This window comes from Acinetobacter vivianii, from assembly GCF_014635885.1.
Lineage (GTDB): Bacteria > Pseudomonadota > Gammaproteobacteria > Pseudomonadales > Moraxellaceae > Acinetobacter > Acinetobacter vivianii.
Map to the genome: position 1 here is coordinate 1 of NZ_BMDR01000007.1, position 57671 is coordinate 57671.

The 57671-nt window shown below is 41.9% G+C and carries 52 protein-coding genes and 4 tRNA genes (1 of these 56 running past the window's edge); 42 read left to right on the plus strand and 14 right to left on the minus strand.

The features are described from left to right. Positions 1–236 precede the first annotated feature (236 nt). The 9 genes from IEV36_RS13995 to hisC all read left to right on the plus strand — a co-directional run bounded on the left by IEV36_RS13995 (position 237) and on the right by hisC (position 8706). Positions 237–830, plus strand: coding sequence for a type II secretion system protein GspG (locus tag IEV36_RS13995; RefSeq protein ID WP_005256083.1), 594 nt, complete (start codon positions 237–239; stop codon positions 828–830). 201 nt (positions 831–1031) lie between these two features. After that, positions 1032–2480 carry an RNA polymerase factor sigma-54 gene (locus tag IEV36_RS14000; protein ID WP_005256085.1) on the plus strand — a complete coding sequence of 483 codons (1449 nt, stop codon included), beginning with the start codon at positions 1032–1034 and terminating at the stop codon, positions 2478–2480. A 169-nt stretch (positions 2481–2649) separates the two neighbouring features. Beyond that, on the plus strand, positions 2650–2991 hold the full coding sequence (gene hpf / locus IEV36_RS14005) for a ribosome hibernation-promoting factor, HPF/YfiA family (RefSeq protein WP_004655596.1): 342 nt from the start codon (positions 2650–2652) through the stop codon (positions 2989–2991). Positions 2992–3129: 138 nt separating this feature from the next. Beyond that, complete coding sequence (gene ibaG, locus IEV36_RS14010; RefSeq protein ID WP_004655594.1) at positions 3130–3381, plus strand: BolA family iron metabolism protein IbaG; 252 nt, start codon at positions 3130–3132, stop codon at positions 3379–3381. Between the two features lie 6 nt (positions 3382–3387). Then, positions 3388–4647 carry a UDP-N-acetylglucosamine 1-carboxyvinyltransferase gene (murA, locus tag IEV36_RS14015; RefSeq protein ID WP_005256093.1) on the plus strand — a complete coding sequence of 420 codons (1260 nt, stop codon included), beginning with the start codon at positions 3388–3390 and terminating at the stop codon, positions 4645–4647. Continuing rightward, positions 4644–5333 carry an ATP phosphoribosyltransferase gene (gene hisG, locus IEV36_RS14020; RefSeq protein WP_004774987.1) on the plus strand — a complete coding sequence of 230 codons (690 nt, stop codon included), beginning with the start codon at positions 4644–4646 and terminating at the stop codon, positions 5331–5333. The genes murA and hisG overlap by 4 nt, the downstream gene beginning before the upstream one ends. A gap of 143 nt (positions 5334–5476) precedes the next feature. After that, positions 5477–6139: a DUF4272 domain-containing protein gene (locus tag IEV36_RS14025; protein WP_005256095.1), complete on the plus strand. Its 663-nt coding sequence runs from the start codon at positions 5477–5479 to the stop codon at positions 6137–6139. Between the two features lie 130 nt (positions 6140–6269). Beyond that, positions 6270–7559 carry a histidinol dehydrogenase gene (hisD, locus tag IEV36_RS14030; protein WP_005256098.1) on the plus strand — a complete coding sequence of 430 codons (1290 nt, stop codon included), beginning with the start codon at positions 6270–6272 and terminating at the stop codon, positions 7557–7559. Positions 7560–7620: 61 nt separating this feature from the next. Then, positions 7621–8706, plus strand: coding sequence for a histidinol-phosphate transaminase (gene hisC / locus IEV36_RS14035; protein ID WP_005256101.1), 1086 nt, complete (start codon positions 7621–7623; stop codon positions 8704–8706). Positions 8707–8723: 17 nt separating this feature from the next. Here the strand turns inward: hisC and IEV36_RS14040 are convergent, their stop codons facing one another. Continuing rightward, the gene (locus IEV36_RS14040; RefSeq protein WP_005256103.1) at positions 8724–10067 is read right to left on the minus strand and encodes an anthranilate synthase component I family protein; all 1344 of its coding nucleotides are present in this window, start codon (positions 10065–10067) and stop codon (positions 8724–8726) included. A 525-nt stretch (positions 10068–10592) separates the two neighbouring features. Here IEV36_RS14040 and filA point away from each other — a divergent pair. From filA to filF, 6 genes are all read left to right on the plus strand, one after another. Continuing rightward, complete coding sequence (gene filA, locus IEV36_RS14045; protein ID WP_005256105.1) at positions 10593–11585, plus strand: putative pilus system protein FilA; 993 nt, start codon at positions 10593–10595, stop codon at positions 11583–11585. A 270-nt stretch (positions 11586–11855) separates the two neighbouring features. Then, positions 11856–12689, plus strand: a complete 834-nt coding sequence (gene filB, locus IEV36_RS14050) for a putative pilus system C39 family peptidase FilB (RefSeq protein WP_005256106.1) — start codon at positions 11856–11858, stop codon at positions 12687–12689. Between the two features lie 44 nt (positions 12690–12733). After that, entirely contained in the window at positions 12734–13876 is a 1143-nt protein-coding gene (filC, locus tag IEV36_RS14055; RefSeq protein WP_005256108.1) for a putative pilus system protein FilC, read from the plus strand. A gap of 12 nt (positions 13877–13888) precedes the next feature. Continuing rightward, entirely contained in the window at positions 13889–15553 is a 1665-nt protein-coding gene (gene filD / locus IEV36_RS14060; RefSeq protein WP_171068001.1) for a putative pilus system OmpP1/FadL family transporter FilD, read from the plus strand. Then, the gene (filE, locus tag IEV36_RS14065; protein ID WP_005256112.1) at positions 15553–16818 is read left to right on the plus strand and encodes a putative pilus assembly protein FilE; all 1266 of its coding nucleotides are present in this window, start codon (positions 15553–15555) and stop codon (positions 16816–16818) included. Before filD ends, filE begins: the two co-directional genes overlap by 1 nt. 21 nt (positions 16819–16839) lie before the next feature. Beyond that, positions 16840–18852 carry a putative pilus system protein FilF gene (gene filF, locus IEV36_RS14070; protein ID WP_005256113.1) on the plus strand — a complete coding sequence of 671 codons (2013 nt, stop codon included), beginning with the start codon at positions 16840–16842 and terminating at the stop codon, positions 18850–18852. A gap of 45 nt (positions 18853–18897) precedes the next feature. Here filF and IEV36_RS14075 read toward each other — a convergent pair whose 3' ends face one another. Continuing rightward, the gene (locus IEV36_RS14075; RefSeq protein WP_005256115.1) at positions 18898–19446 is read right to left on the minus strand and encodes an NUDIX hydrolase; all 549 of its coding nucleotides are present in this window, start codon (positions 19444–19446) and stop codon (positions 18898–18900) included. Between the two features lie 129 nt (positions 19447–19575). On the opposite strand from IEV36_RS14075, the gene IEV36_RS14080 reads away from it, so the two are divergent. From IEV36_RS14080 to fghA, 7 genes are all read left to right on the plus strand, one after another. Further along, the gene (locus IEV36_RS14080) at positions 19576–20181 is read left to right on the plus strand and encodes a CoA pyrophosphatase (RefSeq protein ID WP_005256117.1); all 606 of its coding nucleotides are present in this window, start codon (positions 19576–19578) and stop codon (positions 20179–20181) included. 24 nt (positions 20182–20205) lie between these two features. After that, positions 20206–20733 (plus strand): gamma carbonic anhydrase family protein, encoded by a 528-nt coding sequence (locus tag IEV36_RS14085; RefSeq protein ID WP_171068002.1) that lies wholly within the window; start codon positions 20206–20208, stop codon positions 20731–20733. A gap of 143 nt (positions 20734–20876) precedes the next feature. Then, on the plus strand, positions 20877–21575 hold the full coding sequence (gene tsaB, locus IEV36_RS14090; protein ID WP_005256120.1) for a tRNA (adenosine(37)-N6)-threonylcarbamoyltransferase complex dimerization subunit type 1 TsaB: 699 nt from the start codon (positions 20877–20879) through the stop codon (positions 21573–21575). Between the two features lie 8 nt (positions 21576–21583). Further along, complete coding sequence (locus tag IEV36_RS14095; RefSeq protein WP_005256121.1) at positions 21584–22405, plus strand: undecaprenyl-diphosphate phosphatase; 822 nt, start codon at positions 21584–21586, stop codon at positions 22403–22405. Next, positions 22405–23208: a class I SAM-dependent methyltransferase gene (locus IEV36_RS14100; protein WP_005256123.1), complete on the plus strand. Its 804-nt coding sequence runs from the start codon at positions 22405–22407 to the stop codon at positions 23206–23208. Before IEV36_RS14095 ends, IEV36_RS14100 begins: the two co-directional genes overlap by 1 nt. 209 nt (positions 23209–23417) lie before the next feature. Further along, a complete protein-coding gene (locus tag IEV36_RS14105; protein WP_004774961.1) occupies positions 23418–24863 on the plus strand; it encodes a C13 family peptidase in 1446 nt (481 codons plus the stop codon). Continuing rightward, positions 24832–25677 carry an S-formylglutathione hydrolase gene (gene fghA, locus IEV36_RS14110; protein ID WP_005256125.1) on the plus strand — a complete coding sequence of 282 codons (846 nt, stop codon included), beginning with the start codon at positions 24832–24834 and terminating at the stop codon, positions 25675–25677. The genes IEV36_RS14105 and fghA overlap by 32 nt, the downstream gene beginning before the upstream one ends. Positions 25678–25702: 25 nt before the next feature. Here fghA and IEV36_RS14115 read toward each other — a convergent pair whose 3' ends face one another. After that, positions 25703–25978, minus strand: a complete 276-nt coding sequence (locus IEV36_RS14115; RefSeq protein ID WP_004774958.1) for a DUF2218 domain-containing protein — start codon at positions 25976–25978, stop codon at positions 25703–25705. Continuing rightward, the gene (locus IEV36_RS14120; protein WP_032863842.1) at positions 25975–26163 is read right to left on the minus strand and encodes a hypothetical protein; all 189 of its coding nucleotides are present in this window, start codon (positions 26161–26163) and stop codon (positions 25975–25977) included. Before IEV36_RS14120 ends, IEV36_RS14115 begins: the two co-directional genes overlap by 4 nt. Here IEV36_RS14120 and rpe point away from each other — a divergent pair. From rpe to IEV36_RS14200, 16 genes are all read left to right on the plus strand, one after another. Then, on the plus strand, positions 26162–26848 hold the full coding sequence (gene rpe / locus IEV36_RS14125; protein ID WP_004774957.1) for a ribulose-phosphate 3-epimerase: 687 nt from the start codon (positions 26162–26164) through the stop codon (positions 26846–26848). The genes IEV36_RS14120 and rpe overlap by 2 nt on opposite strands. Before the next feature lie 368 nt (positions 26849–27216). Continuing rightward, complete coding sequence (locus IEV36_RS14130) at positions 27217–27633, plus strand: hypothetical protein (RefSeq protein ID WP_005256128.1); 417 nt, start codon at positions 27217–27219, stop codon at positions 27631–27633. A gap of 75 nt (positions 27634–27708) precedes the next feature. Beyond that, positions 27709–29664 (plus strand): multicopper oxidase domain-containing protein, encoded by a 1956-nt coding sequence (locus IEV36_RS18980; protein WP_005256129.1) that lies wholly within the window; start codon positions 27709–27711, stop codon positions 29662–29664. Continuing rightward, complete coding sequence (locus IEV36_RS14140) at positions 29651–30556, plus strand: copper resistance protein B (RefSeq protein WP_005256131.1); 906 nt, start codon at positions 29651–29653, stop codon at positions 30554–30556. Before IEV36_RS18980 ends, IEV36_RS14140 begins: the two co-directional genes overlap by 14 nt. A gap of 82 nt (positions 30557–30638) precedes the next feature. After that, a complete protein-coding gene (locus IEV36_RS14145; protein ID WP_005256134.1) occupies positions 30639–31130 on the plus strand; it encodes a hypothetical protein in 492 nt (163 codons plus the stop codon). Positions 31131–31290: 160 nt separating this feature from the next. Further along, on the plus strand, positions 31291–31608 hold the full coding sequence (locus tag IEV36_RS14150) for a DMT family transporter (protein WP_004774947.1): 318 nt from the start codon (positions 31291–31293) through the stop codon (positions 31606–31608). Between the two features lie 18 nt (positions 31609–31626). After that, positions 31627–32115: a methylated-DNA--[protein]-cysteine S-methyltransferase gene (locus IEV36_RS14155; RefSeq protein WP_005256136.1), complete on the plus strand. Its 489-nt coding sequence runs from the start codon at positions 31627–31629 to the stop codon at positions 32113–32115. Between the two features lie 352 nt (positions 32116–32467). Next, positions 32468–33688, plus strand: a complete 1221-nt coding sequence (gene argJ, locus IEV36_RS14160) for a bifunctional glutamate N-acetyltransferase/amino-acid acetyltransferase ArgJ (RefSeq protein ID WP_005256137.1) — start codon at positions 32468–32470, stop codon at positions 33686–33688. Positions 33689–33831: 143 nt separating this feature from the next. After that, positions 33832–34896, plus strand: a complete 1065-nt coding sequence (gene nadA, locus IEV36_RS14165) for a quinolinate synthase NadA (protein WP_004774940.1) — start codon at positions 33832–33834, stop codon at positions 34894–34896. Positions 34897–35036: 140 nt separating this feature from the next. Further along, positions 35037–35113: transfer RNA gene (locus tag IEV36_RS14170), tRNA-Pro, on the plus strand. Between the two features lie 70 nt (positions 35114–35183). Further along, positions 35184–35260: transfer RNA gene (locus tag IEV36_RS14175), tRNA-Arg, on the plus strand. A gap of 35 nt (positions 35261–35295) precedes the next feature. Then, positions 35296–35371 (plus strand) — tRNA-His (locus IEV36_RS14180). Positions 35372–35375: 4 nt separating this feature from the next. Next, positions 35376–35452 (plus strand) — tRNA-Pro (locus IEV36_RS14185). A 142-nt stretch (positions 35453–35594) separates the two neighbouring features. Beyond that, positions 35595–36230 (plus strand): nuclease-related domain-containing protein, encoded by a 636-nt coding sequence (locus IEV36_RS14190; RefSeq protein ID WP_005256140.1) that lies wholly within the window; start codon positions 35595–35597, stop codon positions 36228–36230. Positions 36231–36407: 177 nt separating this feature from the next. Next, entirely contained in the window at positions 36408–38012 is a 1605-nt protein-coding gene (locus IEV36_RS14195) for a GMC family oxidoreductase (protein WP_005256142.1), read from the plus strand. Between the two features lie 330 nt (positions 38013–38342). Continuing rightward, complete coding sequence (locus IEV36_RS14200; protein ID WP_005256144.1) at positions 38343–39518, plus strand: zinc-binding dehydrogenase; 1176 nt, start codon at positions 38343–38345, stop codon at positions 39516–39518. Between the two features lie 71 nt (positions 39519–39589). Here the strand turns inward: IEV36_RS14200 and IEV36_RS14205 are convergent, their stop codons facing one another. From IEV36_RS14205 to betI, 4 genes are all read right to left on the minus strand, one after another. After that, positions 39590–40372 (minus strand): TorF family putative porin, encoded by a 783-nt coding sequence (locus tag IEV36_RS14205; protein ID WP_005256145.1) that lies wholly within the window; start codon positions 40370–40372, stop codon positions 39590–39592. Positions 40373–40439: 67 nt separating this feature from the next. Further along, complete coding sequence (gene betA, locus IEV36_RS14210; RefSeq protein WP_005256146.1) at positions 40440–42134, minus strand: choline dehydrogenase; 1695 nt, start codon at positions 42132–42134, stop codon at positions 40440–40442. A 90-nt stretch (positions 42135–42224) separates the two neighbouring features. Then, positions 42225–43697 (minus strand): betaine-aldehyde dehydrogenase, encoded by a 1473-nt coding sequence (gene betB, locus IEV36_RS14215; protein WP_005256147.1) that lies wholly within the window; start codon positions 43695–43697, stop codon positions 42225–42227. After that, positions 43690–44316 (minus strand): transcriptional regulator BetI, encoded by a 627-nt coding sequence (gene betI, locus IEV36_RS14220; RefSeq protein WP_005228886.1) that lies wholly within the window; start codon positions 44314–44316, stop codon positions 43690–43692. Before betI ends, betB begins: the two co-directional genes overlap by 8 nt. A 265-nt stretch (positions 44317–44581) precedes the next feature. On the opposite strand from betI, the gene IEV36_RS14225 reads away from it, so the two are divergent. Both IEV36_RS14225 and IEV36_RS14230 read left to right on the plus strand, forming a co-directional pair. Then, positions 44582–46192, plus strand: coding sequence for a BCCT family transporter (locus tag IEV36_RS14225; protein ID WP_005256149.1), 1611 nt, complete (start codon positions 44582–44584; stop codon positions 46190–46192). A gap of 116 nt (positions 46193–46308) precedes the next feature. Next, on the plus strand, positions 46309–48369 hold the full coding sequence (locus IEV36_RS14230) for a choline transporter (protein WP_005256151.1): 2061 nt from the start codon (positions 46309–46311) through the stop codon (positions 48367–48369). A 52-nt stretch (positions 48370–48421) separates the two neighbouring features. On the opposite strand, the gene IEV36_RS14235 is transcribed toward IEV36_RS14230, so the two are convergent. The 3 genes from IEV36_RS14235 to mqo form a co-directional block, all read right to left on the minus strand. Further along, positions 48422–48877 (minus strand): hypothetical protein, encoded by a 456-nt coding sequence (locus tag IEV36_RS14235; protein WP_005256153.1) that lies wholly within the window; start codon positions 48875–48877, stop codon positions 48422–48424. Between the two features lie 41 nt (positions 48878–48918). Continuing rightward, on the minus strand, positions 48919–50160 hold the full coding sequence (locus IEV36_RS14240) for an MFS transporter (protein WP_005256155.1): 1242 nt from the start codon (positions 50158–50160) through the stop codon (positions 48919–48921). A gap of 82 nt (positions 50161–50242) precedes the next feature. Then, positions 50243–51883, minus strand: coding sequence for a malate dehydrogenase (quinone) (gene mqo / locus IEV36_RS14245; RefSeq protein WP_005256156.1), 1641 nt, complete (start codon positions 51881–51883; stop codon positions 50243–50245). 400 nt (positions 51884–52283) lie between these two features. Between mqo and IEV36_RS14250 the strand changes: the two genes are divergently transcribed. After that, on the plus strand, positions 52284–52724 hold the full coding sequence (locus tag IEV36_RS14250; RefSeq protein WP_032864004.1) for a GNAT family N-acetyltransferase: 441 nt from the start codon (positions 52284–52286) through the stop codon (positions 52722–52724). Between the two features lie 135 nt (positions 52725–52859). On the opposite strand, the gene IEV36_RS18845 is transcribed toward IEV36_RS14250, so the two are convergent. From IEV36_RS18845 to IEV36_RS14265, 3 genes are all read right to left on the minus strand, one after another. Next, complete coding sequence (locus tag IEV36_RS18845; RefSeq protein WP_227591694.1) at positions 52860–53774, minus strand: hypothetical protein; 915 nt, start codon at positions 53772–53774, stop codon at positions 52860–52862. Positions 53775–54775: 1001 nt separating this feature from the next. Further along, complete coding sequence (locus IEV36_RS14260) at positions 54776–55672, minus strand: alpha/beta hydrolase (protein ID WP_005256162.1); 897 nt, start codon at positions 55670–55672, stop codon at positions 54776–54778. 17 nt (positions 55673–55689) lie between these two features. Next, a complete protein-coding gene (locus IEV36_RS14265; RefSeq protein ID WP_005256163.1) occupies positions 55690–56577 on the minus strand; it encodes a hypothetical protein in 888 nt (295 codons plus the stop codon). A 182-nt stretch (positions 56578–56759) separates the two neighbouring features. Between IEV36_RS14265 and IEV36_RS14270 the strand changes: the two genes are divergently transcribed. Further along, positions 56760–57671: the 5' portion of an AraC family transcriptional regulator gene (locus IEV36_RS14270; protein WP_005256165.1), read on the plus strand. It continues 129 nt past the right edge of the window; 912 of the gene's 1041 nt are visible here — the first part of the coding sequence; it begins with the start codon at positions 56760–56762; its stop codon lies beyond the right edge, outside the window.

Sequence of the window (57671 nt, forward strand, 5' to 3'; positions counted from 1 at the left end):
AAACCTCTTAGCGCTGATGGTAGTGTGGCACTTGCCATGTGAGAGTAAGTCATCGCCAGCTTTTAAATCTAAACACCCCTAACCTTACGGTTAGGGGTGTTTTTTTGTGCGCGTTAAAAATAAGAACAAAAAACATAATGTGTTAGAAGTATTGACCTAATTGGTTAACTTTTATGAGGGGGAGGAGATTATTCTATTTATAACTAAAACATAAAGATAACTATGAGATAAATCTAATGGTTGATATTAATGTAAATGAAAAGCCAAATAAATTGGGTGTTTTCCCTTATGTAATTGCAGCAATATCATTTATACCTGGTATTGGTGTTATCTTTGGAATTATTGCTGTTATTTGGGGAGTACTAACTAAAAAAAGTGGTGGCAAAGTACTCGCGATTATTGGTGCTTGTGGTATTGGTCTTAGTATAGTTCTTTATGGTTCGCTCTTTTACTTTGGTTTTGTTCAGCGCGGAGGTTTATATGATGAATTGCGCGCTCAATCAAGTCAAATAGCTATGACATCATTAGTTCAAGCAATTGAATTTTATAAAGTAGAGAATGGTCATTATCCAGATTCGCTGGAAACATTAAGTCAGTCCTTGCCAGAAAATAGTCCAGTTTTTGTGTTTGACGCTACTGATGTTTCATGGAGTAGTTCACCACGCTATTACCATTATGAGTTAAAAGATTCCTCTCATTATTATTTGCTCAGTGTGGGGCAGGATGGAGAACCTTATACAAGTGATGATATTTTACCGAACATCGAGCTAAAGCCAGATAGTAAAATTGGATTGATTTTTCATGAAAGTAGTACAGGCGCTACTTTATAGCTCTTAAATATATTATTGTTTAAAAAGCGAGTGTTTTAAATATTCTGTACGAGGAAGCAGAAAGGTCATTTTCCTCGTGATCTATATATTGACTCACTCAGTCAAAAAGAATGTAATTTTCCTTGTATGCGTAAACATTACTTTATGTTATAAATATTTTTATAGGCATGTTTTTTGCTTATCTTAATAAAAGGAAAGACTATGAAATTATCTGTTGGATTGAAAGTTGCGAACAGTTTATCGTTGACTCCTCAATTACAACAGGCCATACGTCTTTTACAACTCTCAAGTCTAGAACTCGAACAAGAAATTCAAATCCAGTTAGACAGCAATCCCTTACTTGAAAAAATTGAAGATATTAGCTCAACTGAAAGTCTTTCGAGCTTAGAAGCAAAAGAGACTGGGGACTTAACGACTGAGCTGAATGCTGATCATCTTCCCAATGATTTACCTGTAGATACTGAATGGGATGATATTTATACGCATCAATCAACTGCTTTGGCTTCACCAGAATACGAAGAAAGAGAAGACAATCGTCAAGCACAGATGAGTTTGAAAGAGCATATTTTAGATCAGGTCAATCTTTTGCATTTTTCGACTGTAGATAAGCTCATTGCTTATTGCATTGTTGATTCTCTGGATGATAAGGGATTCTTGGATGCTGAGCTGGGTGATATTGTGCTCGCAGTTACTCGATTATTAGAAGAAATGGAGAGTGTGGAAGAAGTTGAAGAAGATGAAATCATTGTTGTTTTAAAACACATTCAACGTTTAGATCCGATAGGTGTTGGCTCAAGAAACTTAGCTGAATGTTTGAAAATTCAGCTTGAAACAGTGCATGAGAAAGTTCCTTATTTGGCAGAAGCTAAGAATTTATTGAAATATTATGAGCTGCTTATTTCCAATGATTTGAACAAATTATTAAAGCAAACAGGTTTATCTAAAGAGCAATTAAAAAGTGCTGTTGATTTACTCAAGACTCTAAAACCATATCCTGGCTTAGAGTTTAACCAACAGGAATCTGAATACCAAGTCCCTGATGTAGTGGTGTCGAAGAGAGATCAACATTGGCAAGTGCAGTTGAATCCAGACATTCTTCCTAAATTACGGATCAATTCATTTTACTCAGGCATGATTCGTCGTGCAGATCAAAGTGATGATAATGTTTATTTACGCAATCAAATGCTGGAAGCCAAAAACTTTATCAAGAGTATTGATGAGCGCCATAAGACTCTATTAAAAGTTGCAACCTGTATTGTTGAGCATCAACGCGCCTTTTTGGAGCAAGGTCCAGAGGCAATGAAGCCTTTAGTGCTCCGCGATGTAGCAGAAGAAGTTGAGTTGCACGAATCGACTGTCTCACGAGTAACGACCAATAAATATATGCTGACGCCACGTGGTTTATTCGAATTGAAATATTTCTTTTCAAGTCATGTGGGAACGACGACGGGTGGTGAAGCATCATCGACTGCGATCCGCGCCATGATCAAAAAACTGGTTTCAAATGAAAATCCACGTAAGCCTTTGTCGGATAATGTAATTGCTGAGATGCTGAAAAATGAAGGGATTGAAGTGGCTCGGCGGACGGTTGCGAAATATCGTGAATCGTTACATATTCCTTCATCTTCTGAAAGAAAAGTCTTGATCTAAATTTTAAGGTGTGACTATTCTATTGGTTCATTATTACGGAATAATGAATTTTTTTAATGATCACTAGAGGAATCGCTGAAATGATTTAATGGATATTGAACCACTGATGTGCATTAAATTTGCTTAAGCGATTTTCTTGTATCCTGAGAAAAAGGTGAGGGATAGAATTATGCAAATAACAATTCGTGGACACCATTTAACCATTACACCAGCAATTGAAGAAAATATAAAAGAAAAGTTTAGTCAAATGACCAAGCATCTAGATCAAGTGAATAGTATGCAAATCAAACTGGCTAAAGATCATCAGATTGACAAGCGTTCACACAAGGGAAGTGCAAACCATATTGCTGAAGCAATTATACGTTTGCCGGGGGTGGAACTGTTTGCGCAGGCGACAGCCGATGATATGTATACTTCGATTAGAAAATTGACCGATAAATTAAAACGTCAGCTTGCTAAACATAGAAAAATCCAGTGTTCTTATCAGCATGAACTGGCACTTTTGAGTTAATTTTTATTTTTATAAAAGAGGCTTTTTGTGGAGCCTCTTTTTTTTATTGATAAAAAAAGAAACTGCTTACTGAATTATGTGAAAAAGTTATAGTAAAATAGCTCGTTTTACACCAATGGTTGTATAAGAGGTCTTGGAATGAATAGTGAGCAGCTCACGCAAATTTTAAAAGAAGCTTTCCCTGAAGCAGAAGTAGCGGTGAGCGGACAAGCTGGCAAATTTGACCTGCGTATTGTTGATGATCAGTTTGAAGGTAAACGTACCGTTGCTCGTCAACAATCGGTTTATGCACCTCTAAATTCTTATATCGCGAGTGGTGAAGTTCACGCAGTAACAATTCGCGCAATGACAAAAGACGAATGGCGCAAAGCAAGCCTTTTCGGAGCTTAAATATTAATGGATAAGTTTTTAATTACGGGCGGTGTTAAGCTCGAGGGTGAAGTGCGCATTTCTGGTGCTAAAAATGCAGCATTGCCTTTACTTGCAGCAATGATTCTTGCTGATTCTCCGATTACATTGACCAATGTACCAAACTTAAAAGATGTAAATACATTGGTTAAGTTGATTGCTGGTCTTGGTGTGACCATGAGCTACGAAGGTGAAACCGTTTGTGCTGATGCTTCGACATTAGACAACCAGTTCGCGCCTTATGAGCTTGTACGAACGATGCGTGCATCTATTCTGGTGCTTGGCCCTTTATTGGCGCGTTATGGTAATGCAAAAGTATCATTACCTGGTGGTTGTGCGATTGGTTCACGTCCCGTTGATCAACACTTAAAAGCTTTAGAAGCTTTAGGTGCGCATATTGAAGTAGAAAATGGTTATGTACATGCTTCGGTTGATGGTCGTTTAAAAGGTGGTGAAGTTGTTTTTGATATGGTCACCGTTGGCGGTACTGAAAACATCTTGATGGCTGCGGCTTTGGCTGATGGTGTGACCACAATTCGTAATGCAGCGCGTGAACCAGAAATTACCGATCTTGCGCAAATGCTGATTAAGATGGGTGCCAAGATTGAAGGTTTGGATACAGATACGCTAGTGGTAACGGGTGTAGAAAGTCTGCATGGCTGTGAATACGCTGTGGTTGCTGACCGTATTGAAACGGGTTCATATTTAGCTGCTGCTGCCATTACGGGTGGCCGGGTGAAAACCACCCATACCGATCCTACATTGTTAGAAGCGGTGTTGGATAAGTTTGAAGAAATGGGTGCGGAAGTTACGCGTGGTGATGACTGGATCGAACTGGATATGCAGGGCAAACGTCCAAAAGCCGTGAGTTTCAGAACGTTGCCTCATCCTGAATTTCCAACAGACATGCAGGCTCAATTGATGGCGGTAAATGCCATTGGTCGTGGTTTTGCAACGATTTCTGAAACGATTTTCGAAAACCGTTTTATGCATGTTCCAGAACTTTCACGTATGGGTGCTAATATTCAGGTTGAAGGACATGATGCGGTCGTTACAGGTGTGGAAACACTTCAAGCTGCACCTGTCATGGCGACAGATTTACGTGCTTCATTTTCACTTGTTTTAGCTGCTTTGGTTGCTGAAGGTGAAACACTGGTTGACCGTATCTATCACATTGATCGTGGCTACGAACATGTGGAAGAAAAATTGCAAAGTTTAGGCGCTCAGATTAAGCGAGTAAAAGGATGAATGACTTAAGAAACGATGATCCAAATTTTGACGTAATGGGCAATTTTGATCATGGTTTAACTTTAGCACTCAGTAAAGGTCGTATCTTAAAGGAAACTTTACCTTTGCTTGAAAAAGCGGGGATTAATCTACTTGAAGATCCAGATAAATCACGTAAATTGATTTTCCCTACGACACACAAAAAAGTCCGTATTTTGATTTTACGTGCTTCTGATGTTCCGACCTATGTTGAGAATGGGGCGGCAGACTTTGGTGTAGCGGGTAAAGACGTATTGATGGAACATGGCGCACAACATGTTTATGAGTTGCTTGACCTGAAAATTGCCAATTGTAAGTTGATGACGGCGGGTAAAGTCGGTATGGAACGTCCAAAAGGCCGTTTAAAGATCGCGACTAAATACGTCAATTTAACCCGTCAATATTATGCAAGCCTCGGTGAGCAGGTAGATGTAATTAAACTATACGGATCAATGGAGCTTGCTCCTTTGGTTGGTTTGGGTGATTACATTGTCGATGTGGTTGATACAGGAAATACTTTACGTGCCAATGGCTTAGAGCCGTTAGAAGAAATCTGCAAAGTTTCTTCACGTTTAATTGTCAATAAGGCAAGTTTTAAACGTAAACAAGCGGTTTTAAATCCGATTTTGACACAACTTGAAGAAGCGGTTAAAGCACGTCAAAACTGATCTTTGTACATTAAATTAAGAAACCGTTCTCATGAGCGGTTTTTTTTTACATTCTAATATTTGTGTGGAAGACATAACACCTTTGTTTCTGACCTGAGGCTATGTTAAAAAAGCTTATGGTTTGTTGAAAATGTACAGGAACAATGAAAAATCCAGAGCAGCGTAAACAAGAATCTATTCTAAAATTAAAAACCAAAGCCATACCTTATATCGACTGGTTGCCACATATTGAGTCAAGTGATGACGTGATCCAGCGCTCCGCTGAACACATTGCCAAACGTGCTATTGCATGTTTGCTTATGATTCAAGTTGCATCTGATCTGGATCGTGATCAATTTGATCAAGAAACGGAAGATTTTATTGTCGATCTACTCAATAAATTTGAAGTCGCTGATGAATTAACTGTTAAAGAAAAAAATATATTGAATAGAAGTGCCGCACAGCAAGATATCGTCAATATGATCTGGAAGTATGAAGCATATTGGGTATTACTGTGGGCGCTGGGCATCGTCGATGAACTGAAATATCCAGATGAAATCGCGGATTGTGATTTTGCAATTGAGGTCGTATCTCGTTGTCGCTCATTGCAGGAGTTTATGCAACAGTTGAAATTAAGAGATATTGAAGAGATTCTGGATGAGGCAGATCTAATCTATCGTTATGATTGGGCATGTGTTGATGCACGCTTAAAACAGCAGAATGCACCTGCAAATTTAAATGCTTCTATAGTTTTGGAGCGACATGGTGCTTTAAATTGGCTGATTCAAGCGGATGCGGATTGGGATAATCCTGATGTAAGTACTTAAAAATTATAAAATTGTGAGGATTAAAAGTTTTTTCCTATAAAAGCAGCGGAAATGCTGATGTTATCTTACCCACAAGTGTGTTGAAAAAGAGTAAACTTAGCGTTCTCTTTTTCGCCTTGTGGGTAAATTGATGCGACGTTTATCGACTCAGGATCAAAATTTTAAACAGACTTTTGCTGAACTTCTAGCATTTGAAACCGTTAATGATCCTCAATTAATACAAACTGTAGATCAAATTATTGCTGATGTTCGTCAGCATGGTGATGATCATGTGCTTAAATTAACGCAGCAGTTCGATCGACATCCAGCGCATCAATTCTCTGATTTAGAACTGACTCAGGCACAGCTTAAAACTGCATTTGATGGTTTAAGTGTAGAAATCCGTGAAGCATTAGAACTTGCTGCAAAACGTATTCGTTCTTTCCATCAGGCACAAAAACAGGAAGGTTGGACTTATGTCGATGATCTGGGGAATACTTTAGGTCAGAAAGTTACGCCACTGGATCGTGTTGGAATTTATGTACCGGGTGGATTAGCCTCTTATCCGTCATCTGTACTTATGAATGCTTTGCCAGCACATGTCGCGGGTGTCCCTGAAATTATTATGGTGGTTCCTGCGCCAAATGGTGAGTTGAATCCATTGGTATTAGCAGCAGCCTATTTGGCAGGGGTGAGCCGTGTGTTTACCATCGGTGGTGCGCAGGCTGTTGCAGCATTGGCTTATGGAACACAAACTATTCCTGCGGTTGACAAAATTACGGGACCAGGTAATCGATTTGTAGCAGCCGCAAAACGTGCGGTCTTTGGACAAGTCGGTATTGATATGATTGCTGGGCCTTCGGAAATTTTAGTCTATGCCGAAGGTGAAAATAATGCTGAATGGTTAGCGATGGATGTGTTATCTCAAGCCGAGCATGACACCGTTGCGCAAGCTATTTTCATTACCCCAGATGAAGCATTATTAAATGCAGTTGAAGCAGCGATTGAAAAACATTTAAGTGAATTGCCAAAAGCAGAAATTGCCAGAACCTCGATTCAAAATCGCGGTGCATTGGTGCTGGTAAAAGATCGTGCAGAAGCGGTTGAACTGATTAATCAGGTAGCACCAGAGCATTTGGAATTGTGTCTTGATGATGCTGAGTTGATGAGTCAGGACATTCGTCATGCAGGGGCAATCTTTATGGGGCGTTATACGCCAGAAGCCATTGGTGATTATTGTGCGGGGCCAAACCATGTCTTGCCGACATCGGGGACAGCACGTTTTTCTTCACCACTTGGTGTTTATGATTTCCAGAAGCGTTCTAGCTTGATCATGTGCTCTGAAGAGGGTGTGAAAAGCTTGGCAAAAGCAGCCGATGTTCTGGCAGTGCAAGAAAATCTTGATGCTCATGCGCGCTCAGCCCGTTATCGTTACCAATAACCGATTCAAAGATTGATAGGGGCTAGTTAGCCCCTTTTTTAGGATAAATGAGAGTAGAACAATGACGTTTACAGCAGAACAAATGCGTTTTTGGAGTCCAGAGGTCCGCGAATTAGAACCTTATGTACCGGGTGAGCAGCCTAAGATTCAGAACTTACTTAAACTCAATACCAATGAAAATCCATATCCGCCATCACCAAAAGTGGTGGAGGCTGTACAAGCAGTTTTAACTGAACAAGCCGATGCCTTACGTCTATATCCAGATCCAGATGCAACCGCTTTAAAACAGGCAATTGCCAAGCAGCAGCAGGTTGATGTGGCTCAAGTGTTTGTCGGCAATGGTTCGGATGAAGTATTGGCACATATTTTTAAAGCTTTTTTTATCCAGAAAGAGCCGATTCTTTATCCAGATATTACTTATAGTTTTTATCCTGTTTATAGCCAGTTCTTTGCAACACAAACCAAGCAAATTCCTTTGAATGAAAAATTCGAAATTGATGTATCGGATTATGAACAGGAAAATGGCGGTATTATCATCACCAATCCAAATGCGCCAACCAGTATCGCGCTTGGTTTAGATGAGATTGAGCAGGTACTCAAGGCAAATCCAGATCGCGTGGTTGTGCTTGATGAAGCTTATGTCGATTTTGGTGCTGAGTCAGCGGTGCAATTGGTCAGTCGCTATGAGAATTTAGTCGTTTGTCAGACCACTTCGAAGTCACGTTCACTTGCAGGCTTACGTGTTGGTTTTGCGATTGCACAAGCACATTTGATTGCGGCACTTGAAGCAGTCAAAAATAGTTTTAATTCTTATCCAATCGATCGTTTTGCGATTGCTGCAGCGGTGGCTTCATTTGAAGATCAAGCTTATTTTGAAGCGCAATGTGCCAAAGTGATTGCAAGCCGAGAAAAACTGGTGAGTGATCTTAGTTCTTTAGGTTTTGATGTATTGCCATCGAAAGCCAATTTTATCTTTGCTACGCATCCTCAACACGACGCTGCTCAACTGGCTCAACAATTGCGTGAGCAGGGAGTTATTGTGCGTTATTTCAATAAGCCGCGAATTAATCAATTTTTGCGTATCACGATTGGTACCGATGAACAAAACCAGCGTCTAGTGGATACCCTTAAAACGCAAATTTTATAAATCTGTATTGAGGTTTGCTATTCAGAAGCCTGCCATGTATTGAGCAAATCAAGCATGGCAGAAATTTTATCAAAGCATTCCTGATATTCGGCTTCCGCATCAGACGCAATTGTGATGCCGCCACCCGCCCACATCGATAATTGGTCCTGATATTTTTGAATACTGCGAATCAAAATATTCCAACTGCCCGTACCATCGAAATTAAAATAGCCTAAGCTACCACAATAGGCACCACGCGGAGCGCCTTCGAGTTCTTCAATGATTTGCATGGCCCGAATCTTTGGTGCGCCGGTAATTGAACCACCAGGCAGGGCAGATAAGAGCATCTGCATGGGATTGATGTCTGCTTTTAAGGTCGCTGTAATCTCGCTCACCATATGATGAACCTGATTAAAGCTTTCAATTTCAAAAAGTTTGGTAGTTTCAACAGAACCTGTTTCAGCATAGACACTGAGATCATTACGTAAAAGATCTACAATCATGACATTTTCAGCTTGATCTTTTTCAGAGTGACTGAGTTTATCTTTTGATATCTGATCTTGTTGGGGATCATCAAAGCGCGGCATTGTGCCTTTGATTGGACGCGTTTTAATTTTTTTGTTGGCCTGAAACTCAATAAATAATTCAGGCGAACAACTTAATAGTTCAAAATCCTGTATTTTGAGATAGCCGGCATAAGGTGCGTGGGTAAGTTCCCACAATGGATTGGCGCGACTTAAAAGTGACCCTTGCGCATATGCTGTAAATTCTTGAGTTAAATTAATTTGATAACAGTCGCCTGCTTTAATATATTCCTGTACCTGATGAAAAGCATTTAGATATTCTGGTTTTGACCAACGGGCTTGGCACTTTTCAAGTAGACAAAGTGCTGGTGGCATTTGAACAGGTTGATTGATGAGATCAGAGATCTGCTTAAAGATGAGTTCGGCCTGATGATCATCGCTGTGAAAATACCAAGCATTATTCTCAAACTTTAAAAAAGTCGAATACTGACCTAAGAAAAAATCAGGTTGATCGCGTCCATTCACTTCAACAAATTGATTTGCACTAAAGTCATAACTGAAAAAGCCAATATAGCCACCACTAAAAGCTGCTGTATTTGATGACTTTGGCGTAGATTTAAACGTTGAAAAAGCGGTAAGTGAAGAAGCCTCTAATCTTATTTGATATTGATTAAATTGAGTTTGATGAAATTGTTTTAATTCTGATTGTTGGAAAATGAGAAACTCTTGGGGTAAAAACGCAATAACAGGGACATGATGGTCATATAAATAAACAAGACCCGTTAATTCATTAAGCTGGGCAAGAAGGTCAAATGCAGAAGTGAGTTGCGTGTTAAGCTTTTGCTGAAAATATGACATAAAAACGGAAATACTTGCAGATACATTTGGAGGGAGGAATTGTACTACATTCAAAAAATCCCGACCGATATTTATGGCCCGATGAGATGAAAAACCAGCAGTTTTGGGAAAAGGGTGAGAACTGATTTTTGCTTTGTTAGTCTGATTGATATTAAAATCAATTTAATGATTAAGAATGAGTTTTTGTTTACACTTGTAACAACACTATTGGGAGTGGATAAACGGATAGTGAGTAGAAATTAATCTTTGATTATGTAGGATAAAAATTAAAAATAAATAATAATTACATGTGGTTATGAGCTAATGCTAAAAAAACGTTAATTGAGTGATTTATATGCCGTTTGTCGGGTTGTGCTCAAAAAGCGGTTAACAGGAGTTGAACATAAAATAACAAACAGGTAATTTAGTAATTGCTAAGCGAACTACTCAAGGATTGGAAGTTCTAGTTGTCATTAATAAAAAAACGACCGTGGACAGTTTAGAGTAGTGAAAGTCAAAAAATAAATGCTCTTGGGAGAGTGCTCAATGAAAATGTTTACTAAACTTGTTTTAGTTTCTTCAATGGCGATTAGCGCAAATGCAATGGCTATGCAGTCAATGGATGATGCTGCACTAAGCGCTGCAACAGGTCAAGATGGTCTTAATATCGGTATCGGTATTTCTAAAATCGAAATCGAAAAAGTTTTAATTCATGATAACGATGGTTTAGCGACAACTGCTGGTGGTACGGGTGAAGCTGGTGCGATCGTCATTAAAGGAAACGGTACTGGCGCTACAGCGACAAATGGTATTGTAATTACAGCGCCAATGAACGCAGCTGGTACAGCGCTAGATACTTCTCGTGCTTTAGCATCTCATAACCTTGCTGATTTAGTGATTGATACAGACAAAGGTACGGGTACAAATGGTGCATTCCTGAACGTTGCTGCGGCAGTTTCTGGTCTAGATATTTACGTGGGTGAAATTGGTGTATCTGGCTCAAATGCTGCAAGCACAACTTCAGTGCGTCGTGGTAATGATGATGCAAACTACAATGCAATTTTATCAGGCTTAACTGTTAAAACTGGTTTAACAAGTGCGAATATCCAATTAGGTGCTGCTCCACAAGGTGCAATGATTGTATTGAATACAACAATGCAAGGTGGTTTAGAGCTTCAAGATCTTGGTATCGTAGATAGTTCAACTAAACAAGGTACAGGTGATGGTACTACGGGTAACCGTGCTGCTGGTCAAATCTACCTTGATAGTATCAAAGTTTCTGATGCATCAGCTGCTGACTTAACTGTCAATGCAAAAGTAAGTGTGGTGGGTAAAGAAGGTACAAATAACGGTTATTTACGTATCATTACAGGTTCTGGTGATTCAACTCCAGCAACTGATGTATACATCAAAGGTGTACATTTAGGTAGCAGTGAAGCTAAGTCAATTGGTGACGTTGAAGTACAAGGTCTACAAACTTACTACAACAACGGTACAGCAAACGTGAAAGGTTCTATGATCACAATTTCTGGTCACTAAGTTTCCTTCAAAAAAAAGCGCACATGGTGCGCTTTTTTTTATTTTAAATATCGATAATCAAAGCAAAAAATAAGAAATGTTGTGATGATCACAATAGTTTATTAAAACTTTACTTAATTCTATTTTTCATTACATTTCGTCAAAAAAAACTAAAAAAAAGCTGTTTTTTTCTATAAAAAAAGGTATCTTCAACAGACAGGGATGTAGTGTTTTTAAACACTAAAATAAAACGAATAAGGCAAGTTGTGCCATAGTTAGAAAAAGAGACTTATGTTAGAGATCGCTTTAGGCTCAGCATTGATGTATTACTTTACAACGCAAGCCTTTGAAATTGAGAAAAAGCCAGAGGGGACTGTTCATTACACAGAAACTCTCGATTCCCGTAATCCTTCATTTACTCGTAATCATCGCGAAGCCGTGGTGATTAAGCCTGCTGTTGAAGATCAATTCAGGGGAATTGTACGTCAAGCTTACGACTATAGTTGCGGATCTGCAGCCTTAACTACGCTATTAAATGGTTATGGTGGTTTGCGCTTGACTGAACAACAGACGATGACCGGTTTGCTTCAATATGGTGAGTATCAACGTATCATCGAGCGTCGTAGTTTCTCCTTGTTAGATATGAAACGTTTCGTTTCAGCATTGGGGCTAACAAGTGGTGGTTACCGTGGCGAGTTTTCTGATCTAACTGCTTTGAAGCAACCTGCAATTGTTCCTATTACCTATGCGGGTTTTAAACATTTTGTAGTATATAAAGCATATAAAGATGGAAGAGTTTATGTCGCTGACCCAGCCTTAGGCAATATCAGTTTTGACGAGATTCGATTTAAAGAAATCTGGGATAACAATACATTATTTATTGTTGATATACCTCAACAGTACCAAAAGAATTTATTGGCACTTCAAGATTCCGATATGCGTCATGTGGAAGATGCAACTGTAAATCGATATGCGCTTGCTGACATTCAATATCCAACGCAACAGTTTGAGAAACTTGCAGACAAGGGCTCAACAATGCGCCGAGTATTGGATACGAACTCTACATCAGATACTTACAATCAACCAATTACGACGTATATGCGCTTATATTACAAGCGGAAATAGTTAATAAAAATCAGTAAAATTAATGTAATAGGATGCAAAGTAAAATGAATCATACATGGATGAAGATGACTGTGTTGGCGTTGAGTTTAGGCGCAATCACATCAACACTTTACGCAGCAGAGGAACAGCAACCTGTAGTTGAATCTACAGCACCTCAAACAGATGAAGCAACAGTTGTAAGCCCTGAGCCGACCAATCCGTCTGTGGAAGAGACGACGGCGAGTCCCGTTGCTCCAGCGGTTGAAACAAGTCAGGCTGATCAAGCGGCGAGTGCATTGCAGAAAAAAGAAACAGATGCAACTCAAGAAACCAACCTGCAAGAAGTCTTTACCTCGAATGAGCGTCAGTACTCGCTAATCAAAAAAGGTGTTTTTTCATCTTACTATGATATTGATTACACCTATTATCGTGATACTCGTGTCGATGCCTCTATGGAGGATGGAAGCTTAAATAACCTAAGATTTGAAGAAGATGCAAACCATACCTTAACCAATACATTTACGGTGCAGTACGGTTTAATGGATAATTTAACCTTATCTGCATCTTTACCTTTAGTAGCAAAAAAAGAATTATTAAAAGATAAAACTGCAGCGGGCTTGGGGGATATCAACTTTGGGGCACGTTGGGAACCATTTCCTTTAAAACAAGGGCGCTTACCTTTAGTATTATTTGGTAGTTTATCGACCAAAACGGGCGACAGTCCTTATGAAATCGGGATCGATGAACTTTCAACTGGTAAGGGCTATTATTCGGCTGGTGTTGGTGCAAGTACCCGTAAGTACATTGATCCAGTTGTATTATTTAGTTCTGTATCTGTCAATTATGGTTTTAAAGAATCTGGCTTAGACCAAGCTCGAGGTCGAAGAACATTAGAGAGTTTTGATCCAGGTGTGAGTGGTGGCTTTGCTTTTGGTTTTGCCTACTCATTTAACTATGACGTGTCACTGACCATGTCGTATCAACAAAGCTTCAATACAGGCGCAAAATTCTATTTCTCAAATGGTGAGAGTTACGAATCTGGGGATCAGAGTAGTGCCATGCTGTCTTTTGCTTTAGGGGTTCGTGTTTCTCCTGAAACGATTGTAAATGGTACGGTTGGTATTGGCTTAACTGAAGATGCACCAGATGTGTCACTTGGCCTATCTTTCCCACTTGATATTATAGGTTTTGGCAAAAAAATTCGTTAAGGAGATGTAATGGTGAAAAACCTTAAATTATGTCCTTTAACGATAGCCGTATTTTTTGCTGGTTTATCTACTGTTGCCAATGCACAGTTAGGACAAGACTTATCTGTAGACTTAAGATCGCTTGCTTTAGGGAATGCTGTAACAGCAGACCCACCAGGCATTAGTGCTGTGCATTTTAACCCAGCAGCACTTGCGAAATTAGAGGGTTTACAAACTGATGTACAAGGGATTTTGGCAAATTTTGCCATTAAACGTGATTATTCGGCACCTGCTGGTTACAACGTTTTTGGTTACTCGGATGATCCATTGGTTTGTAATGATGGCCCCGAAATTGATTCTAATATCTGTACAGACTTTAAAGGTACAGTGCACGGGGATGTAGAATATGCCAGTATTTACGTTCCGATTCTCAAGAAAATTGTTGATTTGGGGCCTAACTCCCCATTAGTCGCACCAACTGCTGGTATTTCATATAAGCCGCCTGGTTCAAAAGTGACTTATGCAACTGCGGTTTATGCACCTTTAGTGGCTGGTTTTGGTGCAGAAGATGGCAACCCGAGTAACTATATGGGGCAACAGGTTGCCTTAGAGCGTATTACTTATTTATCGCCGTCTTTTGGTTATCAGGTGAATGATCATTTATCACTCGGTGCTTCATTCGGCATGTCCTATCAGGCAATTGCCCTAAAAACGGATTTACGTTTCCCGAATGAAATGATCGGTGTATTACGTATGGTCGATGAGGTCGTTTGTCGGCCATTTAAAGACAACGGCGATATCATTACCGATTTATTGTTATTCGGTATTTGTAATGCTAAAGAAGGAATGAACCCGTTTAATAAAATGGGTGCCATGGACGTTTCCTTAGAACAGTCCTTAAGTCCAAGCTATAACTTGGGCCTACTTTGGGAGCCAACTGATGACTTTAGCTTTGGTATGGTGTATCAAAGTGAAGCCAAAATGCGCTTAAAAGGTAAATATCTAATTGATAATGCAGTAGCGCCACAACAGTTGGTTGCTGGATTAAACTCTTCTGCAACAGGACAAATCCTTGCTGCGATTCTGGGCCTACCTGGCTATGTTCCAGATGTGGAATCTGGTCTGGTTGCGATGGATTTCAAATATCCTCAGCACTTTAAAGCAGGGATTAAATATAAAATATTCCCAGACTTGCAAATGAATTTTGACGTAGGCTGGACCGACTTCTCGGCTTGGGACAAATTTAGATTTGAATTTGACCGACAAATTTCATTACTTAAAGTTGCCAAACTACTTTCCAACGATGTGACAGACCGTTCCTTAGCTTTACCATTACGCTTCCAGTCTTCTTGGCGTTGGGGCATAGGTTTTGAATATTCTGCGACAGATCGTTTGAAATTACGGATGGGATATGAACCTCGTACAAGTTCTATTCCAGATGACAAACGAAATACCATGGTACCGATTAATAATGCACAGCTATTTGGTCTAGGTATTGGTTATCGTTTTGATCAGGACACAGATCTGGATTTGTCCTTAGGTTTCTTGCGTAGCCGTGATGATATTCCAGCTAACACCAGTAGTTTATCGAATCAGACAGGGGTGGGTAATATCTTATTAAACCCTTATGCAGGCCTAAATGTAAAAACAAATACCAAAGTCACCTTACTTGGCATTAACTACAGAACAAAATGGTAATGTATAAAATGATTAAACAGCCTCTGCTCGTGACCTTGTTCGTTGCTTTGTCAAGCGGGGGAGCTGTGTATGCAGAAGAGGGTTTCTATACAATCATTGGCCCAGATGGTCGGCCAATGATTATTCCTCAGAAAAAACAATCTCAGCCTGTAAAAACGATACCAGTTCAGCAAAAGCAAGAAAAAGTCACACAGGTTGAGAAAGTAGAAACAGTTGTGGTGGACAAAAAGCAGCAAGATAAAGTGGCTGTGTCTTCAAAGCCAGCTGCTGTAATGGTCGTGCCTAAAGAATCTTCAATACAAAAACAAAATACCGATGCAAGTGTTTCCCATCCTCCTGTCATTGTACCTGAACCATCCAAGCAAGTGAAAAAAATAGTTGAGGTTAAAAAGGAGCAACCACAGCCACCTGTGGCAGAAACAGCACGACCAACAGTGACGTCATCACAAAAATCTCACCCCGTTCATATTGAGCCTACTATTTCGGCTAAACCATCTTTAACATCAGAAAAGCCGAATAAGAAAGAAGTCGTGGTACCAAGTCAACAATCTAGTGATGCTGTGAATGTTGAGAGCTCTACATCAGCGCCGCTTTCTAAAATTGATGGAGTAGAATACGTAAATAATGAATATTTAGAAGATCAAGAGTTTAATCTCGATGGCAAAAAACGTTTTTATACAATGCCTGATGGAACTGGACGTATGGAAACAATTGAGCGTAAAAAAGGTGTAAACCAGTCGATGCTCAATAGATTGCTGAATCGAAATCCTAAGCCTGAAGAACCGATCGTTTTATCGAGTACTTATATACGTTTATCTGCTGAGGACTTGGCGGCAACTTTTGAAAATGATCGTTGTTTCTTAAAGGATTATAAGAAATCAATTAAGACTTTAACGCCTAAAAAAGAAGTTGGTGTCTGGCCGAGAAAGCCCTTAAAAGAAAAGTTTGAGTATGAAGTGGTCAAGCTAGATCATTCCGTAGAATATATGCAAATTGCTTCTTACGCCTCAAGTAATGAAAAGCCTGTTTATTATTGGCCGTTGGTCGTCTTTTTAGATGAAAAAGGCTGTGCACAGGAGGCCGTAAGTGGTTTTAAAAATAACTCGCTGAACACAACATTGCTGCAACATTCAGCGATTCAAGGCGTGATAAAAATTCCACCAAAAGCTGAATATATGATGATGACGCCACTCGCTTCTGCAATTGATGTGCCTGAAAGCGAATTATCAAATCAAGGCCAGATAAGGATCTCTGCTTTAAAGTAAGCATTAACAGGATTGAAATGTATGAATAAGAAAATATTATTACCTTTTGCAGTATCTACGCTTGCACTAATGTTATATGGTTGTGGTGGTGAAAGTGCCAAGATTAATGAAGATCCAACCAAAGGTGTTGAAGGTGTCACTTCAAATACCAGTTGTAATGTGAAAGAAGATACATGCTTACAGTTTGTACTGGATTATCCGATCGCAGGGCTTAATTTCGATTGTAGCTCAGATAAATTCAATCATTTTTCAACAAAAATGGAAGGCAATCTTGCTACGGGTGCTTGTAAGTTGGGAGATACGATTACTTTCTATCTTCAAGGTGAGACCAGCGCCCGCAAAATTAATTTAGGTTCAGTGCAATTAGATAAGATTACCAAACTTAAAACAGCCGCTTATTCCCGTATTCGTATCATTGATTTAGCAATGGGGCTAACTGGAAAAACGCCCGCAAGTGTAAGTGAAGATGACGAAACTATACGCGTGGCAATGGCGCTTATTAAAATTCTTCAGAGTCAGGGTGTTGCTGACAAACGTAATGTGATTGGTGATATTCAGCAAATTGAATTCACAAAGGAAAAGAAAAATACGCTTGCGGAAATATCTCAGGATGTTGGTGTAAATGAACTCAGTAGCGGGGCATATGCAGAGATTCTGAAACCTTGGCTGGATGTGAGTGAAATTACGGATGAACAAGCCTTTGCTCTGGTTACTCAATTACTGAATTTAAGTCAGGTTGGGGTATGGTATGCGGAGTTACCTCTATTTAAGGCGGGAAGTAATGGTGCTGTCATCGAAACGCCAAATGAAGGAAGTGGCGTATTCCCAGATGGTCTGTTTGGATGTAACAGAGACCTTTATACAGACTGTCTGAATGCTACAGATGGAAAAGGCGCGAACTTACGCCATTTAATGGGGCGGTTTGAGTTACTTACAGATCGTCAAGGTTATATTCTTGGCTATGGTCAACAATGGCGAGGCAACCCGATTATCACCAATAATGTCGTCGCTCCACCACTTGCATTAATTGGAAGCGCTAAACCAGAGAAAATGCAGGTTCAGGCACAAAAAAACTGGTTTAATGTAATTAATCAAGAGATTAACCCTGAACAGCCTTTGCGTTTTATGTTGAATAATAATGCCTCTGAGGACTTATTAATCACACAAGGTAAATTGATTAATGGAACCAATATCGCGAGTACAGAAGCTGTTTATCGTCAACTCACCAAAGCGAAGAGTACAGATCCCTTTACTAATGCGAAAGATCTGGGTTTATGGCAGCAAAAGATTGATGGGTTAACATATAAGGGTGTAACCGATATCTTTAAATTTAACTCGGCAAGTTACCTGGCAAAAGATGTGTTTACGACAGAAGCCAACGTTCAACCTCAACAACGTTACGCATTTCCGCTCTATGCAACCCTGACGTTTAGATTTCAGGATGCCAGCATTGCTCCTGTAGATTTGGGTATTCTGATTGATGAACGTGGTGATATCCGAACCGATATCAAAAAAGATGCAACCGCAACAGATATGTCAGGTAATTGTGCTAAAGCTGAACCACAGGCAGATGGTACATATTTAGATGAGTTTGGTGTAACACAATATCGAATTGGTACAACGGGTGGTGCAAACTCTTCAAGTAATGACAAATCCGTAACTGTTCGTATGATTTTCTCAAATCCGAAATTTGGCGTACTTGAGGGGATTTTACTTGGTTTAAACTTTACATCTCTAAATAACAAACAAAATATTAGTGGTGCAAAAATCAATGTGTATAACTTGTTGAATGGCGAAGCAAATGGAATTAACTTGACCAACTTCTCTGATAAAACAGTTTCATGGTTGAATACGCATGCAGTTTATCTGACGTCTTATATCACCATCTATGATCATAAAGACACAGATAAGAGTAAATTGATCGCACCAACAGATGCAGAGCGTGCCATCGCTAAGCGTTATACGGGTACCGCAAGTATTAAGGTTGCAGATCAAAAAATTCCAGCGTGTAACTCCATCAAGATAAAATCTTGATTGGCAGCAAAATAAAAAAGACCGCATTTATGCGGTCTTTTTTATTTATCCTGTATGGTCCAGACGTGTACCGAGCGTTTCTAAATGTGTTGGAAATTGTCCACTTTTACGGTCAGCAAAATAATGTCGTAAGGTTTGTTCTACACTTGGGAAAGCCAGTTCTTTCCATGGAATTTCATGTTCTTCAAATAAGCGGCATTCGATACTTTCTTCACCTGCACCGAACTGTCCTTGTTTTAATAAGGCCTTAAAGAGTACGTAGATCTGTCCGATACGCGGGATATTGTACATGCAATAGAGTTGTTCGATTTCAACTTCGGCTTCAGCTTCTTCTCTGGTTTCGCGTGCTGCACCTTGTTCCATGGTTTCAAATAATTCCATATAACCCGCAGGTAAAGTCCAGAGACCATAACGTGGTTCAATGGCTCGACGGCACAGTAAAACTTTATCGTCCCATAGGGCTAATGCACCGCAAATGACTTTGGGATTTTCATAATGGATGTTGCCACAATGTGTGCAGACCAATCGTGATTTATGATCACCAAGTGGAATTTTTGCTTCAGTTTGATGTCCACACGCAACGCAAAAGCTCATAGTTATCATCAGCCGTAGAGATAACTCAGCATAACTGAATTTTTATGACTTCGCATCATGATCTATGATTGCAGCTAAAAATTCGGCTATGATGCTGATTAAGGAAAATGAGAACAAGAGATAATTGAGATGGAAGAACCATCGTTAATCGCGCTTTTACAACAACGGTTGCGTTTTTCCAAACGAATCCAGCAGGCGGATGCTGCTGTATTAATTGCGATTACACAAGAAAGTCAGCCTAAAGTTTTGCTCACGCGCCGTTCGATGCAGTTGTCTCAACATGCAGGAGAGGTTTCCTTTCCGGGTGGCAAACGTGATCCGAGTGATACCAGTAATATTGTTGTGGCGTTGCGTGAAGCGCAAGAGGAAACTGCACTGAACCCTTTTGATGTCAAACTATTGGGCGATCTGCCGATTCAGCGGGCACGCAGTGGTTTGTCTGTTAAGCCAATCGTGGGGCTGATTCCTGCTCAGGTAGATCTGGTGGCGCAACCGACCGAAATTGATCGGATTTTCTTTGTCCCATTACAAGAACTCATCGACGCACCTCCTTTGCCTTACGAAGTTCGTTTGGCTCGACAATCGTTATATTTCCCGAGTATGCAAGTGGATAGTGAAGTGGTGTGGGGGCTGACTGCGCGTATGTTGGTGTCTTTATTTCAATATGGATTGGGCTATCAAAAAAGCTGGCCTTTTCTCGTGAATCCCCCTCACTTTGGGATTGCAAAGTTCTAATTTTTTTAAGAGTTTTTTATCATGATGTATACCTATCAGGGATTGAGTCCGAAAGCTTTACATGAACCTTGGGATGGCTGGGTTGCGCCAACAGCGACCGTCATTGGCCATGCAGAACTTGGTCGGCAAGTGAGTATCTGGTTTGGTGCAGTGGTCCGTGCTGACAATTGTGTGATTCGGATTGGGGATTTCTCGAATATTCAGGAAAATGCCGTGTTGCATACTGATGCTGGTATTGAATTGACTATTGGTGAATATGTGACGGTTGGACATAAGGTCATGTTACATGGTTGTAGCATTGGTGATAATTCGCTGATTGGCATGAATGCGGTTATTTTGAATAACGCCGTGATTGGTAAGAATTGCATTATTGGTGCCAATGCGCTGATTCCAGAAGGAAAGGTTATTCCAGATAATTCTGTAGTGATGGGGTCTCCCGGAAAAGTAGTGAAAACACTGGATGAACAAGGGGCTGCACGTTTGCGTTTAAGTGCCTTGCATTATGCAGAGCATTATAAAAACTTTTTAAATCTGGAACCCTTTACTTTTTAACGCCTATTTGAAAATGAAGTCTTGATATGGCCAAGTTTATGCTTGGCTTTTTATTGAGATAAAAAAGCCAAGAACTCGCCTATCGCGTTTGAGTGGAGTATGATACTCGACGTTTTTTATCTCTTTTGGGTTAAGGTTTTTGCATGAAGTTGCTGGCATTGGAAACTGCAAATGAGCAGTGTTCTGTTTCATTAATTGATGATACTCAAGAACTCTATTTTCAGTTGGATGATCGGCCGAAAGCACAAACGCAAACAATTTTGCCTTTAACCGAGCAAGCCTTATTACAAACCAAAACTCAACTTGCTGATTTGGCAGCAATTGCATTTAGTCGCGGCCCAGGTTCATTTAGTGGGGTGCGTATTAATGCCGCCGTTGCACAGGCTTTGGCTTGGTCTCAGGATTTACCCGTCATCCCCGTTTCTAGTTTGCAGGCCTTGGCGCAAGCGGCTTATCGTGTTACGGGTTTAACGCAAGTCACAGCTGTACTCGACGCACGCATGCAGGAAGTTTATATCGCCAACTTCTGTCTGGATGAGCAGGGCATGATGCAGGCGATGGATGAAGAAAAATTATTAAATTATGAGCAAGCTTCTGCTTATTGCAAATTTACGCCGATTGGTTCGGGTTCAGAATTAATTAAGCCAACTGGAATAGACTCCGCTGAGGTTTCCATTCCAAACACGGCACTGGTACAGATTAAGGCAACAGCACAAGATATTGCTGTGATTGCCAGAAGCTATGCGGCACAGCAAAAATGGGTCGATGCTGAACATGCGCTGCCTGTGTATTTACGTGATGATGCGTGGAAAAAAATTCCAGAACAAGGTAAGGCGAATTAAGGTTAATTATGGATCTTTTATTGCTATTTAAAGCAGCAATTATGGGCTTGGTTGAGGGGATTACCGAGTTCCTGCCCATTTCAAGTACAGGACATCTCATTTTATCCGGACAACTTCTCGATTTCTGGACGATTGAAAAAAGAGATATGTTTGCTGTTGCCGTGCAGATCGGTGCAATCGCCGCTGTTATTTATGAATATTGGGGTAAATTGTGGGGAGCGCTGATTGGCGCGCTCACTGGACAAGAGCAGGGTCGCCGTCTGAGTCTGAACCTGATCATCGCGTCTATTCCCATCGTAATTATTGGCCTGACTTTTGGTGATGTGGTCAAAGCCTATTTATTTAATGCGATTACTGTTGCGATTGCCTTGATTGTCGGTGGTTTTATTATTCTATGGGCGGAACGTCGACCACATCAGATCGTTACCAAAGAAGTGGATGATCTTAGTTTTAAACAGGCGACGCTCATTGGTTTGATCCAGTGTCTGGCCTTGATTCCAGGGACTTCACGTTCAGGTTCAACCATTATTGGTTCATTATTTTTAGGTGTATCTCGTAAAGCCGCAGCCGAATTCTCATTCTTCTTGGGAATCCCTGTACTGATGGGCGCTGGCTTACTGGATATGTACAAGATGCGCCATGAATTGCATAGCAATGACATGATGGTCTTAGCCGTCGGTATTATTGTTGCTTTCATTTCCGCCTTGGTTGTCATCCGTGCCTTGATTCGCTATGTGTCTAAGCATGACTTCACGGCATTTGCTTATTATCGAATTGTATTTGGTTTATTTATTTTAGCGACGTGGTGGACAGGTTGGGTGCATTGGTAATGCAGATGGAGTGTTGGTATCAAACGGAATATGAACAAGCATTTCAGCAATTGAAAAGCCGTTTGGCTGAATTGAATGTTCAGTTGAATGGTCAAGCTGTTGAAAAGATTAATGCCCGTTTTTTACGTTTGAATCCTGAAATGGCTTTGGTCATCGATAGCGATGGGCTTAGCCTTGCTGCCAACGGGATGAAAATGCAACCTGACTGGCGTGCCGAGATTTCCCGTTTAAAAAGAGCCAGCTTAAAATCAGAGATGATTGCCAGAGCATGCCAACTGGGTGAAAAGCCAAGCTTGATCGATGCAACTGCTGGTTTAGGTCATGACAGTTTACTGATGGCTTATTTGGGAGCCGATGTACGACTGGTTGAGCGACATCCGATCCTGTTTGTGTTGCTGGAATATACCAAAGCACAGGCCGAGCAAGATCCGTTTTTACAGTCGTTCATGTCGCGTATTGAACTGATCTATGCAGATTCGAATAGCTATTTACAGCAACTAGTCCAGCAGGGTGAGCAGGTCGATGTTGTGTATCTTGATCCCATGTTTCCACAACGCGATCAGAACCAGCAAGCAGTAAAGAAACAGGCTCAGGTCAAGAAGCAAATGCAGTTATTACATATGTTGTTGCCTGAAGATGGGGAAATGGATCTTGGGGATCAACTCTTGCATTTGGCCAACCAGATCGCGAAACGGGTGATTGTGAAACGACCACGACATGCGGTTTATCTGGCGGATCAAACCCCTGATCACCAATGGTTAGGTGATGCTTGTCGTTTTGATGCATATTTTCCAAAAGGTTAACTTTAAATCAGATTCAAATGATTGTTTGGCTTGCGTCAATGCTCGGTAAAGATTTGTGATATAGTGCAAAAGCATGATTGCTAAAAAATTCTTGTCGAGCTTACACTACAGTCACGCATTGCGTCTTTTAGGAAAAGTACTGCACATTCAATCATTAGAATGGCATATTTTCAGTTTAGGCTTGAAAAGAGAAACTCCCGAAGAATTTTATGATAGACCTCAAACCGTCCATTAATCTCTGGCATGATTTTAAAAGTAACCAAATTGCTGGAATGTGGTTGTTCCTCGGGTCTCGCCGTTCCTTACAGGTTGTTCATCCTTCTATTACCCAGCTGATTCTCTGGGGTATCCTCGGCGGCTGTACCAACTCGCTTTATAGCTGGTTGGTGGCAGGTCAAATGGGGGAGTTCAATGCTCAAGGTTTGATTGGCTACGCACTTTGGCCTTTTATTGCCCTTATTGTCGGTATTTTTCTTTCACAACGGATGAATCAGCCGCGTTTGATGCTGGTGCCTGCATTACTGTGGCTAGTACTCGATACCAATATTCTGCTTTTACAATGCATCATTCAGTATCTTGGCTCGAATGGTTATCTGAACTTTATTCCTGACAGTATCTATAACGGTTTCCTGCCGCCACTGTTTGTTGGGCTATTTGTCTGGCAAAGTCTGGCTGTAATTTGGGTCTTTTCTCGTGCTTTGAACTGGCCTTGGTGGGAGCGGGCGCTGGTTTTTGTGGCAACGATTGCGACCATGGTGGTGTGGCAGCTTTCAGTAAAGGATCAGCCGATCTGGAAAGTGGAGCAGACCCCGCCAAGTTTTGCCGAAGATGCCTTCTATGCACAAAGCCATTTGCTAGATAAGGCGCTGGATCAGATTCAATATGGTGATATTGCACAAAGCCACTGGTACTTTATGGGTGTGGCTGGTGATAGCTATGTGGATGTATTCAAATCGGAAATTGAACGTATAAGAGAACAGTTTGATACGCGGTTTGGAACCTTTGGGCGTTCGATTATGCTGATTAACAATCCAGCCACGCGTTTAGAAGTGCCAATCGCATCGAAAACCAGTATGGAGTTGGCTTTACGCCGTATTGGTCAGCAAATGAATCGTGATAGCGATGTGTTGTTTCTATACATGACATCGCATGGTGAGCGTAATCATTTTGAAATTGAAAATGCCCCTCTTAATCTGGATCAGGTCGATCCCAAATGGTTAAGAGAAACACTGGATAAATCTGGAATTCGCTGGCGTGTCATTGTGATTTCAGCGTGTTATTCAGGAAGTTTTATTCCCGCTTTACAATCACCAGATACTTTAATTATTACGGCTTCTGCGGCAGACAAAACTTCTTTTGGCTGTAATAACGAAGCAGACTATACTTATTTTGGTCGGGCGTTTTTTGATCTGGCGATGCGCGAACAATATTCCATGAAAAAAGCGTTTGAGCAGGCTAAGCAAACTGTGACCAAGTGGGAAGTGGCACAAGGTGTTGAACCATCTGAACCGCAATGGTCGATCGGTCGTAATATGGAATTGATGCTGCCACAGCTTGAACCGTATCTGTTCCCGACACAAAATATTGCATCTACAGACATTACAAAAACACAGGATGATGAACATGCAGCTACTGCAAAAAAACCGTTGTTTTGAGGGTGAGCAACGTATTTATCAACTTGAGTCTCAACATCTTAAAGGCAGCACCAAAGTGGGTGTCTATTTGCCACCTGCGGCATTGGAAGGCAAGGCGTGTTCAGCCTTGTTTTATCTTGCAGGCTTAACCTGTACCGAAGAAACCTTTGCGATTAAAGCCCATGCACAGCGGATGGCAGCTCGACTCAGCCTGATTTTAATTACACCTGATACTTCTCCACGTGGTGAAGATGTTGCACAAGGCGATCATTGGGATATTGGGCAGGGAGCTGGCTTTTATATTAATGCGACCCAGCAACCTTGGGCTGAGCATTATCAAATGGAGTCTTATCTGGTTGATGAACTCTATGCGCATGTTTTACAAGCGTTACCTGTGGCTGAAAATCAGATCGGAATTTTTGGACACTCAATGGGTGGACATGGCGCGTTGACCTTAGCCTTTAAATATCCTGACCAATTCAAATCGGTTTCGGCTTTTGCGCCGATTTGTGCGCCAAGTATTTGCCCGTGGGGTGAAAAGGCATTTAGCCAATATCTTGGCACTGATCAGCAGCAATGGGCGGCACATGATGCGACCGCGCTGGTGCAGCAGAAAGGTGGGTTATTTGAAGAAATCCTGATTGATCAAGGACTGGATGACCAGTTTTTTGCTCAGTTGAATCCTGAAAAATTTAAACAAGCCTGTCTGGAAGCTGAGCAACCGCTCACTTTGCGTCTACACAAAGGCTATGATCATGGCTATTACTTTATTCAAAGTTTTATCGATGATCATCTACAGTTCCACGCCATTCAGCTTGAAAAAGTAGCGGGATAAAAAAGAAGCTCATTTGAGCTTCTTTTTAATTGTGCTGCCATTCAGCCACAAATTCCTGCTGTGCCATACGGTTTAAATGATTGATCACCACTTGTTCGAGATGTGCGACATCATCTTGCTGGTTTTCAATCAGCACCGCCAAATGCTGTTCATGCGGTGTGAGGGTGACGGTTGCAGTAGGCATAAAGATTTTTGTCTCTGTTTCCGTTTCTGCAACTTCAAACTTATGCTTCCAGTGATTGAGCAAACGTTTACTAATACGTTTTCCTTCAGTCGTCGTGATATTTGTGCTGCTATTCATGTTGCTTTTCTTCCTCTAATTTCATTGACTAACATAGCAAAGCGCAGGCGAGATAAAAATAGTCCAGATGCAACGCGTTGTTGCAAGTTTGCAATGCTTGAATAATGACTTTGTAACAGCCCTAAGTGTGCTGAATTTGTTATAATCGTTTCATCATTTTTCTCAGAGTTTGCCAGGTCATCCATGTCCAAGCCTTATTTGATTGCTCCTTCGATTTTATCTGCTGATTTTGCGCGTTTAGGTGAAGAGGTAGAAAAAGTTCTAGCTGCAGGTGCAGACGTTGTACATTTTGATGTGATGGATAACCACTATGTACCAAACCTTACTTTTGGTGCAGGGGTATGTAAGGCACTGAAAAATTACGGTATCAAAGCACCTATCGATGTGCATCTGATGGTTTCACCTGTGGATCGTATGATTGGTGATTTTATTGAAGCGGGTGCAGAAATTATTACCTTCCATCCAGAAGCAACGGATCACATTGACCGTTCTTTACAATTGATCAAGGCGGGTGGTGCAAAAGCAGGCTTAGTATTTAACCCAGCAACACCATTGCATTATCTTGATTATGTGCTGGATAAAGTCGACCAGATTTTATTGATGAGCGTAAACCCAGGCTTTGGCGGCCAGAAATTCATCCCAATGACTTTGGATAAATTGCGTCAGGCGCGTCAAATTATTGATGCCAGCGGTCGTGATATCCGTTTAGAAGTTGATGGTGGTGTTGGCCCAGCAAATATTCGTGAGATTGCAGAAGCGGGTGCGGATATGTTCGTGGCTGGGTCGGCAATTTTTGGTCAACCAGACTATAAAGCGGTGATTGATCAAATGCGTGCAGAGCTGGCTCAAGTCGGTGCAACAGAAGTTTAGTGTTTTCATCCTATTTTTCACATAAGCTTGTGGATAACTTTGTTTATAACTGGGTGGATAACCATGTTGATAAGCAGGTGGGTAAGATGTTGTTAAAATAAACAAAATGATTTCAGTTGTTTATATTCACAGCAAAAAAACGAAAAAAGGACAATCTTTTGTCCTTTTTTTATGCGCTAACTTATTTATTTTGCACTATTTTTGCGCAGCCGGCTTAGAGGTTTGAATAGGCCAAGAAAACAGCGAAATCATGCTGTTGTTGAATATAATGATAAGAATTTAAACCGTGAGATCATTGTGCATAAAGCAGAAAGAAATTATGCTAGGCATATGCAATCACCTGAATTGATGGAAACAAGGAACCTTTAGTGCAATTTCGCAAGCAATACAGACATTTGTGGTTTGTATTCCTGATGATCTTTTTCATTGGGGGAAGCAGTGCGGCCGTTGCAGCAGTTCAAGAGGTTCACTCTCATCATTCATCTACTGTTTCAACCTTATCATGTCATGATCAGCAAATGATGCAACATCATCCAGCGCAAAGCTCACATGCAGATCGCATGAGTCTCGGTCAGTGTCATGATGAACAAATGCAGGATCATCTGCATTGTCAGGATTGTAATAGTACTTCACATTGTCAAAGCATCAATTTCGCTTTAGACCAAAATACGCCAATCCTTTCCGTTTCGCCATTTTTAGAGCTGAGTACTTATATCAATACGGACTACCAAGCTCGGCATCTTGCTGGCTATTGGCAAGAAATTTTACGCCCTCCTAGAACCTGATCTGTCTTTGCAGGCTCTTTCTCTTTGTGAAAAGGGAAGTGAGCATTTTTAAAGTTAACAGATTAGGAAATCATCATGTGCTCAAAAATATATGCTGGTGTTGTCGCTAGCCTAAGCTTATTGTTCGCACCTTATAGTGTGGCAGCAATTAAAGAATATCATCTCAATATTAATCAGGGCACTGTCAATGTGACAGGTAAACCCGTACAACGTATTACCGTGAATAGGAAATTTATTGCGCCGCTGCTTGAATTTGAGGAGGGGGATGAAGCTGTCATTCATGTTCATAACCAGCTCAAAGATCAAGATACTTCTTTACACTGGCATGGTCTGCTTTTACCCGGGCTCATGGATGGTGTGCCAGGCTTTAATGGTTTCAAAGGTATTAAGCCGAATGGTAGTTTTGAGTACCGTTTTAAGGTTCGCCAAAATGGTACTTACTGGTATCACGCGCACAGCAAGGGGCAGGAACAGGATGGTTTATATGGCCCTTTGGTGATTTATCCAAAAGGTAAGCAGCCTGTCGCAGCACATGAAAAAGCTGAACGTGATTATGTGGTGATGTTGTCTGATTTCCATGAAACTGAAAGTGACAAGATCATGGCAAATCTGAAGAAATCAGCCGAGTATTATCAGAACCAGCGTGAAACAGTTGGCGATGTCTGGAAACAGTTCAAGCAACAAGGGTTGAAAGCAACTTGGCAAGATCGCTCGATGTGGAACCAGATGCGCATGCTGAAAACGGACTTGTCCGATGTTACGGGTTATACCTTTTTGGTGAATGGGCAGACGCCACAACAAAACTGGACTGGAGCTTTTAAGGCGGGTGAAAAGGTACGTTTGCGTTTTATCAATGCATCGGCGATGTCATTTTTTGATGTACGTATACCTAACCTGAAAATGACCGTGATCAGTGCCGATGGACAGCCAGTAAAGCCTATTCCTGTAGATGAGTTCCGTATTGGTACGGCAGAAACTTATGATGTGTTGGTCGAACCGAAACAGGCACATTATCAAATTGAAGCAGAGTCGATTGATCGTTCTGGTTTTGCTATTGCCTCATTGCAGAATGAAATGGTGACCACTCCGACGAGGGTTCAGATTCCCAAAGCACGTCCACGTGCCTTATTAACCATGGAAGACATGGGCATGGATCATGGTTCGCATGGTCAAATGAAAATGGGCGAAATGGACCATAGTCAGCACCAGATGCCACAGGAAAAAACGAAGACTGTAACAACCTCGCAATCAGCCATGGATCACAGCGCGCATACGCAAATGAACATGAGCAAGATGGATCATGGCCAACATCAGACTGCTCAGGACAAACAGGCCGATGCCTCTAAACAACATGCAGGCATGGATCATGGTTCACATGAAAATATGGACATGTCGCAAATGGATCATAGTGCCCATGCAGAAATGAACATGAGCAATATGGAGCATCGCCAACATCAAATGAAGGACTCTTCTGAAAAAGAAGGCGCGCATACTGTACAGGGCTGGGCCAATGCAGCAACCCCAGCAGGTCAGAAAGCCCTAACGTATGCTGATCTGCAATCATTGCAACCCCAGCCAGAAAAATATAGCCGTCCAGCAGAACGTGAAGTGGTGATTCGTCTGGGCGGAACCATGGAACGTTATATCTGGACCATTGATGGCAAGAAGTTTAGTGATCCTGACTTTAAACCTTTAACTGTGCGTTATGGTGAACGTATCCGTCTGAAATTTGTCAATGACAGTATGATGGCGCATCCGATGCATTTACATGGCATGTTTATGCAACTGGAAAATGGTCAGGCACCGCAAGATATGCCAAATAAACATACAGTGATTGTACCGCCTGGCAAGACGGTAACAGCTTTGTTGACTGCGGATGAATTAGGAGAATGGGCAATCCATTGTCACCTGTTATATCACATGAGCGCAGGCATGATGAGTAAGCTGATCGTTGCCAATGTAGACGATTCAAAAACTCCAGTTCAAGCCCCTGTTCAATCATCTCAAGGAGCGAGCCATGCACATCACTAAGCAAGTTTCTAAAATGAAACGATATACACAATTGTTGGCAATCGGTGGCATGGTTTCTTCGTTGAGTGGACTAGCTTATGCGCATGAAGGGCATGACGCCATGATGCAAATGCAAATGTCTTCCCAGCAGAATATGCCTGTAGCTGCTTCATCTACGATGGATCATTCACAGCATCAACATCAGACAACAGTTCAGCAACCGCCTGAAACAGAACATGGGCAGCACGACCATACCCGTGAACATGGTGGGCAAATCTATCAATCGACTCAGTTGGATAACGCATGGTTGCTGGATGAAGATGGCAAGGGTACGCTTAAGTCTAAATTAAAAACTTGGGTGGGTAGTGATGAAAATAAATTGTTTATCAATGCCGATTATACTAAGGCTGAGTCTGAAAAATCGGAGCAACGTATTGCGGCTCTGTATAGCCATAATATTTCAGATTTTTGGGATGTCCAAGCTGGTATAAATTACCGTTATAACGCTGAGCAGCAAGTCGATAAGGAACAGTTTGAAGGTGTCATTGGTTTACATGGCATGGCTCAATACTTCTTTGAAACCGATGCACATCTGTATGCGGGACAGGATCAGCAATGGCGCTTTGTGCTAGAAACAGAACGTGATTTCTTGCTCACACAAAAGCTGATTATGCAGCCTTATCTGGAAATGCAATGGGTGCTGCGAGATGAATCCAAATACGCTGCCAAAACAGGGCTTGCCGATGCAGAAGTGGGGATTAAAACCCGATATGAAATTGTGAAGAATCGTGTGATGCCTTTTATTGATGTGGCTTATGGCTATAACAAGGGGCGCAAGGCGACTGACTGGCAAGAAGCCACTGATTCTGAAACAGGTTGGATCTATGGTGCAGGACTTACGCTAAAGTTTTGATATTTTGTTTAAAATGTCATTTTTTCAAGATACTGTTGGTTTATACTAACAGTATCTTTTTTGAGTCATTCATGGTGCATAAATGGCTTTAGAACAACAAGACAATCCAATAAGAGATAAAAATACTCACGCTCCTTCGTCGGGCGAAAAGCCGCAGCGCGTATCTACTTCTCAGCTTGAACTGATTCCACTTGATGGCAGCATGTATGTCAGTTTTTATCATATTCCTGATATGAGGAGTGATATAGAACAACAACGGGTAAGGCAAGCTCTCATTCCTTTTTCGGAACTGCTCATTGAACATTGCATTGATGTCGATGCCCGTCATTTGGCGCTTTATCATCAAGTTCCAATTGAGGCTATTACTGTGGCTTTAATGCGCTTAAATCTGGGTGCTGAGCTACAACAAACCATGCCGCATTATGAACCTTTGGAACTTGCAACAGCCAAGAAAAAGACGCATGCAGGTCAATTTAACCCTTCACATGAAACTGCTTTGAACCAGCTGCAACAGTTTTTATCCAAGCTTATTGAACGTTTCGAACAATGGTTAAAAGCCTTACGAAAGAAATAGGATGAGTCGCTGATCATGGCTCAAAATTTCATTTAAGTTGATACATAACACCGCACATCATGGTTTATTTTACAGTACACTGCTGGGCTTAGGAGGACGACCTCCCTCGAAAGAATCACGTTGGGACGACCCAACCCTTGATAAAGTTGAGCGTAATAAAATGGCGTGGGCAATTTTAGTTTTGGCAGGTATTTTTGAAGTGATCTGGGCATACTCGATGAAGTTGTCTGAAGGATTCACCAAGTTAACGCCAAGTATCATAACGATTGTTTTCATGGTGTTAAGTGTGGTGTTGCTGTCGATGTCAATGCGTACACTTCCGCTAGGAACGGCATATACCATCTGGACCGGGATTGGTGCGATTGGATCTTTTATTGTCGGGATCATGGTCTTAAATGAACCAATGACTGCGATGCGGATGATTGCAGCGGTTTTGATCGTATCAGGTTTGATGTTGATGAAGCTCTCATCAAATTAATGGTTTAAGGAGAACATGATGCAACTGGTTTATATGTATATGGATTCGCCTGTTGGCGCATTAAAGCTGGTTGCACATGATCAGGCATTGGTTGCGGTGATGTGGGATAACGAAGATCATAAACGGGTTCGTTTGGCCGAGTTGGTTGAAGATCGCCAGCATCCAATGTTGCATAAAGTGAAACAACAATTAGAAGAATATTTTGCAGGGCAACGTCAGCAATTTGATTTACCTCTGGATTTTCAGGGAACTGCCTTTCAGAAACAGGTTTGGCAAGCATTATTGAATATTCCTTATGGGGAAACGCGCAGTTATAAAGAGATTGCCGTTCAGTTGGGGAATGAAAAAGCAGTGCGTGCGGTGGGTGCTGCCAATGGCAAGAATCCGATTTCGATTATTGCGCCGTGTCATCGGGTGATTGGTTCGAGTGGGGCGTTGGTGGGTTTTGCGGGTGGTCTGGATAAGAAGCAGATTTTACTCAATTTAGAGCAAAGCCAAATTTCATAATCTGTATTGTTAATACTCGATTTTCATTTCTTTTTGGAATAAGCTACCAAAGCAGATATGAATCAACATATTTTATGACTTGAACTGTAAATAAATTACTGACGAGACGGTATCTTGTCTAGCGTAATTCAATTATAGGAATAACCTTCGGTTCGAGTTACTTTGGTTTCGCCCAAAGTAACCAAAGGCATTGTCATCTACAAAACCTGTTCACTTGTGGCATTTGTTTTTTATCTATCGCAGAAACGAGATATTACAGATACTACGCAGGTTGTAGATGACCTTTCCGAGTCTCATATGTAGGGTATGGATTCATTTTCTTTTTCATAACAAATTGAATGGAAGTTTAAAAATGGCTGTTGGTGACGTAACTATGCCACTTATGCATGTGGTGCAGGGTGTAAAAATTGGCTCAACTGAGGCGTATGTACGTTATCCAAATCGACGAGATTTAGTCATTTTTGAATTTGCTGAAGGATCAAAGGTTGCTGGGGTATTTACCCAAAGCGCTTTTGCGGCTGCGCCGGTTCAATTGAGTAAAAAGCATTTAGCAGAAAATACACCACGTTACCTGATCATCAATACGGGTAATGCCAATGCTGCAACAGGTACAGTTGGTTATAAAAATGCAGAAACCACATGTGCCAAGTTAGCTGAATTAACTGGTGTGCAAACTAACCAGATTTTACCGTTTTCAACAGGTGTAATTGGTGAACAATTGCCGATTGAACGCTTGGTTCAAGGCATTCAGCCTGCATTAAATGAGTTAAATGCAGATCGTTGGGCTGAAGCGGCATCTGGCATCATGACCACGGACACCACACCGAAAGGCGCATCTGAGCAGTTCGAACTGGATGGCGTGACTTATACCATGACAGGCATCAGTAAAGGTGCGGGCATGATCCGTCCGAATATGGCGACTATGCTGAGCTTTGTTGCAACTGATGCACCGATTAGCCAAGAACTGGTACAGCGTTTATTGCAAACCACGGTTGAGCATTCCTTTAACCGCATCACGATTGATGGTGATACATCGACCAATGACTCTTGTATCTTTGTGGCTACAGGTTTGGCCGGTGGCGCTGAAATCCAGCGTCAGGAAGATGCGCGTTATCAACACGTTCTTGCCGTGCTTGCACGTATCATGGATCGTCTGGCGCAATTAATCGTACGTGATGGTGAAGGTGCAACCAAATTCATCACGGTTCAGGTTGAGGGTGGAGCAAATACGCAAGAGTGTTGTGATGTGGCGTATAGTGTTGCAGAGTCACCACTCATTAAAACCGCATTATTTGCTTCAGATCCAAACTGGGGACGTATTGTGATGGCCATTGGTAAGGCGGGCGTGCCAAACCTAGATAGTAGCAAGGTTCAAGTCTGGTTGGGCGATGTGCAAATCTGTCTGGATGGTGGTGCAAACCCAGACTATACCGAAGAAGCGGGCGCTGCGGTGATGGCTGAAAAAGAAATTACCATTCGTATTGATCTTGGTCGTGGTACGGCAAAAGACACGGTTTATACCTGTGACTTTTCTTATGACTATGTAAAAATTAATGCCGATTATCGCTCATAAATTTGCGTTATAATGAAGCCTCCACAGTGGGGCTTTTTTTATAAGCTGGTTTGTGGACAGTGTGATTCTCAACAAATAATCACCCAGACACCCACGTTATAGGTTTGCAGTAATGCAAGCACGCAGGATAGAGAAGACGTTTTATGAATGATGCGAATTTAATTGCGAACGAAGCCAAAAATATTGTGCAGGCGCATTTAGATCGTTTGGGTGAGCCAAAGGACAATAGCCTTAGCCCAGAAGTGAAACAAGAAAAGTTCGCTCAAATCGCAGCAGAACTTAAAAAACGCAATGCTGTGCTTGTGGCGCACTATTACTGTGATCCAGAAGTGCAAGAGCTTGCTGAACTGACAGGTGGTTGTGTTTCTGACTCATTGGAAATGGCGCGTTTTGGTCGTGATCATCCTGCGACAACATTGGTGGTGGCTGGTGTGAAGTTTATGGGGGAGACCTCAAAAATCTTATCACCTGAGAAAACGGTATTAATGCCAACTTTGGAAGCAACTTGCTCACTTGACTTGGGCTGTCCAGTGGATGAGTTCGCTGCATTCTGTGATCAACATCCTGATCATACCGTGGTGGTCTATGCCAATACTTCAGCAGCAGTGAAAGCACGTGCGGATTGGGTGGTGACTTCAAGCTGTGCGGTTGAGATCATTGAACATCTCGATAGTTTAGGTGAAAAAATTATTTGGGCGCCTGATCAGCATCTCGGTCGCTATATCCAGAAAAAAACCGGCGCTGACATGTTGTTATGGGATGGTGCGTGTATCGTACATGAAGAGTTCCGTGCCCGTGGCATTACGCAAATGAAAGCGCTTTATCCAGATGCAGCGGTTTTGGTGCATCCAGAGTCACCTGAATCGGTGGTGGATATTGCAGATGCTGTGGGAAGCACTTCGCAACTGATCAAAGCGGCCCAGACTTTACCGCATAAGCAAATGATCGTGGCAACCGACCGTGGTATTTTCTATAAAATGCAACAAGCAGTGCCAGATAAAGAATTATTTGAAGCGCCAACCGCAGGTGAGGGGGCAACTTGTCGTTCATGTGCGCATTGTCCTTGGATGGCAATGAATGAACTTGATGGAATTCTGCATGTATTACAGCATGCTGATCAAGAAATACACGTTGATCCAGCTTTGGCGGAACGCGCTAAATTGCCTTTAGATCGAATGTTGAACTTTAGTGCCTCATTAAAGCGTTAAAAAGCATCAAGATGCTTGTTAAATATACATTTGGTAAGGATTTTTAATATTTTTGAAAAATAGGTGTTGACGTTCCAGAGCGTCGCGCCTAGAATGCACACCGTACCGCACGATGTGCGATACACTAAAAGCTGAGAAATCGGAGCATAGCACAGCCTGGTAGTGCACCTGGTTTGGGACCAGGGGGTCGTAGGTTCGAATCCTACTGCTCCGACCATTTAAAATAGTGTTGTAAAACATTAGTTTAAGATCGGCGAAGTATCGCTTGATATTATTATCATCGTTATGCGCCTGTAGCTCAGTTGGATAGAGCATCCGCCTTCTAAGCGGATGGTCACAGGTTCGAATCCTGTCAGGCGCGCCATCTGGTCGCTTGGTACATAGAACTAAATTTTGATGGTGGATGTAGCTCAGTTGGTAGAGCCCTGGATTGTGATTCCAGTTGTCGCGGGTTCGAATCCCGTCATTCACCCCAATTTCGGAGCATAGCACAGCCTGGTAGTGCACCTGGTTTGGGACCAGGGGGTCGTAGGTTCGAATCCTACTGCTCCGACCATCATCTTAAAGATGAGATAAAATACCGCTAATTTAGCGGTTTTTTTACGTCTGGATTTTTTCCTATCTTAAAATATGATATTTATAAAACTTATTAAAATTATTTTGTTAAATGTTTAAAAATTATAAGTGGGGTCGGGGATATGTTTTTCTATTTCATTCTAATGTTTATTCTATTCATTTTGATTGCTTATTTAAAATCACCGCATTTTAAAGGTAAAGTCGGTGAGATGCAGGTTTCAGCCGATGTGACTAAGAACCTAGGTGAGGAATATATCTTATTAAATAATTGTACGCTGCCAGATCACGAACAAGGTACCACACAAATTGATCATATTCTAATAAGCCCTTATGGGATTTTTATTATCGAAACCAAAAATTATACAGGCTGGATTTTTGGCAATGCACGGCAAAAACAGTGGACGCAGAAAATTTATAAAAAAAGTTATAAGTTTCAAAACCCTTTGCATCAGAACTATAAACATACCAAAGTACTGGAAACGGTTTTAAATGATGTTGTAGCACCTGAATATATTCATTCGGTTATTGTATTTACCGCACGGAGTGAATTTAAAACAGAAATGCCTGAAAATGTATGTCGCGGTAAATCATGGTTAAACTATATAAAAGGTTTTAATCAAGAAGTGATTAGTCCGATGAAACAAAAAAGAATTCGTTATCGCATAGAAAAAGAAGTGCTGGAGCCTTCTTGGAAAACAGACCGACAGCATGTGGAACACTTAAAACAGAAAAAGCTGGAGAAAGAATCTTTTTCCTGATTTTGAATACTGGCGATTTACTTCATGTGATTTGCGCGATTTTACGCTTGTGGTTTGATCGAGATCACGTTAACTTGCATTTTATGTATTAACTTGTTTATACAACGATAACAGTATTGAAATGCCAGATTTGGCATAATATTGCCGCTTTTTAAAAAGAAAAAACAGAGTATAGAGATGACACAAACAGCTTTTGATTTTGTAATTATAGGTGGTGGTTCAGCAGGTTCGGTGCTGGCTGGACGATTAACAGAGAATCCTAATATTTCGGTATGTTTATTAGAAGCGGGCGGAGAGGGTAATAGCTGGCTTGTGAATACACCTGCCGCCGCTGTCATCAGTATTCCCACTAAAATTAATAACTGGGCTTTTGAAACGATTCCACAAAAAGGCCTGAATGGCCGTAAAGGTTATCAACCGCGTGGTAAATGTTTGGGTGGAAGCTCTGCGGTTAATGCCATGGTCTATGTTCGCGGGCATCATAGTGACTATGATCACTGGGCAGCCTTAGGCAATACGGGCTGGTCGTATGAAGAGGTGCTGCCTTATTTCAAAAAATCAGAGCATAACGAACGTATCCATAATGAATATCATGGGCAGCATGGCCCCTTAAATGTCAGTGAGTTATTTTCAGATAACCCTTATCAGAAAACTTTCATCGAAGCGGCAAAACAGGTGGGTTATCCACTCAATGATGATTTCAATGGGGCTGAACAAGAAGGTTTAGGTGTTTATCAGGTCACCCAGAAAAAGGGTGAGCGCTGGAGTGCTGCGCGTGGTTATTTATTCCCTTATTTAGGAAAACGTCCGAATTTGCATGTGGTTACGCAAGCTAAGGTTTCACGTATTGTGATTGAAAATGGTCGTGCGGTTGGGGTGGAATATAAACATAAAGGTCAAACCACGATTGTACAAGCCAACAAGGAAGTGTTGCTGTCGGCAGGAGCATTCCAGTCGCCGCATATCCTGATGCTTTCGGGTATTGGCTCACGTCAGGAGCTGGAAAAGCATGGTATTCCCGTAGTTAAAGAACTTGCGGGAGTGGGTGAGAACCTGCATGACCATCCGGACTTTATCTTTGCCTATAAAACCAAGCTGATGGATGGCACTTTTGGCGTCTCAATGGGCGGTAGTCTGGATCTGTTTAAGCAGATTGGACTGTACCGTAAAGATCGCCGTGGTCTGCTTACAACAAACTATGCAGAGTGTGGTGGCTTTTTAAAGAGTCGCCCTGAGCTAGATAAACCGAACTTGCAATTACACTTTGTGATCGCCGTGGTGGATAACCATGCCCGTACCATGCATATGGGGCACGGGATTTCATGTCACGTCTGTTTGTTGAATCCACGCGCACGTGGTTCAGTCAAACTCAGCGGTAAGCATGTAGATGATCCATTACTCATCGACTTTAAATTCCTTGAAGATGAACAGGATCTTCAAGATATGGTAGATGGTTATAAAGTCACGCAAAAATTGATGCAGGCACCCGCTTTACAAGACAAAATCAAAGAAGATATGTTCACGGCCAATGTAAAAACGGATGATGAAATCCGTGAGGTTTTACGTCAACGTGTCGATACGGTTTATCATCCCGTTGGTAGTTGTAAAATGGGCGTAGATGATATGGCTGTGGTTGATCCTGAACTTAAAGTATATGGCGTTGAAGGCCTGCGGGTCATTGATGCGTCTATTATGCCAACGGTGGTCAATGGCAATACCAATGCGCCTACGATTATGATCGCAGAGAAAGCGGTAGATATGATTCGGCAGGCTTGGAAGTAATTGCTAAGTTGTGGGAGCTAAGGTATTTGCCTTAGCTCTTTTTATTTGGGGTGATATTTCGAATAGGAATTGAATAAGAATATAATTTTCTAAGGCTTTGTGAAAATGATTGAAACAGTGCTTATGCGTGTTGTTCTGAGCAAAAGAATCATCTGAAATTACAATATAAGTTGGAGCTGACCTTATTTATTCAAGATATTTATATTTCGGTCATAGGTTTTGACAATTATCCTTGTCAGGATTAAGGAGAGTGTTGTTTGCTTATTTCCTCAGCCCATCAGAACAAGCTGAAAAGTGAATAACTGGAATAAAACAAAAAAGGAATATCCTATGAAATCTCTGGTCTGTCATAACGCTCAACTGCAACTTGAAGATTCGCTTGAACTGATTCCAGCCAAAGGGCAGGTCTTACTTGAGGTGGTGCGTTGCGGGATCTGCGGTTCGGATTTGCATATGCAACATCACTGTGACCACATGCATGATTTGGCAGCACGAGTTGGGTTTAATGGTGTGGCAAAATCTTCCGATAAACTGGTTTTTGGTCATGAATTTTGTGGCAAAGTCTTGGATTATGGTCCTAAAACACGTCGAAAATTGAAAGCGGATACCTTGGTTTGTGCCATGCCTTTATTAAATGTTGATCCAGAGGGTTATGTTCCGACGGGTTTGTCGCCAACTGCTTCAGGGGGCTATGCAGAGCAGGTTCTGGTGCAATCTAGTTTGATGTTTGCAGTGCCGAATGGTTTAGATGCGGATCGTGCAGCATTAACTGAGCCAATGGCTGTGGCTTTACATGCGGTACGTCGTAGCCGAATTAAGAAAAATGAACCTGCCATCGTGATCGGTTGTGGTCCTGTGGGTTTGGGCGTGATTATTATGCTGAAAGCGGCAGGCGTTAAAACCGTGATTGCCAGTGATTTTTCACCCAACCGTCGTTGTCTGGCTGAACAATGTGGTGCAGATATCTTGATTGATCCTAAACAGCAGTCTCCATTTAGCAACTGGAAAGAGCTGGGCTTATTGGGTAATGTCTCTGAAGCCATTAATATGGGAATGGGGCTTTTTGATAAGGTTCAAACCTATTCATTACCGTGGGTCAATGCCATGCGAGTGGGAGATAAACTTGGAGTATTGCCAAAACGTCCCGTGATTTTTGAATGTGTGGGTGTGGCTGGGATCATGCAGCAGATTCTGGAAGGTGCGCCGTTATTCTCCCGTATTGTAGGCGTGGGGGTGTGCATGCAAAGCGATAAGATTGAACCTGCATTGGCGATCAATAAGGAACTGGAAATCCAATATGTGTTGGGTTATACACCACTTGAGTTTCGTGACACGCTGCATATGATTGCAGAAGGAAAAGTGGATTGTTCGCCATTGATCACGGGTGTGGTCGGGCTGGAAGGGGTGAGCAATGCCTTTGATGCCTTACGTGATCCAGAACAACATGCCAAGATTCTAATTGATCCGAAACGTGCGGGGGCAATGATCGAATTGGTCAAGTCTTAATATCAGAAATAGAAAAATCCGCTTTCGTTGAAAGCGGATTTTTTACGGGAACTTGATTGATATTTGCTTATTTAAAAGGTTTTGGTCAGCGAAAATGTCACTGTTGAATCAATTGGATTCGAGACTTTGGCGTTTGGATTACCATTACTATATTGCTGATAAAAACCGTCTTTATCCCATGCTTTGCTATAGGTCAGGCTGCTGGACAGGTTGTAGGGCAATTCTTTGTTTACTGCAAAACTGGCATCCTGAAAGTTGGCAGCAGAAAAGTTTTTGATGCGTTGATTGCCATAATGGGCATTGACAGACCAGCCTTGTGTGATCGGTTGATACCAGTTCACATCCAGATAACCTGAGCCGCGAGAATGTTTGTTATTTCCCATGCCTAGCGTATCGGAATTATTGCCAAAATAGTCTTGAGTATAAGTAATGGCATATTTAACGCTTAACGGACCGTAACTGATTTCAGGGATGATTTCCCCATAGTCAAAGCGGGTGTTGCCTGTGTCAGCCGTGGTTTTTGCGCCTGGATAATAGTAATAGGCAACTTTAGTCCCGACCGTAAAATCCCCGATCGTACGGCTATAGCCCGTATATACATCCCATTCAACAGAGGCATCACGAATAAAGTGATCGCTTACAGTCGATGCCCATGTCCCTGCATAAAAACCGCTGTCATGATTGTAGTCCAGTCCACCCTGTAAGGCAGGTTTACCCCAAGTTTGCTGGAAACCGCGTGAAACGTATTGGCTGGCCGTAGTGATATTGGCAGAATAAGGTGAGGTGGGTTCAGTTGCGTGAGTGCTTTGAAAATAAAAAGCGAAAGGTGCAATTACGAATAAGGTTTTTTTCATCATTTCTCCCTGAATGAAGTGAAACCCGAAGCCTAAGCCTCGGGTATCCCCTAAAGGAATTTCATGCTTATTGTATTGGACGTAACGGCGCTTGGCGTGCCGGTGTTGTACCCGCTTTGTAATAACCTGCTTCTGAACGCGGCAATTTTTTACCACGGATCTGATCGGCAATTTTTTCTGCGATCATGATTGTGGTGGCATTCAGGTTACCAGTAATGATCAATGGCATGATTGAGGCATCGACCACACGCAAGCTTTGTACGCCGTGAACACGACCTTGACCATCTACAACTGCCATCTCATCTTCACCCATTTTGCAGCTACATGAAGGATGGAATGCTGTTTCTGCATGGGTACGGACGAATTCATCTAGTTCAGCATCAGTCTGGATATGTTTACCCGGGCTGATTTCTTCACCGCGATATGGATCGAGTGCGGGCTGTGCCATGATTTCACGGGTGATACGGATCGCATCACGGAACTCACGCCAGTCTTGCTCAGTTGACATGTAGTTGAACAGGATACTTGGATGCTCAAACGGATCCTTTGATTTCAACTTGATACGACCGCGTGACGGTGAACGCATTGAACCGACATGGGCTTGGAAACCGTGTTCTTTTACCGCATTACTGCCGTTGTAGTTAATCGCGACAGGCAAGAAGTGGTACTGGATATTCGGCCAGTCAAATTCTTCTGAACTACGGATAAAACCACCCGCTTCGAACTGGTTACTCGCACCAACGCCAGTACCGTTGAATAGCCACTCAGCGCCAATCGCAGGCTGGTTATACCATTGCAGGGCAGGGTAAAGTGAAACAGGTTGCTTACATTGATATTGCAAGTACATTTCCAAGTGGTCTTGCAGGTTTTCACCGACACCCGGCAAATCATGAACTACATCAATGTCCATCGATTTCAGGAAGGTACTTTCACCCACCCCTGAACGTTGCAGGATTTGTGGTGACGCAATCGCACCTGCGCAAAGTAAGACTTCACGTTTGGCCTGTGCCTGTTTCATATTGGCTTTGTCTGCACCAATAATATATTCCACGCCCACAGCCTGTTTTTGATTGAATAGGATGCGATTGGTGGTGGCATGCGTAATGATGGTTAAGTTTGGACGACCTTTGGCCAGATCTAGATAACCACGCGCGGTACTTGAACGACGACCATTTGGTGTTACGGTACGATCCATTGGACCGAAGCCTTCCTGTTGATGGCCATTTAAGTCATCGGTACGTGGGTAACCCGCCTGTACGCCTGCTTCAACCATTGCATGGAACAGTACGTTGTTGCCATTTTTAGGCGTTGCCACTGACACAGGGCCATCACCACCGTGATAATCATTGGCACCAATGTCGCGAGTTTCAGCTTTTCTGTAATAGGGTAAGCAGTCTGCATAAGTCCAGTCTTCCAGACCTTTCATGGTTGCCCACTGGTCCAGATCCATCGCATTACCGCGGATGTAGCACATCCCGTTAATGAGAGAAGAACCACCTAAACCTTTACCACGACCACATTCCATACGGCGATTGTTCATGTGTGGTTCAGGGTCGGTTTCATAAGCCCAGTTATAGCGACGACCTTGTAATGGAAAGGCCAACGCAGCTGGCATTTGAGTACGGAAATCTAAACGGTAGTCTGGGCCACCGGCTTCCAATAATAAAACAGACACATCTTTATCTTCAGTCAGACGTGTTGCGAGCACATTTCCGGCAGATCCTGCGCCAATGATAATGTAATCGTATACTTGAGTATTCATCGTTATCCCTTTTGTATTCTGGAGAGTGCCAGCGAGATCAAGTGATAGCGTGGCACATAGGATTAATCTTGAGGGTGAAGGGTGAGCGCATTAGAAAATGCTTTGATACTCACCTAACTCAACTTGAATAGATTTGATACGGGTGTAATGACCCAGTGTGGTTAAGCCATTTTCACGGCCTACGCCTGATTGTTTATAGCCACCTACTGGCATTTCCGCAGGGGATTCACCCCATGTATTGATCCAGCAAATACCTGCTTCAAGCTGGTGAATAATGCGATGTGCTTTGGTAATGTCTTGAGTCACTACGCCTGCTGCCAGACCGAAATCTGTGGCATTGGCACGGCGAATCACTTCTTCCTCAGTTTCATAGCTAAGAATGCTCATGACTGGGCCAAAGATTTCTTCCTGCACAATCGCCATATCATCTTGGCAATCACTGAAAACGGTTGGTAATACATATGCGCCTTTGGCTAGATCACCTTCAGTGGCACGGTCACCACCGATCAACACTTTCGCGCCTTGCTGTTTGCCAGACTCGATGAATGACAACACTTTTTCCATATGCGGGAAGCTGGTGAGTGGACCAAAATTGGTTTGCTCAGCCATTGGATCACCGATACGAATACGTTTTACACGTTCCACAACGGCTGCTTCAAAATCAGCAAGCATGGCTTTAGGTACAAATACACGCGTACCGTTGGTACATACCTGACCAGAACTAAAGAAGTTGGCCATCACTGCAATATCAGCAGCACGGTCAAGATTGGCATCATCACAAATAACGAGTGGAGATTTACCACCAAGTTCCATGGTCACTTCTTTCAAAGTTGAACCCGCAGCACTTGCCATCACTTTCTTGCCGGTTTCGACACCACCAGTGAACGAGATTTTTTCAATCACTGGGTGTTCAGTTAGCCATTGACCGATATCACGACCAGCGCCTTGTACTACGTTAAATACGCCGTCTGGTAAGCCTGCTTCGGTATAGATTTCAGCAAGTTTGAATGCAGTCAGTGGCGTGGTTTCGCTTGGTTTGAAAATCATGGCATTACCCGCAGCTAGGGCAGGGGCAGATTTCCACATTGCGATTTGAATTGGATAGTTCCATGCACCGATACCAGCCACTACACCGAGGGGTTCGCGACGGGTATAGAAGAAGCTTGATTCGCGAAGCGGAACTTGTTCGCCTTGAATGGCAGTCGCAAGGCCTGCGTAGTATTCAAGTACATCGGCACCCGTTACGATATCGACAGTCGATGTTTCGCTGTAGGCTTTACCTGTATCTAGGGTTTCTAACTGAGCCAGTTCATCATTACGTTCGCGTAAGATATCAACTGCACGACGCAGGATACGAGAACGTTCCATTGCGGTCATGGCAGCCCAGATTTTCTGGCCTTGTTGTGCGCTTTGAACAGCCGCTTCAATGTCTTGTTGTGACGCTTGTTGAAGTGTTGCGATCACTTCACCGTTGGCAGGGTTAATACTGGTAAATGTTTTACCACTGGTCGCTGCGACATAACGTCCGTGGATATACAATTGATGAACTTGTGCATCACTCATTCTGTTTCTCCTGCAAGGGCTTGTTCGCAAATTGCAATTGCGTTTTTACGTAATCGTAAGCAATGGAACGTGCCAGCTGGCTGTCAAACTCGTCATGACTGCTTAAACTGCCACGTAACCATAATCCGTCAATCAAAGCCGCCAATCCGCGGGCGGCAATGCTTGCCTGTTGTTTATCATCGACCAACATGAGGAAATAATGTTTCAGGTTGGAATACAGGCGTTGATCATTAATTCGTTGTAAACGTCCAAGTTCGGGAAGGTGCATACTTGCAGACCAAAAGTCTAACCAGACCCGCATGGCTTGTTTGTTGACCTGACTAATATCAAAGTTGGAATCAATAATGGCCTTGATCTGGCTTTCTGGATGTGGATCTGCTTCGGTTTTATATTGGTCAGTTTTCTGACGTAAAACGTTGAGCATCTCCTGCATACAGGTATTGATTAAACCCTGCTTGTCACCAAAATAGTGACTCACAATACCGGTTGATAGTTCGGCCTTTTTTGCAATCTGTGCAATGGTGGTATTGGATAACCCCACTTCAGAAATCACATAAAATGCGGCGTTAATAATTTCTTCACGTCGCACATGTTCCGGTTTTACTCTACGCTTTGTCATGCTTATCCATTTAAAGCCCTGCCAAGGTGCTTTTTATTCAACATTTCTCAATGTAGAGCATCATAACATTTTTTTATCATACTTTTTATTGATTGAACGTTCAATCAATAAAAAGTATAATCTGTAAAAATCAATTAATTTTTGCTTGGCAAGAATAGATGTAAAGTAAGAAATCAAGGCTTCTTATGGATAAGAAGGTAAGTACTCACTAGGACTTATCACATTATTTTTTAAGAAAAATACACCAATTGCAAGGAGCAAAAACATGGTGTCAAAAAGTAATGAAGGATCCCCATCCGAACCCATACGTTTAAATTTGTTTGTTTTTTGGAGCTCTGCAATCAGTATAGGCATTTTTGGCCTATTGTTTGTACTGTTTCCAGCCCAAAGCCAGTTCTGGCTGACCTATGTGCAAGGGCAGGCAAATAAATTATTTGGCTGGTATTACATGCTGGTCATTATTCTGTGTTTAGGTTTTGTTGCCTGGCTGGCATTTTCGCGTGTCGGACAAATTCCCTTAGGACGAGATGACGATAAACCTGAGTTCGGTTATCTGGCGTGGGTCTCTATGCTCTTTTCGGCGGGGATTGGTATCGCCTTGCTCTATTATGGCGTGGCTGAACCGGTTGATCACTTCTTGCGACCACCCGAAGGTACAGGCGGAACGATTCAGGCGGCACGGGATGCCATGATGTATAGCTTCCTGCATTGGGGGATTCATGGCTGGGTACTGTATGCCTTATTAGGTGTAACGCTGGGTTATTTTGCCTTCCGTTTAGATTTGCCGCTGGCACTGCGTTCTGCGTTATATCCGATTTTTGGTGAACGTATTTATGGTCTGGTTGGTGATTTTGTCGATGGTTTCGGAATTCTGGCGACTGTTATTTCCCTTGTGACCAATCTGGGCATTGGTGCGTTGGTGCTGGTGTCGGGCCTCCATTATTTAGTACCAGATATTCCCAATAATCATACAACGCTGATTGCTGTGGTGTTATTGATGATGTTTGTGGCGACCATTACAACAGTCATCGGTATTGAAAAAGGTCTGGCGTGGTTGTCGCGTATCAATCTGCGTCTGTTGTATGCCTTGTTGTTATTTGTATTCCTGACTGGCCCAACCAATCATTTACTCAATGGTCTGGTGCAGAACACGGGTGATTACCTCGATCATTTCATTAGTAAAAGTTTTGACATGTATCTTTTCAATGCCAAAGCGGGTGAATGGCAGGGTGCATGGACGGTATTTTACTGGGCATGGTGGATTGCATGGGCGCCATTTGTCGGTATGTTTATCGCACGTATTTCTAAAGGCCGTACCATTCGTGAAGTTGTGCTGGGCGTTTGTCTGGTGCCATTGGGCTTTACCTTGGCCTGGATCTCGATTTTTGGAAATACAGCGATTGATCTGATTTTAAATCAAAAGCAGCAAGCACTCGGTGATATGGTGTTGACCGATGCGGCTTTATCTCTATTCAAGCTTCTCGAATATTTACCATTCAACCCCTATATTGCTGGCATTGTTGTTGTGATTTGTTTCGTATTGTTTTTGACCCCAGTGGGTTCTGGTACACTCATGATCGCAAATCTGTCCTCGAAAGGGGGTAGCAATGAAAGTGATTCGCCAATTTGGTTAAGAGTTTTCTGGTCTGTGGTCATTACCATTGTCAGTATTGGCTTGCTTTTGGTAGGGAGTTTCCACTCCATGCAAAGCGCCGTGGTACTTTGTGGTTTGCCATTTTCCGTTATTATTTTGCTGTATATGTTTGGGTTAGCCAAAGCCCTGAAGCAGGATGCTTTACGACCTCAACCGCCGCAAGTAATAGCGCCAGTAACGCCACCATCACATTTTGCAACTGAAAAATCAGAAACATTGTAATTTGGGTAATGACTTTTATTTTTCATTTTTTATTCAGAAATGTCTTTTCATTGAAGATGCAGTGGAAAGACGTGGATGAATATTTTCTTTTTGTTCTCTAACTCCCTGAGGATTGTATGGCAACAGATAATCCAAGAGCGGTTGATGATTCTACATTAGCGAATAAAGATCATTTGAATCGTGTGGTCTTTTATGTTTCAGCTCTACTTATTTTAACATTTGCACTTGTTACGATTTTTTTTAACGATTTTGCCAACCACTTGCTGAATGTGGTGCTGGCATGGGTCAGTGATAAATTTAGCTGGTACTACTTGTTAGCAGCGACGCTTTATCTGGTCTTTGTGGTCTTTATCGCCTGTTCCCGTTATGGCGATATCAAACTTGGCCCAAAACATTCGAAGCCTGAGTTCAGTCTACTGAGCTGGTCAGCCATGCTGTTTGCGGCAGGGATCGGGACAGACTTGATGTTCTTCTCGGTTGCAGAGCCGCTCTCCCACTATATGAATCCTCCTGTTGGCGAAGGTCAGACCTTTGAGGCGGCTCGTCAGGGGATGGTGTGGACACTGTTCCACTATGGTTTAACTGGTTGGGGCATGTATGCACTGGTCGGGATGGCGTTAGGTTACTTTAGTTACCGCTATAATCTGCCACTCACCATCCGTTCTGCGTTATACCCGATTTTTGGTAATAAAATTGATGGCCCGATTGGCCATACCGTCGATACTGCCGCTGTCATTGGTACCATCTTTGGTATTGCGACCACCTGTGGTATCGCGGTGGTACAGATCAATTATGGTCTGCATGTACTGTTTGGCTTACCAGAGAACCTGTGGATTCAGATTGCCCTGATTGGCCTTGCGGTAATCGTCACCATTATTTCAGTGACAGCAGGGGTCAATAAAGGCATTAAGATTTTATCTGAAATCAATATTTATGCTGCAATTGGCTTGATGCTGTTTGTATTGTTCCTCGGCAATACCGAATTCTTGCTCAATGCACTGGTACAAAACTTTGGCGATTATATTAGTCGTTTCCCGAGTCTGGCACTGGAAAGCTTTGCCTTTGACCGTCCAAAAGACTGGATGAATAGCTGGACCTTGTTCTTCTGGGCATGGTGGGTGGCTTGGTCTCCATTTGTTGGTCTGTTTCTGGCACGTATTTCCCGTGGTCGTACCATCCGTGAATTTGTCTGTGGTACCTTGATTATTCCATTATTGTTCACCATTACTTGGTTATCTATTTTTGGTAATAGTGCCTTACATAGCGTGATCTTTGATGGAAATACGGCACTGGCACAAACGGTATTGACCGATCCTGCGCATGGTTTCTATGACTTGCTTGCTCAATATCCAGGCTTTGCCTTTATTGCGGGTATTGCCACCATTACGGGTTTACTGTTCTATGTGACTTCAGCAGATTCTGGCGCGTTGGTACTGGGTAATTTCACCACTAAATTCTCCAATGTTGATAATGATGCGCCGCGTTGGTTACGTATCTTCTGGGCCACTGCAATTGGCTTATTGACGGTTGCCATGCTGATGGCAAACGGGATTACCGCCTTGCAAAGTGCCACGGTCATCATGGGATTGCCGTTTAGTTTTGTTATGTTGCTGGTAATGGCAGGTCTGTATAAGTCCTTGCGCTTAGAAGATTATCGTAAAGCCAGTCGCAGCCTGAATGCAGCGCCTGTGGTGGGTAACGTTGATATTCTAAACTGGAAACAGCGTTTGTCTCGCGTTATGCATCATCCTGGCAGCAGCGAAACCCAACGTATGCTCGACAGTGTATGTAAACCTGCTGTTCAGACCGTTGCGGATGAACTGGTCAAGCGTGGCATGAGTGTCGAAGTCACGCAAGGTGAAGTGGAAGAGAGTGATGCGCTGTATCATCTTGATCTCACTATTTACATCGAAGAAGAGCATAACTTCGTTTACCAGATCTGGCCTGTGCGTTATATCGCGCCGACCTTTAGTGAGCGTGGTAAACGTGGTAAGCAACATTACTATCGTTTAGAAACGTTCCTGTATGAAGGTTCGCAGGACAATGACTTGGTGGGATACACCAAAGAACAGGTGATTAATGACATTCTCGATAAGTATGAACGTCACATGACTTTCTTGCATATCAACCGCATTAGTCCCGGAAACCGTCCTTTGTATCCTGATTCGCAAGATTAGTATTCGCAATAAAAAAACCTCACGTTATGTGAGGTTTTTTTATTGGATAGTTTTATAAAGCGCCGTGTTGTTGCCAAGTTTCACCTGTTTCATATGGTGCATATTTTTGTTTTAGTTCATGTAGGGACTGGCTTTGATAGAGCGCAAAAATAATCATGATCAGAAATAAGCCTGCCAGTTTGATCAAGCGTTTATTCTTATACTCATCGGAATATAAATGGAAAATACAATAGAATGCGACAATCAGATAAGTGCAAAACAGTGAGTTAAGCACCAGATAAATCAGCAAGGCTGCCGTCACAACGGTGGCAATTCGGTTTTTTAAAATGGTTGGATGAAGGCTGAGTACATTTAAGATCAGTAAGCCAAAAGAGGTCCAGAAAAGATAAGCGCTGCCGCCAATAATCACGATATAGATGGATTGCAGGCACAAAAGTACCAGCCATACAAAAATGGAAACAATAATGAACCTGGATGCACCAGAGGATGCGGGCAAAGTGTGTTTCATATGACTTACATTGATTTTTCTAAACAGCGATATAAAAGAATTTAAAAACGAAATTTAAATAACGCTTTGCTTCTGACACTGGTTAAAGCCACACAGAGCAAAGAAAGCGTGCCGCCGATCAACATTGCTGGAACCACGCTGAAAAAGCGTGTCATCACACTGGACTGCAATGCGCCTAGCTCATTACTAGACGTGACAAAGATGCCATTAATGGCAGCAATACGTCCAAGCATGTCCTTGGGGGGAATAAGTTGCAGTATGGTTTGACGAATGACAATGTTGATACTGTCACAAGCTCCCATAATAATGAGAACTGCGACAGAAAAATAGAGGTGTCTGGTAACAGCAAATAACAATGTGCAACAACCAAATCCTGCAACGGCCATTAACATGATCTGCCAAGGTTTATGTTTGGGTGGATAACGAACTAGAATCATCATCATGATCAAGCCGCCAAACGCAGGCGCAGCACGCAATAGACCGAAACCGTCGGCACCGATATGTAATACATCCTGCGCAAAAATTGGTAGCAGGGCAATGATGCCACCAAAAAATACCGAGCCAAGATCGAGAAACATGGCCCAGAAAATAATTTTATTTTTAAAAATAAATTGCAGTGCCTGTTGCAGGCTTTTGGCAATCGATTCAGTTTGAAGCTGTGGAAATTGTCTTTTTTGTAAACGCCAGAGCGCCACACTGCCTGTCATAAATAATCCGACAATAACGCCAAAGGTAATATCCAGATTAAGATGCGCCAGCAAAAAACCACCGATCACGGGAGCAAGGATACCGCAGGCCTGCCAGCACATGCTGGTCCATGTTGCAGCATTGGTATAAAGATGTTCGGGCACGACAAAAGGTCGTAATGAGTTAAAGCACGGACTATAAATACCGCGAATGCAGCCAAATACAAATAAAAGACTAAAAGTCGAAATCAGTAAGATGGTGGTTGTGATTTTATCCGACTGAAACAGGTCGAAGCACAGCCATAAGGTGATGGAAAGGGGAATGGCAATACTAAAGCTGATCTGCAAAATACGCTGACGATTAAAACGGTCAGCAATATATCCGCCCCATAAAGAGAGCGCCAAAAAGGGTAAGAAATCCATGATCCCAACCAGACCGAGGATGAGTGGATTCTTGGTAATTTGATAAAGATGAAAAGCAATTAGTACTTCCTGAATCAAAACCGCAAAGGTTAAGCAGCATTGATTGATGGTCAATAACTTAAAGTCACGACAGGCAAATGCGGCAAAAGCTGAGGGGCTTACATCGGAAGGCATAGATTTAAAAGGCACAGAAAAAAATAAAACAAAAAAGGGAAGAGCCGAAACTCCTCCCTTTTGAACTCATTCCTAAGCAGAATTACTGAGCAACAGCTTCAGCTTTTACGACTTTTTTCGCAGGAACCAAGTTTGCTGGTGTCGTATAGTTCAAGCCAAGTGTTGAGCTTGAATAATGACGGATTTGATCAAGCAATGCTGGATCATTGGCAAGGTCTTGACCATAAGAACGGACAATCTCGTGCAACTTGTCATTCCACACACCTTTGGTTTGCTCTGGGAATGCTTTTTCAAGCAAGTTAAGCATGATGTAAGGTGAAGTAGATGCACCCGGAGAAGCACCCAACAACGCCGTTACAGATTTGTCTTTAGATGCAAAAATTTCTGTACCGAATTGCAATTTAGCTGGTTTGCCCGGTTCTTTCTTGATGATCTGAACACGTTGACCACCTTGTTGTAGATGCCAGTCTTTTGGATCTGCTTCAGGGTAGTATTTTTTCAACTCGTTGAAACGGTCAGCATCCGACATCAATACCTGGCTTACGAGATACTGTACAAGGTCCGCATTTTGTAGACCAATTGCAGCCATAGGCAACACGTTGTTCTTGTTGGTCGATGCAAGCAAATCAAGTTGTGAACCATTTTTTAGGAACTTGTTTGAATAGGTTGCGAATGGGCCAAACAATACATATTTTTTACCGTCGATATAACGGGTATCAATATGTGGAACAGACATTGGAGGCGCACCAAGATCAGCACGGCCATACACTTTAGCTGTGTGTTTTGCAGTTACCGCTGGATTGTCAGTTACAAGGAACTCACCACCTACAGGGAAGCCAGCGTATTGTTGAGCTTCAGGAAGACCAGTCATTTGCAATAATTTGATTGCAGCACCGCCCGCACCAATAAACACAAAACGCGTTTTTACATGATCAACTTTGCCAGACTTCACATCTTTGAAAGCGACAGACCAAGTATTGTCGTCATTTTTACTAATACCAGTGACTTCTGTTGAAGTGCTTAGCTTGAAGTTTGGACTCTTTTCGAGGTTGCCAATCAACTGTTTGGTGATTGCGCCGTAGTTCACGTCAGAACCTACGTCCATACGCGTTGCAGCAACTTTTTGTTGAGGATCACGACCGTCCATCACCAATGGAGCCCATTGTTGAATTTCAGCTTTGTCTTCACTCAACTTCATGCCAGCGAATAATGGATGTTGAACCATGGCCGCATAACGCTTTTCCATAAAGTTCACATTGTCGCCCCAGACAAACGCAATATGCGGTACTGGGTTGATGAATGTATTTGGCGTTTCAAGCACACCTTGTTTGACTTGGTAAGCCCAGAACTGTTTTGCAATTTCGAACTGGCTTGCCACGTTGATGGCTTTAGAAATGTCCATTTTACCGTCTTTTTCTTCGGTATAGTTCATTTCCATAAAGCCAGAGTGACCTGTACCCGCATTGTTAAAACCGTTTGAACTTTCTTGTGCAACAGCATCAAGACGTTCATACATGCGGATGTTCCAGTCTGGTTGTAATTCGTTGAGGTAAGTACCTAAAGTGGCACTCATGATCCCGCCGCCGATGAGTACAACATCGACAGTCGGCTCGTCATTTGCAGTTTTAATTGCCTTAGACGCAACTGGTCTAAAAAGAAAGGCAATTGCAATAATAATTAGTACTACGAGCAGTACTAATAAATATTTCCAAAATTTTTTCATTCAATTTACCTTAAAAATTAAATGACGCTCTATATGACAAACGATATAGAGAGAAAGAATTTAAATGATGATACAGACGCAATAAAGGCACATCAGTCAAGGGATGGCCTTGAAACAGACGTTGGAGGAGTTAGTTCATGAATTTTACTTTAAATTAGACAGTGTTTTAGTTAACGAATGTTTCAAAGTGTACTAATCAAGTCGCTTTTAATTATTTTATGTATTTATATTGTGTAAAGTGGTGGAAAATCTCTCGTTTATGGTTTAGAGAAGTGTGTCACATTTTAACCAAATATAACGTTAGTAAATTGGTTCTGGTGAAAAAAGCCGATTGGCACTGCCTTCTGTTCAGGGTTGGCTTATGCTTTTGAAGATTAGAAGTGCAAATGGAAATTATAAAGTGAAATTAAGACAGCTGTGCCAGCAAGATCAGCAAAACTGGATGTCATTATGGCAAGGATACCAAGCTTTTTATCAGGTTGAGATCGATCCTCAAATTACAGAAAAAACATTTTCTCGTTTACTTGATCCTGATGAAGCGATGTACTGTCTGGTTATTGAAGAACAAGAGAAGCTGATTGGTTTTGTGCATTTTATTTTTCATCGAAGTACATGGACGATAGGCGACTATTGCTATTTACAGGATTTATTTGTTGTACCGAATGCGCGGGTAAAAGGTTTGGGGCGCAAATTGATTGAAGCCGTTTATGAAAAAGCGGCTGAAAGACAATGTTCGCGTGTCTACTGGTTAACGCATGAAAGTAATGAGCAGGCCAGAAGGCTTTATGACAACATTGCTATAAATGCTGGTTTTATCCAATATCGAAAAAATCTGGAATAATTTTTAAAAATCCGTTATCTGAATGTTTATGCAATTGTGCTGGAGTATCGGAGTAGGCTGGTTGATAGAGGATAGTAATACCTTTGGTACGGGAGAAGAGGTATTGCAAGGATGACCTCTTCTCAATAAGTTTTTTTATTTTAATTGATGGCTATAAATATGGGTGTCTTTTTTACTCTCATACACTGAGCCATCTACCCAAAAAACTTGGTCAGAGTTTGCTTCAACTCCTAGTACTCTGAGATAGCCTTTAATTGCTAATTTTTGCCAAGATGTACCCCAGTCTTTTGAATAAAAGACTGCATTTGCAGAAACTGTTCCTCCAGAGCTTGTTGGTTTGCGCCAAGTACTTGGTTGCAAAATGCGCGCTGCAATATGTTCACTCATTATGGTAATCAAAAGTGCATCATGGGTTATCCAAATATCATAAACATATGAAGAACCATTAAAAGGTGAAAAAGGATGGGGTAAAGTTCCATGTATTTTCCAACTTAAATTTTCTGGGAGTAACTCTGCAATCACATCTTGATCTTGATCCATATAATTCTGAATGGTAATAACTTTACCTTGGGTATTCTGCGCTAATTTCTTGATTGCTAAACCCTGAATGCGCTTAACTTCACCCATGACCCATTTATCATTGATTCGATCAAGTTTAGCTTGGGTCGTCACTTGGAATGAGCCTGTAGTTAGAGCTCGACTAAAAACCTGTGTTACCCATAAGATTGCATGATCATCATGTAACTGAGTAATAAAAGCTTTTATTTCTCCAAGATCATCGGCCTTCCAGTCTGGGGCTAAATTGGATTTATCTGTCAGAGAAGTGATATCAAATAGAAGAGGGGCAGAAGCCATAATGGTTTCTATATTTTTTCCTTGATCTTTAGAAAAATAAAGTCCACTTGGTTGATTAGCTGCCAGTCCTTCTGTTGGTTGCTCAAAGGAAAAGTCTTTCCATACCCAGAGTGCATTGTCTTTATATGCTGTAGGACGAACCGTCCATGCTTGTTGCTCAACTGAGGAAAAAAGCCTTCGTTCTGAATTTTCCAATGACGGCCTTGATCATCACTACGGAATACGGCAGTTTGTTTTGAATAATCTTGTTGACCTTTATTAAGATCCGTTAAGACTAATACGCTATTTAATATGGGCACTAAACAACCCACTCCTTCAAATCGTGCGACTTCTTCGAAATGCCCCTGATCATTAAGTCGTGAGATGTATGTGATCGGTATCTCTTTACTGAATCCGAGGAAGTTGCTGTACTCGTCAGCTTTTTTAGGAGGGAGTAATGTGTTTAGATCGAAAGATTTGCTAGGCTTATCATAACTAAAATATGTGGAATCACTTCGGGCGACTAACCATGTTCCACTGGGAGTGATTTTTATGCCTGTACAATATTGTTGCATTTCTCTTTGGAAAGGGCTCTCTACACTACCAATAATTTTATTTTGTGGCTTTTCGCCCAGCCACTCATATTTTGCTGCCGTTATAATAGTGAGGTAGATTCCTAATATTGTAAGAATTAATACAATAAAAAACCATTTAAGGCGAACGTAAGACATTGGATTCGAAAGCTCGTTATTTGTTATTAATAATCTAAACGTGAGATAAATAAAGGTTAAAATCTAAAAATGTTTTTGCTACTGAGATAAGAATAATATACAACATAAGATATTTATAATCTTATGCCACGTTATTATTAGATAACAACGTGGCATCGTTAAATGACAGATAGTTTGAGATAAAATTAGTTAAATAAATCAAATGCTTTAAGTTTTTTTGTGACAGATAATCTTAACTGATTTTGCTCCATAAGTTAGGATTTTTTAAGAATTTGTGTCACATAAGTTAAGATTTTCCCATATCATGGAATTCTTTTAATTAAGAATCTAATAAAAAGTTTTTAATGTGGGAAAATAGTAAGTATGATTAAATTCTACGAAATGCATCATTATTGAACAAAAATCTGCGCACATTATTATCCAATATAGATGTATGGCTGCGCAGATTTGTACTAGAACAATCAAAAAAGACTGCTTTTAAACATACTACACTGGCATTATACGAAGCAGAAACTTAAGTTGATCTGTGACTACCTTTTCAAAAGCTTCACCAAGATAAATGTCGAAGTGACCTTCCTCGTATATATGGATTTCACCCTGAGGTGCCTTGCGTACATGGCGCAGGGTTGCCTTCGATGGAGCTACCGAATCTGTAGAACACACAGCAAAGAAAGCAGGGCAATTGAGCTTGGCAGCATCCCTACCTGGATAATAACGCATGATGTTTAATGCGATGCGGGCGGCCACATAGTTTTTTACGGAGTTATCTTTGGGCATAAGGCTAAAATAGCCCGAAAGAGCATCTGGCGTAGTCATGAGAGCTCTTGATAGAGGCTTTCCGCTGGTTGCTATGTATTTGGGTTCGGCACCTAGCCAAGCGCCAATCTGATCGGCAATAGCGAGTGGCATGATTTTCATAGAGGAGATAGGGTTTATGGCCATGCTTGATGCCCAACCATCGGTGAATGGGCATTGTGATATAACGCCAGAAACTCGTTTGTCGGCCGCAGCCGCAGCTATTGCGTGACCACCTCCAAATGAAGTGCCCCACAAAACGATTCTAGTTCCGTCAACGTCCTCACTGTCCCGAACAAAGTTTATGGCTGCTTGCCAGTCTTCAAGCTGTTTTTGAATATCTAATAACTGACGAGGCTGCCCTTCACTGTCACCAAAATGACGGTAGTCAAATAGTAAACAAGCATAGCCTGCTTCGCAAAAGCGTTCGGCATATGCCGGAAGGCGCATAGTTTTTACAGAACCTAGACCATGCCCCATTACGATAACTGGTGCTGGCTTTTTGCTATCAGGCAGGTATAACCAACCGTGGCATTTGAGGCCATGAGAATAAAAATAGACATCACGGCGATTTGGTAGGGTTGTCATATTGGTAAACTCTCTATTCAGTTTGAAAGTGTTGTTGAGTTATTCATCTGATATTCGCGTAATAGCAAAACATCAGAATTTACGGTTAGTTGAATTTCATCAACCACCAACGTATTGTTGAATCTGAGAGTTTCCGTACCCGCGGTATAGTTCGATAGGAAGTGTTTGATATCTTTATAGGTAATAAATGCTACACCGTCGTAAGGATTTTCAAAATTTAGTGACGGTTCTCTGACGGTATGAATCTGATCATAGCCAATCATAGAAATTAAACTAACGTTATCTACTACAAGCTTAGCGTGTTGATCAATCCAATAGTCTTGTGCCTGCTGTCTCGTCTTACCTAGTGGGCATCGGGTCAAAACTGTAATATGAACAGGGTTCTCAATGTCGCTTCTGCCGTTTTCATATACAGTGAAGCGTCGATCACTTTCATTCAATACCACACTGGATGCGATAGCATGCAGTGAATCACTTATATTCTTAAGTGTTTCAATTTGCTGAGATGAAAGCTTGGTATCGAATTGCAACTCTAATAGCGCATCGAAATGCGGTTTATAATTAACGGAAAAAGGTGCTGCTGGAGTTACACCACTGATTGTGCACAGGAAATGAGATACTGCGGAGCTTCTCGCAAAAATAAAGGGAGCCATCAGGACACCACTCATGCTGACATCGTGAAATTGTCGAAAGGACACATACCCTAGTTTTTTTTGCGTATTAGAGATTTGAGAAGCCACTGTAGTTAATAGTTGCTGAAAAAATTCACTCTGGGGTAGATTAGGCTGCCGTTTTAGCATAATAAAAATAGTTGTATTGCAAGACTCCACTGGTTTAACTCGATTTGGATTCTCAGGAAGACGTGTAAACAGTGCCCGTTTCATTAATTCTTTCGCAATGCTCATTAAAATCTCCGCTCATTCACATGTATAGGCTATTACTCCGAGGTCAAAGATATTGGTTTTAATGGCTTAAACCTTAGAAGTTGTGCTTATAATCTTACCAATGAATATGGGGACATCGACTATGTTGAGATAGGCCAAATGAGTTTATAATTTAGGCCAAATGGCTCAAAAGAGAGGCGGAGATGGACTACTGGCTGACAGTTCGTGATCCATCCAGTGTTAATTTACTGGTTAAATTTGGAGAAGAGCGTGGAGTTCAATCTGAAGTATTACTTCGCAAAACTGGACTTGCTCATGAGCATCTAGTTGATCCTAATGTCGAGATTCAGGCTGAGCAAGAATTACTTGTGATCAATAACTTGATCAAGGCATTAAAAAATCCTCCTCTTCTTGGTCTGGAAGTTGGTCTTCGTTACGGCTTTACCACATATGGTGTTTGGGGGCTTGCACTAATGAGTAGTGCAACTGTCGGAGATGCACTTTCCTTAGCGCTGCGATTTCAGAAACTAACCTCCGCATTTACCAAGGTCGACATTCATCAGACTGAGCAATACATTGTCGCAAATTTCCAACCACCGCCTGTGGATGAACCAGTTCGATCCTTTCTAGCTCATCGTGATTTGGCAGGTACAGTTCGCCTAATTTCGGAAGTAGCAGGTGCGACCTGTGTACTAAGTTTGGTCGAACTTACTATTCCACGTTCAACGGTTGATCCAATATGTGATGAGTTTATGAATTGGGCACATTGTCCTGTGAAGTTAGGTGCAGAGGGGAATACTCTGATGCTAAATGCTCACGACCTTAATTTGCGTCTTCCAAATGCAAATCCCTTAGCAGCCTCTTTAGGGGAGCAGATGTGTGCGGCACTGCAAGAGCGCCGAAGAGTTCGTTATGGCATAGTCGAATTGGTGCGTTCCCAATTACTCCTTCCAACTGGAAATCTTGTACCAGATTTACCGCATCTGGCGAAATTACTGTATACCTCTGAACGCACACTCAAGCGTCGTCTCCAAGCAGAAGGAACATCTTTCCGTAAAATATTTGCTTCGGTACAACAACAACTCGCCTGCGAACTTTTACAGGATAGCGAGCTA

Bases quoted from the DNA above. Each gene is read 5' to 3' on its own strand.
- IEV36_RS14000 (WP_005256085.1), top strand. From the start codon at position 1,032: ATGAAATTATCTGTTGGATTGAAAGTTGCGAACAGTTTATCGTTGACT.
- hisC (WP_005256101.1), top strand. From the start codon at position 7,621: ATGACGTTTACAGCAGAACAAATGCGTTTTTGGAGTCCAGAGGTCCGC.
- IEV36_RS14140 (WP_005256131.1), top strand. From the start codon at position 29,651: ATGCACATCACTAAGCAAGTTTCTAAAATGAAACGATATACACAATTG.
- filE (WP_005256112.1), top strand. From the start codon at position 15,553: ATGTATAAAATGATTAAACAGCCTCTGCTCGTGACCTTGTTCGTTGCT.
- IEV36_RS14040 (WP_005256103.1), bottom strand. From the start codon at position 10,067: ATGTCATATTTTCAGCAAAAGCTTAACACGCAACTCACTTCTGCATTT.
- nadA (WP_004774940.1), top strand. From the start codon at position 33,832: ATGAATGATGCGAATTTAATTGCGAACGAAGCCAAAAATATTGTGCAG.
- betB (WP_005256147.1), bottom strand. From the start codon at position 43,697: ATGAGTGATGCACAAGTTCATCAATTGTATATCCACGGACGTTATGTC.
- IEV36_RS14085 (WP_171068002.1), top strand. From the start codon at position 20,206: ATGTATACCTATCAGGGATTGAGTCCGAAAGCTTTACATGAACCTTGG.
- IEV36_RS14205 (WP_005256145.1), bottom strand. From the start codon at position 40,372: ATGAAAAAAACCTTATTCGTAATTGCACCTTTCGCTTTTTATTTTCAA.
- filF (WP_005256113.1), top strand. From the start codon at position 16,840: ATGAATAAGAAAATATTATTACCTTTTGCAGTATCTACGCTTGCACTA.
- hisD (WP_005256098.1), top strand. From the start codon at position 6,270: ATGCGACGTTTATCGACTCAGGATCAAAATTTTAAACAGACTTTTGCT.
- betI (WP_005228886.1), bottom strand. From the start codon at position 44,316: ATGACAAAGCGTAGAGTAAAACCGGAACATGTGCGACGTGAAGAAATT.
- fghA (WP_005256125.1), top strand. From the start codon at position 24,832: ATGCAGCTACTGCAAAAAAACCGTTGTTTTGAGGGTGAGCAACGTATT.
- IEV36_RS14115 (WP_004774958.1), bottom strand. From the start codon at position 25,978: ATGAATAGCAGCACAAATATCACGACGACTGAAGGAAAACGTATTAGT.
- IEV36_RS14195 (WP_005256142.1), top strand. From the start codon at position 36,408: ATGACACAAACAGCTTTTGATTTTGTAATTATAGGTGGTGGTTCAGCA.
- IEV36_RS18980 (WP_005256129.1), top strand. From the start codon at position 27,709: ATGTGCTCAAAAATATATGCTGGTGTTGTCGCTAGCCTAAGCTTATTG.
- IEV36_RS14145 (WP_005256134.1), top strand. From the start codon at position 30,639: ATGGCTTTAGAACAACAAGACAATCCAATAAGAGATAAAAATACTCAC.
- IEV36_RS14105 (WP_004774961.1), top strand. From the start codon at position 23,418: ATGATAGACCTCAAACCGTCCATTAATCTCTGGCATGATTTTAAAAGT.
- IEV36_RS14150 (WP_004774947.1), top strand. From the start codon at position 31,291: ATGGCGTGGGCAATTTTAGTTTTGGCAGGTATTTTTGAAGTGATCTGG.
- IEV36_RS14230 (WP_005256151.1), top strand. From the start codon at position 46,309: ATGGCAACAGATAATCCAAGAGCGGTTGATGATTCTACATTAGCGAAT.
- hpf (WP_004655596.1), top strand. From the start codon at position 2,650: ATGCAAATAACAATTCGTGGACACCATTTAACCATTACACCAGCAATT.
- filB (WP_005256106.1), top strand. From the start codon at position 11,856: ATGTTAGAGATCGCTTTAGGCTCAGCATTGATGTATTACTTTACAACG.
- IEV36_RS14240 (WP_005256155.1), bottom strand. From the start codon at position 50,160: ATGCCTTCCGATGTAAGCCCCTCAGCTTTTGCCGCATTTGCCTGTCGT.
- IEV36_RS14100 (WP_005256123.1), top strand. From the start codon at position 22,405: ATGCAGATGGAGTGTTGGTATCAAACGGAATATGAACAAGCATTTCAG.
- IEV36_RS14080 (WP_005256117.1), top strand. From the start codon at position 19,576: ATGGAAGAACCATCGTTAATCGCGCTTTTACAACAACGGTTGCGTTTT.
- rpe (WP_004774957.1), top strand. From the start codon at position 26,162: ATGTCCAAGCCTTATTTGATTGCTCCTTCGATTTTATCTGCTGATTTT.
- filC (WP_005256108.1), top strand. From the start codon at position 12,734: ATGAATCATACATGGATGAAGATGACTGTGTTGGCGTTGAGTTTAGGC.
- IEV36_RS14265 (WP_005256163.1), bottom strand. From the start codon at position 56,577: ATGAGCATTGCGAAAGAATTAATGAAACGGGCACTGTTTACACGTCTT.
- IEV36_RS14235 (WP_005256153.1), bottom strand. From the start codon at position 48,877: ATGAAACACACTTTGCCCGCATCCTCTGGTGCATCCAGGTTCATTATT.
- IEV36_RS14190 (WP_005256140.1), top strand. From the start codon at position 35,595: ATGTTTTTCTATTTCATTCTAATGTTTATTCTATTCATTTTGATTGCT.
- betA (WP_005256146.1), bottom strand. From the start codon at position 42,134: ATGAATACTCAAGTATACGATTACATTATCATTGGCGCAGGATCTGCC.
- IEV36_RS14095 (WP_005256121.1), top strand. From the start codon at position 21,584: ATGGATCTTTTATTGCTATTTAAAGCAGCAATTATGGGCTTGGTTGAG.
- filA (WP_005256105.1), top strand. From the start codon at position 10,593: ATGAAAATGTTTACTAAACTTGTTTTAGTTTCTTCAATGGCGATTAGC.
- IEV36_RS14075 (WP_005256115.1), bottom strand. From the start codon at position 19,446: ATGAGCTTTTGCGTTGCGTGTGGACATCAAACTGAAGCAAAAATTCCA.
- argJ (WP_005256137.1), top strand. From the start codon at position 32,468: ATGGCTGTTGGTGACGTAACTATGCCACTTATGCATGTGGTGCAGGGT.
- murA (WP_005256093.1), top strand. From the start codon at position 3,388: ATGGATAAGTTTTTAATTACGGGCGGTGTTAAGCTCGAGGGTGAAGTG.
- IEV36_RS13995 (WP_005256083.1), top strand. From the start codon at position 237: ATGGTTGATATTAATGTAAATGAAAAGCCAAATAAATTGGGTGTTTTC.
- hisG (WP_004774987.1), top strand. From the start codon at position 4,644: ATGAATGACTTAAGAAACGATGATCCAAATTTTGACGTAATGGGCAAT.
- IEV36_RS14120 (WP_032863842.1), bottom strand. From the start codon at position 26,163: ATGGATGACCTGGCAAACTCTGAGAAAAATGATGAAACGATTATAACA.
- ibaG (WP_004655594.1), top strand. From the start codon at position 3,130: ATGAATAGTGAGCAGCTCACGCAAATTTTAAAAGAAGCTTTCCCTGAA.
- IEV36_RS14025 (WP_005256095.1), top strand. From the start codon at position 5,477: ATGAAAAATCCAGAGCAGCGTAAACAAGAATCTATTCTAAAATTAAAA.
- IEV36_RS14225 (WP_005256149.1), top strand. From the start codon at position 44,582: ATGGTGTCAAAAAGTAATGAAGGATCCCCATCCGAACCCATACGTTTA.
- mqo (WP_005256156.1), bottom strand. From the start codon at position 51,883: ATGAAAAAATTTTGGAAATATTTATTAGTACTGCTCGTAGTACTAATT.
- IEV36_RS14260 (WP_005256162.1), bottom strand. From the start codon at position 55,672: ATGACAACCCTACCAAATCGCCGTGATGTCTATTTTTATTCTCATGGC.
- IEV36_RS14155 (WP_005256136.1), top strand. From the start codon at position 31,627: ATGCAACTGGTTTATATGTATATGGATTCGCCTGTTGGCGCATTAAAG.
- IEV36_RS14200 (WP_005256144.1), top strand. From the start codon at position 38,343: ATGAAATCTCTGGTCTGTCATAACGCTCAACTGCAACTTGAAGATTCG.
- tsaB (WP_005256120.1), top strand. From the start codon at position 20,877: ATGAAGTTGCTGGCATTGGAAACTGCAAATGAGCAGTGTTCTGTTTCA.